The organism is Streptomyces sp. NPDC058872 (assembly GCF_042743065.1).
GTDB lineage: Bacteria > Actinomycetota > Actinomycetes > Streptomycetales > Streptomycetaceae > Streptomyces.
Genome location: NZ_JBHYMK010000040.1, coordinates 1 through 57,671, shown reverse-complemented (window position 1 = coordinate 57,671; position 57,671 = coordinate 1). Strand labels below are relative to the sequence as shown.

Genomic DNA, 57,671 nt, shown 5'->3' with positions numbered 1-57,671 from the left:
TCCGGCCATGCAGACGGCGAAGCGCTTGCCCCGCAGGTCGTGCCCGTTCAGGGTTCGGGTGGCGTCGCAGAGCGGGATGAACTTCTGGAGCAACTCGGGCGAGCAGTGCTGGATGTCGTCCAGGTACAGCAGGACGTTGTTGCCCGCCGCCAGGGCGAAGGCGATCTTCTCCAGCTCCCGGCGGGCCGTGCGGTCAGGGGCTTCCGCGGGATCGAGGGAGACCGTCCGCTGCCCCAGGGCCGGTCCGTCGACCTTGACGAGGAGCAGCCCCAGCCGCTCGGCCACGTACTCGATCAGCGTGGTCTTGCCGTACCCGGGCGGGGAGAGGAGCAGCAGCAGGCCGTGCGAAGCGCTTCGAGCGGAGTCTCCGGCCGCACCGAGCTGCTTGGCGAGGTTGTCGCCGATCAGCGGGAGGTAGACCTCGTCGACGAGCCGGTTGCGGACGAAGGAGGACATCACGCGCGGACGGTGCTCGTCCACCCGCAGTCGGGTCCGCTCGTCCTCGATCAGCGCCGTGCGGCGCTGTTGGTAGGCCCGGTAGGCGGGCACCTCCTCCGTGGCGAACCGCCGGGTCCTGGTGAGGAAGTCGTCGAGACGGAGCTCCAGGGCGCGCCCCTCCACCCGGGGGTGGCTGCCCAGCAGGCCGGCGACCGTCACCGCGGTCGGGGCGGTCACCTCGTAGCGCTCCAGGTCCGGGCAGACCTCGGCCGCGACGGCCTCGGCGAGCACGCCGTCCTCGATGCGTTCCCCCGACGCCGACGCATAGGCGGTGAGCCAGGCTTCGGCGTGCTGCCGGCGGGCTCCGGCCGTCGACAGGGCGGCGAGCGAGTCCCCGTAGGCGGAGCTCCCGACGGCGCGGCGGAACTCCTCCAGGAGGAGGCGGGCGGCGGTGGACAGGGCGAAGCCCGGAGGACCGGAGGCCAGTTCGGCGACCAGGTACTCGGCTGCCGTCGGGTCGCCCAGCTCCTGGGCCAGCTCCCTCCGCAGGCCGTCGAGGGCGGACTCCGCGCCGAAGAGGTCACGGGCCTGGGTCAGGGAGACCGCCCGCCCGGCCCACTGCTCGCGGGCTTCGGCGGTGGTGGTGTGGGCCCAGAAGACCTGGGCCGCTGCCCGTGCCGGGGCCGGGTGCCTCAGGAGACCGGCCCCCGCGTGCAGCCCCAGGACGGCCTCCAGGACGGCCGCCGCGTCGTGGTCGTGGACGCCGCGCTCGTACCCCTCGTCGTACGCGGCCCCGGCGGCCCCGCGGGCGAGCGCCTGGAGGTCTTCGCCCGCGAGGCCGTCCGCTCCGTGCTCGGCGAGGAGCCGTGCGGCCAGGTGCTCGGACCGGTAGACCTCCGGGGACTCGGAGGGCAAGGTGCGGTCCCAGAAGCGGCGGGTCGCGGCGAACTCCGGATCCGTGACCGGCGCACGGTAGTCGGTGCCCGTCAGGGCGAGGGCGAGGGCGTCCCCGTGCGGAACGAGGGTCAGCTCGGGGGCCTGTCGGTTGACCGCGAAGCGGTGGCGGCCGAGCCGGATCGTGTCCCCTCCGTCGGAGAACAGTTCGGTGCGGTCCCGCAGCGCCCTCCCGGCCTCCTGGCGGGCGGCTCCGAGACGGCCCTCCAGCTCCTCCGCCCGGACCTGGTCGCCGAGTTCCCGCAGCTCGTCCGCGATGCGCCGCACCTTGACGACCATCGGGTCGGAGGCGAAGTAGGCGTGCACCCCGTCCAGATCGGTCAGGTCGGCGGAGCGTCGGGCGATCGACTCCAGCACCCGGCCCGCCGACTCCGCGAGCCGCTCCGCACGACGGGCGCGGGCGTCCTGGAGCGCCTGCTTGCGCGCGGTGAACGCGTCGTAGATCTCCGCCCGCCTCTCGGCCAGGTCGGCGAGGAAGCGGTCGTGGTCGGCGAAGCGGGACTCCAGGTTCTCCACCTGGAGCATCAGCCGGCCGAGCTGGGCCTCGCAGTGCTCCGCCGTGTCCGAAGCCGACAGCGCACCGGTGACGGACTGGCCGAGCAGCGCCAGCTCTGCGGCGAACTCCGCCCTGCCCTCCCGGTCGAGGAGCTCGGTGCGACGGGCCGTGAGAACGGCGCGCGCCCGGTTCAGGGCGCCCAGGACGTCGGCGATCCGCGCCAGGATCGTCGTGCGGACGGTGGCGTCGCCGATGTCGAGGCCGGCGATGATCTCGCTGAGGGACCGCAGGGCGAGGACGTGCTCGTCGATCCGGTCACCGACCGGGCCCGCCTCGGCCGCCGTGGCCAGTTCCGCGGCCCGGGCCGCGAGACGGTCCGCGTCCTCGTGGTGGAGGGTGAAGGCGTCGTCGCGGTGGAGGAAGGCGACGGCACGCCGGGCCGCCGACGCCACGTCCGCCTCGACGTCGGCGGCCAGCGCGTCGATGGCGTCCGCGTCGGCGTACCGCATCTCCTTGAGGGTCACCAGGTGGCCCTGGGCCCGACGGAGTTCGGTGATCCGCGCGATCCACTCCTCGGCCGTGGCCGGAGCCTCGCCCCGCACGCGCCGGACCAGACGGGCGATGTGCCCGGCGGAGTCGGCGAGGGCCTCGGCGGCCTGCCGGGTGAGCGTCGTCACCGTCTCGAACTCGTCCAGCACCTGTGCCGCGGCGGTGCGGAGCTCGACCAGCGGACCGCTCAGGTCCCCGGTCTCCGGGTCCCCCAGCCAGTGGTGGACGTCGACCGCACGGGCACACGCGGCGAGGAGGGCCTCGTACACCTCGCGGGCGGGGGTGAGCTCGGTGGCCTGCCGGGCGACGGACAGGCAGTCGGAGATGCCCCGGACGAGGTCCACGTTGCCGATGCGCACCAGCGGCCCGTCCCCCACGGGGGCGGCATAGGTGTCGGCCGTGTAGGGCGTCTGCCAGACCTGCACCGCGTGCACCCGGCCGGGCTCGTCGTCGACCGACCTCAGGACGACCATCGTGCCGTCCTGGAGCAGGGCGTGCGCGCGGCAGGAGACCGGGCTCGCGACCTCCTTGCGGATCAGGTTGTAGGGGAGGAGGAGTTCGCGCCCCTCCTCCTGGGCGTGGAAGACGTAGAGGAGGTCCTCTCCGTTGGGCGAGCGGACCAACCGGTCGAAGACGAGGCCGGAGGTGTCGGTGTCGAAGGTCTTCACCGCACCGGAGGCGAGGCAGTAGCCTCCGGGGAAGACCAGGCCCGCGTCCTCGGGAAGCCTCAGACACGCCTGGCCGAGGCCGTCGAGCCGGACCACGGTGCCGGTCAGCGCGTTGAAGACCAGGTGCCGGTGGGTGCTCTCCTTGTACGGGCGGACCCGTAGCAGGAGGAGGGGGCCGACGGCGGCGTGCGCGACCTCGGCGTCCGCGAGGGACTGCAGGGGCTCGTCGACCGGCTCGCTGTGGATGCCGTCGCCGGTCTCGGTGTCGTCCTCCGTCTTGACCGTGAGGCTTCCGCCGACCGTGGACACGAAGATCCGGCCGTCGATCGAGACGTGCGGGAAGCGGCCCGGTACGTGGTCCTCCCGGGTCGTCTCCACCCAGTCGACCCCCTGGGAGGGGGGCAGGACGTGGTCGCGCTCCCCCTGCGCGTCCAGGAAGCGCACCTCGCCCGACGGGCCGAGGGACCACCTCAGGACGCGGAGGTCGTCGGCCTTGTCCCCCGTCTGGAAGACGGCGAGCAGCCGGCCCTCCGTCCTGCGCAGCCTCAGCAACCGTGCGTCGCGGAAGTAGCGGTGGAGCGCCGAGAACTCCCGCCGGAAGTCCGGGTCGTCCAGGAGTCCCGGGACCGCGCCCTCGGGCAGCGGGTTCAGGTCCCGGTCGTGGAGCGTCAGGACGTCCTCGACCCGGGTCTCCTCCCGGCCCGAGGAGGCCGTGTGACGGCCGAGGAGCAACACGTCGTCGCCGACGGCGACGACGTCCCGGGGCAGGGAGGCGCGCTCCGTGTGGATGCGGCCGGTGCCCGCCAGGGCCAGCTCGCCGGAACCGAACTCCGCGATCCGGGCCTCGTTGAGGGCTTCGGCCCGTCGGGCCAGTTCGCCCGCGTGGGAGACGAGACGGTCGCGCAGCATCGCGTACGTGTCCCGGTCGATTCCGGTGCTCATCTTGTTCTGCTCCTCGTACCGTGGTGAAAGACGGGTCCGGCGCCGGCAACTCCCCCGTTCTCCGGCACCGGACCCGCTCCGACCGCTCCCCCGTGGGCGGTCAGCTCGTGGCCGCGCCGTTCAGCGCGGCGGTCCCGGACGGGATCGGGGGGGTGGGCGCTCCCGGGGTCGCCGCGTCCAGCAGGCCGGAGTTCATGACCTTGGCGAGCAGCGCGGAGACGCTCAGGTTCTGCACGTCGGCGCTGGAGAGGGAGCCGAGCACCTTGGTGAGGTCCTCGGTGAACGTCCCCTCGCCGTTCAGCCACGGACCGGCGAGGGTCTGGGCCGTCTGCGAGTGCTCCACGAAGCCGTCGACGGACTTGCCGAAGGAGACGGACTGCACGAGCCGGTCGAGGAACACGGACTCCCCGCCGACGATGTTGATGTCGGCGTGCTCCAGCCCCGTGGCCAGCACCGTGGCCTGTGCCTCGGCCACCTGCCGCTGCACTTCGAGACCGGCGAGGCGGACGTCCTTCTCGGCCTCCAGGCGGAGTCGGTACTCCTCGTGGGTGCGGGAGGCCTCGTCCAGTGCGGCCATCGCCGCGGCCTTCTCGGTGAGACCGGCCGCCTCCGACTTCAGCTTCTCGCCGATCGCCTCGGCCTCGGCGAGCGCCTTGGCCCGCAGGCCCTCCGCCTCCGCACGCAGTCGGGCTTCGGTGGCCCCGGCCTCGGCGCGACCGGTCTTCTCGATGGCGCTGGCCTCCTGCTCGCGCACCTGCACGGCGGCGAGGCCCGTGGCGGCGGCTTCGGCCTGTACGCCCTCGGCGATCCGGATCTTGGCCTGGGCATCGAGGTCCGCCGCCTTGTGGCGGGCCTCTGCCAGGGTCAGTTCCTCCGCGGCCCGGTGGACCGCTGCCTGCTCGGCCGCCTCGGCCGCCTTGATGTCCTTGACCAGCTTCTCCTGCGCCTCGGCCTCGGCCGCGATGACCAGTGCCTGCCGGTCGCGCTCGGCCTCCTCGACGGCGCGCAGCCGCTTGATGGACTCCTCCTGCTCCGCGACGGTGCGGTCCACCGCGACCCGCTCCCGGATCACCTCGGCGATGTCCCGGCGCTCGGCCTCGACCTCCTTCTCCGCCGAGATGCGGGTGAGTTCGGTCTCCCGGTCCCTGGCGATGACCTCCAGGAGACGGTCCTTCTCGATGCGCTCGCTCTCGATCGCGATGACCCGCTCGCGGTTCTTCTGGGCGACGGCGACCTCACGCGCCTGGTTCTCGCGCTGGACGCCGAGCTGCTCCTCCGTCCGCAGGAAGGCGCTCTGGGCGCGGAGCCGCTCCTCTTCCATGACCCGGGCGGTCTCGGCCTCTTCCCGCGCCCGCACGGTCTCGATCTCGCGCTTCTGCTTGATCTCCGCGTCCGCCTGGCGCCGCTCCAGTTCGAGGATCGCCTCGCGGGCGTCCACGTTCTGCCGGGTGATCTCCTTCTGTTCGTGCTGGCGCAGCTCGTTGGTGCGGACGTTCTCGACGGCCGTGAGCTCGGTGATCTTGCGGATGCCCTGGGCGTCCAGGATGTTCCCGGCGTCGAGCTGGGCGAGCGGGGTCTGCTCCAGGTAGTCGATCGCCGCGTCCTCGAGGCTGTAGCCGTTGAGGTCGATGCCGATGACCTCGATGATCCGGAACCGCAGTTCGTCGCGCTTGGTGTAGAGGTCGGTGAAGTCCATCTGCTTGCCGACCGTCTTCAGCGCCTCGGAGAACTTGGCGTTGAAGAGCTCCTGCAGGGTCGCCTTGTCGCTGGCCCGCTCGGTGCCGATCGCCTGGGCGACCTTGATGACGTCCTCGACGGTCTTGTTGACCCGGACGAAGAACGAGATGCGGATGTCGGCCCGGATGTTGTCCCGGCAGATCAACCCGTCCCGACCGGTCCGGGCGATCTCGATGGTCTTCACCGAGATGTCCATGACCTCGGCCTTGTGCAGGACCGGCAGGACCACCTGTCCGGTGAAGGTGACGTCCACCTTGCGCATCTTGGAGACGATCAGCGCCTTGCCCTGCTCCACCTTCCGGAACAAGCGGCTGACCACGAACAGCACCGCGAAGGCGGCGAGCAGGACAGCGGCTACCAGCACGCCGATGCCCAGGGTGATGGCATCCATAAGAGAACCCCGTGTCGATCGAAGGAAGAAGGGCGTACCCGCTCAGGCGGCGGTACGCGAGGAGTGCGGGCCCGGTTCGGCAGCGTGGTGCACGGCGCGGTGCGCCACGGTGCGGAGCACCAGGAACCTCGTCACGTGCCAGGCCAGGAACAGGGAACCGACGAGCAGTGCCACGGACAGCGGCAGGGACAGCGCAGCGGGCGGTTCGGCCCGGTCCAGCAGCACCGAGCCCACGACGTCGAGCACCCAGCCGGTCGCGAGGAACACCGAACCGGCCGCTTCGACCGGCACGCCGCTGATCCCGAGGGCCTCGACGTCGGAACGGAAGGCATCGGGAGGGACGAACCCGCAGAGCACCAGCAGCCAGAACCCGAAGACGGTGACGAGCCCGGTGGTGAGCACCATGGAGGGAAAGCCGAAGGCTGCGTCCAGTACCTCCGCCATGCTCGCCCCCCTGTGCACCGACTCTTCCGGAACTCGGCACTCACCATGCAGGCGAGGTGCCGCTGGTGCCATTCTGGTCCGTCGGCACCTTCAAACGCATTGCCGGACATGGGCAATCTTCATGGCTTCTCGATGCCGGGTCCTACCCCTCGGTCACCTCACGCCCACGGCCCCCGGCGATCGCCGGGGGCCGTGGGCGTGGAGCGGGTCAGGGGCGCGTGCCCCGCCCGTCGGGGCGCCGTCCCGGAGCGGACGGGCACGGTCCGCGGGGCGGCGTTCCCCCGGTCGCTCCCCCGCTCGGGGAGCGACCGGGCGTCTGCTTCAGATCCCCTTGTCGGGCCAGCCGAGGAGGCGGGCGCCGATCACGGCGGTCTGGAGCGTGTAGCGGTGCGTCGGGTCGGCGGGGTCGGCGCCGGTGAGCCGGTGGATGCGGTCGAGCCGGTAGGAGACGGCCCGGACGGACAGGTTGAGGTGACGTGCCGCCTGGGTGGTGACGCAACCGGTGTCGAAGAAGGCGGTCAGCGTGTCGAGGAGCGGCTCCGCACCTCCGCGGGCCGACCGGAGCGGTCCGAGGATGCTGTCGACGAGGTCTTCCATGGCCTGTCGGTCACGGGTGAGCACGGGGTAGACGAGGAGGTCGGCGGCGCGCAGGACCGGTGCGTCGAAGCCGAGGCGGTCGGCGAGGTCGAGGGCTCCGAGGGCCTCCTCGTAGGAGTGGACGACACCGCCCGGACCGGGCTGCGGCCTGCCGATCGCGACCTGCCCGCCCTCGGTGGCGGCATAGGCCTGCTTGGCGAAGTAGGCGAGGACGTCCCCCTGGTCACCGGGGGCGATGCACACGATCCGGCCGGCCTTGGTCGTGAGCAGGATGTGCCGGTCGCCGAACCGTCCGATCATCGCCCGCTCCACCTGCTGGGGCGCCGGGTCCGCCTCGCCGTACGTCTGCGGGCCGCGGGCGACCGCAACGGCGTGCGCGTGCGAGAGCCGCAGGCCGAAGCGTTCGGCCCGCTCGGCTATGCGCCCCAAACCACCGCGGCCGTACAACAGGTCGTCGATGAACTCGCGCCGCTCGGCCTCCTCCTGCCGCACCGCGAGCCGTTGGGCCCGCTCGAAGCCCCCGGCGAGCGCGTCCACCGACTGCTCGACCGCGGCGAGCAGGTCGAGCGTCGTACGCCGCGACAGGGGCTGCTCGGGCCAGGCAGCCCGGACGGCGGCCAGGTGTCGACCGATCAGCGCGCGCAGGGCGAGCCCCTCGCGGGCCGCTTGCTCGCCGGCTCGCCGACGCTGCTCCACCTCGTGCCGATTCAGTCGGCGGCCGGTCGCCGCGACGTCCACGAGCAACGGATCGTAGGCCTCCACGCCCTCGTCTCTCCTCTCCTCGCTGGGTCCGCTCACCGGCTGCCTCGCCGGGACGGGCGGTACGGGACGCGATGGGGCGGGAACACCCCGAACCCCGACGCGCGGGGCGCACGCGGGGGACGCGTCGGGCCGGGGCCTGCGGCGGCACGGAGCCGCCCCCCGGCCCCGCCGCGGGGCGTCACCCCCCGGCCGCCCGGAAGGACCGCGCCGCGCCGGGCGGTCACGCCCCGGCCTCCCGGCCGTCTCCCGCGGCGGCCCCCCGGCGGCGATGGCCCTGCACCTCGTACGAAGCGAGCAGCAGGGCCGCGATGTTCAGGGGAAGGGCGACGGCCTCGGCAACCGCGGTGACGCCCCAGGCCCGGCCGAGGCTCGCCGTGAGCGCCAGGCACAGCAGCAACGCGGGAAGGATCCTGCGCCACCGCGGCAGTTCGGCCATCCGCCAGACCCGTGTGCACAGGACGACGCCGTACACGAGGAAGGCGAGCGCGCTCAGGGCGAGCAGGACCAGAACGAGTGACATGACCGGGCTTTCGGGTAGGTGGAAGGCAGTGCCGACCAGACTTCCCGGCTCACCAACCGCTGATCATATCGGTCAGGCGAGATCGGTGAAGGCCTCGACGGCATGCGTCTTGCCGGTGACGACGATGACGTCCCCCTTCTCCACCACCGTCTCGGCGGTCGCGTAGGTGAAGTCCTGCCCCGGGCGCTTGATGCCGACGACCGTCACGCCGTACTGGCTGCGGACCTGGGACCTGCCCAGCGGCCTGCCCGTGGCGACCTGCGGCGCAACCGTCTTGACGAGGGCGTAGTCGTCATCGAACTCGATGAAGTCGAGCATGCGACCGGTGACGAGATGGGCGACGCGCTCCCCCATCTCGTGTTCGGGCAGGACGACGTGGTGGACGCCGAGGCGTTCCAGGATCTGGCCGTGCTGACGGCTGACGGCCTTCGCCCAGATGTTGGGGACGCCGGCTTCGAGGAGGTTGGAGCTGATGAGGATGCTCGCCTCTATGGCACTGCCGATGCCGACCACCGCGCTGGTGAACTCGTTCACGCCGAGCTGCCGCAGGACTTCGGGGTCGGTCGAGTCGGCGGCCACCGTGTGGGTCAGCACGTCGCTGTACTTCTGGACGACCCGGGCGTCCGTGTCGATGCCCAGCACGTCCCAGCCGCGGCGCACCAGCTCGTTGGCGAGGGAGAGCCCGAAGCGGCCCAGTCCGATGACGGCGACGCGCTGGTCGGTCTGCGCCCGGTAGTCGAGGGGCAGTTTGCGGCGTCGGCGGTCGCGCAGGTGGCGCAGGTAGTTAACCAATGACGGGTCGCTCCTCGGGCAGTTCGTAGCGTCGGGTGCGCTCGCGCAGGGCGAGTGCGGACACCAGGGTGATGGGGCCGATGCGGCCGATGAACATCAGGGCGATGAGGACGAGCTGTCCGACGTCGGGGAGGTCGGCGGTGAGTCCGGTCGACAGCCCGACGGTCGCGAACGCGGAGACGACCTCGAACAGCACCGCTTCCAGGGGGGCGTCGCTCACCGACAGCACGACCAGCGTGGCGGTCATGACCAGGCCCACTCCCATCAGGGCCACGGTCAGCGCTTGCCGCAGGACGTGCGGGGCGAGTCGACGGCCCAGCACGGTGGAGGTCGGTTCGCCCCGCACCTCTGCGGCGATCGCGGCGGCCAGCACGGCGAAGGTGGTGACCTTGATGCCGCCGGCGGTGCCCGCGCTTCCGCCGCCGATGAGCATCAGCATGCACGTCATCAGCAGCGTCGAGGCGTGCATGGCCCCGACGTCCAGGGAGTTGAATCCGGCGGTGCGGCTCATGGCGGAATGGAAGAAGCTGTCGAGGATCTTGCCGGCGACTCCGTGCGCACCGAGCGTCCCGGGGTTCGTCCACTCCAGCAGCGCCGTGAGCACCGTTCCCAGGAAGAGCAGCACGACGGTCGTGATCACCGTGAGCTTGGTGTGCAGGGTCCAGTTCTTCCGGCCGGTGGTGCGCAGACGCTGGCGGTGGCGGAGCGCCTCCAGCAGCACCGGGAAGCCGATGCCGCCGAGGATGACGGCGGCGGCGATCGGCAGGGTCACCCACCCGTCCTGGGAGTAGCGGGTGAGGCTGTCCGCGTGCAGCCCGAAGCCGGCGTTGTTGAAGGCGGACACCGCGTGGAAGAAACCGAGGTACGCCGATTCCTCGTAGCCGTAGCCGTATCCGAGGCGGAACCGCAGCGCCAGGCAGGCGGCCGTGGCGAGCTCCACGACGATCGTCGTGCCCGCCACCCCGAGGAGGACGCGGCGCACGTCTCCGATGCCGAGGCTCCTGGTCTCCGCCTGGGCGGTGAGCTGCATCCGCAGCCGCAGCCGGCCCGCGACGAGCAGGGCGAGCAGGGAGGCCATGGTCATGATGCCGAAGCCGCCCACCTGGACCAGGCCCAGGATGACGGCCTCGCCGAAGCCGCTCCAGTAGGCGCCGGTGTCCACGACCGCGAGACCGGTCACGCACACGGCGGAGGTGGAGGTGAACAGGGCCGTCAGCGGGTCGGCCGGCCGGCCGCTCTCCGTCGCGGCCGGCAGCATCAGCAACGCGGTGCCGAGCACCACGACCGCCGCGAAGGCGAGGACCACGGTGCGGGCCGGGTGGGTGGTGAAGAACGAGCGCGCCCGTAGGTGAATGATGGCGGCCACGGCCCGTTCCCTTCCCGTTGTGTCGCTGGTGACAGGCTTGACCATCCCCCCGGGACGGTCGGAGCGTCAAGATCCGTCCGAGCCCCCGCACGCCGTGTCGCCGCCCCCGCACGAACGGCACCGGAGCGGTGCGCGGGGGCACCGGCACCGCGCCACCGCTTCCGGTACGTCGGGGGACGCTCCTCGGCACCGTGGGTGCGAGTGCGGCATAAAGATAGGGTAAACGTTGCCGAGACCCGGCAGTGAGAAAGGGGGCCCACGGATGCGAATATCTCTTCGACGGCGCATTCGACGCCAGAGCGAAGGAGTCGGGACATGACGTGGTTTCTGGTTCTCGGCATCGCAGGTCTGGTGTTGCTCGTCCTCTCCTTGGTCTTCGACGGGGTGCTGGAGGGGGTCCTCGACGGTTTCAGCGGGGTAGGGGACGGTTTGTTGTCGTTGCCGGTGATCGCCGCCTTCGTGTCGGCCCTGGGTTTCTCGGGGGCGATCGTGTCGGGGGTCACGGGCACGGGGGCGGGGGTCGCCACCGGTGCGGGTGTGGTCACGGGGGTCGGCGCGGCCTGGCTGACGTGGAGGTTCAGCCGGGCGTTGATGCGCGACGGGACCGCACCCGCACCGCGGGGCGAGGACGTGGTGGGATCATCGGGTGCAGTGGTGACGGCCATCCCGGCGGGCGGTTACGGCGAGGTGTTGCTGCACCTCGCGGGGCAACCGGTGAAGTACGCGGCCAAGGCCGACGTTCCCGTCGCCCGTGGTGTCGAGGTGTGGGTCGAGGGCGTGCTCTCGCCGACGTCCGTTGCGGTCCGGCCCGTCGAGCATTGACGCGTTGCCGTTCCCGTTTGTTCTCATTCCGTTCCGATTGAAGGGGGTTCCTCCATGAGCCCTGTGCTTTTCTCCGTCGTGGGCATCGTCGTCCTGGTCGTACTGCTGGGACTCGTCGTCGTCACGCGGTACAAGGTCGCCGGTCCCAGCGAGGCGTTCATCATCACGGGTCGTCGGGGGAAGAAGACGACCGATCCCGAGACGGGACGGGTGTTCACCGACAACAGCGGCCAGAAGGTCGTGGTCGGTGGCGGCGTGTTCGTCGTGCCGTTCGTGCAGCAGAAGTTCACGCTCGACCTGTCGAGCCGACACATTCCGGTGGCGGTGCGGGGCGCGGTCACCTTGCGGGGGGTGAAGGCGAACCTGGAGGGCGTCGCGATCGTGAAGGTCGGTGGCACCGAGGACTCGATCCGGGCCGCCGCCCAGCGGTTCCTGATGCAGCAGGACGGCATCGTGGGCTTCACCCAGGAAGTGCTGTCGGGTGCGCTGCGGTCGATCGTGGGCCGGATGTCGGTGGAGGACATCATTCGCGACCGGGCCGCGTTCGCCGGTCAGGTCGCCGAGGAGGCCGAGGCCAGTCTGTCCGGGCAGGGACTGGTGCTGGACGCCTTCCAGATCCAGGACATCACCACCGAGGGCTCCTACCTGGAGGACCTGGGCCGTCCCGAGGCCGCGCGGGCGAAGCAGGAGGCGGACATCGCGGAGGCGGTCGCCCGTCGCGCTGCGGAGCAGGCACGGTTGAAGGCGGAGGAGGAGATCGCCGTCGCACAGCGCACGCTGGCGCTGAAGCAGGCGGAGATCAAGGCGCAGACGGACGAGGCGGCTGCCCAGGCCAACGCTGCTGGTCCGCTCGCCGAGGCCGCTCGCCAGCAGGACGTCCTGAGCGAGCAGGAGAAGGTCGCCGCCCGCCAGGCCGCGCTGACGGACCGCCAGCTCGACACCCAGGTGCGCAAGCCCGCGGATGCCGCCCGCTACCAGGCCGAGCAGGAGGCGGAGGCCCGTCGGATCGCCCTGGTGAAGCAGGCCGAGGCAGATGCGCAGCGCTCCCGCTTGACCGGTGAGGGCGAGAAGGCCCATCGTGCGGCGCTGGCCGATGCGGTGCGGATCGAGGGCGAGGCGCAGGCTGCCGCCATCGCCGCGAAGGGGTCCGCCGAGGCCGAGGCCATGCAGAAGAAGGCCGACGCCTTTGCGCAGTACGGGGACGCGGCCGTTCTGCAGATGCTCGTCGAGGTGTTGCCGCAGGTCGTCGCCAAGGCGGCGGAGCCGCTCGCGGCCGTCGACAAGATGACGGTGATCTCCACGGACGGCGCCAGCCAGTTGACCCGGACCGTCACCGACAACGTGACGCAGGGCATGGAGTTGCTGTCCTCGGCCACCGGGGTCGATCTGGCCTCCCTCCTCCAGGGCATCACCCAGAAGAAGACGGAAGCTCCGAGCACCAGCGTCGAGATCACCGACTAGCCCGGGCGGGACCCCCGCGGCGTGCGACTGCGGGGCCCGTTCGCGCCGGACCGGCACGTGCAACAGGCCGCGCCGTCACTCCACCTGGAGCGACGGCGCGGCCTGTTGCGCTCCCCCGTGAGGGGGCCGGCGGTTCCGTCAGAGGTGCTGCGGCGGACCGAGCAGCGGGGTGCGCACCGGAGCGGCGAGGCCGACGAACACCACCATCTCGTGGCCGCCCGGATTGGTCTGGAGCGGTACGTCGAGCCAGTTGTTGGCCAGCCAGACATTGCCCGAGGGGTCGATCTGGACGGCGGTGTTCCGCTCCAGTCCGTCACTCGTGTAGCCGGTGTCGGCGGGGGAGATCGGGTCCCCGGTGCGCGTACCGGGCGGACAGGCGGAGGAACGGGCGCCGCACAGGTTGGCCAACCGGTGTCCGCCGAAGTTCGCCACCCAGACCGTGTCGTTGCCGTCGACCGCGATCCCCCAGGGCAGGAACAGGCCGTCGTTGACGAAGGGCTTCGCGGGGGTCGTGCCGTCGGGACGGACCATGGTGACGGAGGCGTCGACGTGCCGGGTGACGATGTCCTTGACCGCCTCGGCGACCATGGCCGGCGTGGTGCCTTCGCACGGGGCCACCACCGCACCGCCGTTGGCCACCCAGACGTTGCCCAGGCTGTCGGAGGCGATGCCCATGGGCCGCTTGATGCCACCGCCGGTGACCGAGCGCAGGGGGGTGCCCTGCGGGGACAGCAGCATGACGCTGTTGCTCCCGTTGCCCGTCACCCAGGCGCGCTTCCGCGTGTCGATCGTGACGTCGAAGGGCTTGTCCAGGCGGCCCCCTCCGGGTGCGATGTTCCGGGCCCGGTAGGGGTTCCCCTCCGGGATCCGGGTCACGCTCTTGCCGCCGCAGTTGGCGACCCAGATGTTCCCGTCGCGGTCCGAGACGGTGCCCTGCGGCTGGACGATGTCGCCCTGCCGCCAACCCCACGGCGGCGATACGGGCCGGCCCTGGGGGGTGAACTCCGAGACGCTGCGGTACAGACGGCTGGCGTCGAGCGGACAGTCGGTTCCCTGGAAGCCGAAGTTGCCGATCCAGACGTGGCCGCGGGGATCGACGGTCGCCCCGAAGCCGGCGCCGTAGAGGCCCCCGCCGCGGTACGGGGCGCCGGGAACGTCACGGCCGGTCGGCGTCAGCCGGGTCAGGACGCGCGAACCGCAGACGGACTGCCGGGGGTCGTCGTTGAAGGTGTAGTTGTTGCCGATCCACGCCGTGCCCTCCGCGTCGAAGGCGACGTTGCCCGGGCCGTCCAGCTCGTGCCCGTTGCCCACGTAGCGCAGGGCGAGGGTCCAGGCGTCGGGGGCCTGCACCAGCCTGGGCCGATAGGCCTCGCGACCGTCGGCGAGCGCATAGAGTTCGGCCGGGTGGTTGCCGGGCAGCCGGGCGATGTCCGCGACGGCCTGGAAGGTCTCCTGGGGCGCGGGGGCCCCGGGGCGCGCGGCCAGTTCGAAGAGGGTGCCGCAGGTCTGGCCCGCGGTACAGCCGGACAGGACGTCGGCCAGGGTGTTGAAGGCCCGCAGCGTGGACGTCTGGTCGCCGTTGGGGGCCGCGGCGAGCACCGCGGCCGCGGAGCCGTCCGCGATGTCGGCCAGGTTGTGCGAGACGGCCGCGGCGTTCTGCAACCCGGGGCTGCGGCCCGCCACCTCGCCCCCCTGGGTGAACTGCGCCATCGCGAAACCGGCTGCGACCGTGGTGCGCTCGTTGAGCACCGCCTTTCCGGTGCGGCGCCCGGTACCGAGCATCGCCACGAGCCGGACCGGACGCTGACGGTGCGCGGCCCCGGCACCCCGAGGGCCGGGCCGTCCGGCGTCCGCGGTGAGGTACAGCACGGCATCGGGGCTGTCCGGAGCCCGGTAGGAGAGGCTGAAGCGACCCCGGGAGTCGCTTCGCGTGCGGGCCAGCGGGCGGGCTCCGGCACCGGGGTGGTCACCGGCTTGGAGCAGCGTCACTTCGGCACCGGCGAGCGGCCCGGAGGCGCTGCGCACGACGCCGCGCTGGTCCAGCGTGCCGTGTCCGGACGAGGGCCCACCGCTGGCCTCCGGATACGACGCTCCCACCGCGAGGGAGGCCAGGAGGGCGGTGAGCAAAGCAGCTCTGCGACGGTGCACAGGAACTCCGTTGGTGTGGCGGGGGAACAGGGTGCCCGCCGAGTGCTCCTCCGGCGTGGTCCCGACGCCTCGGCGGATACGGTTCACGGTGGCAGCGGTGCGGCGCGAGCAGCGCGCCCCGACGCCCCGTGTTGTCAGCCTCACCCCTTCAGGTGAGCACACGAGGCCGGACGGCCCCACGCCCCGTCCGAGGAGGACGGCGGCGGGGCCGGCCGAGATCCGGGAGGCCCCGGTGCCACGGCTCCCGGAAGGGCACCCCGTTGACGACCGGTGCGGGCGGGCGGAGCCGCGGGAACCACCGCGCCGGTCAGCGGGCGGAAGAAGGCCCAGGACCCGCCGAAGGCCGCCAGGCCGAGGGGGAGCAAAGCCCCCTCACCCTCGTGCTGACGCACCCGGCAGGGGACCGGTCCGGCTCAATCGCCACCGCCTCCGCCGTCGCCGCCCCCTCCGTCGCCGCCTCCGTCGCCGCCTCCGTCGCTCCCTCCCGAGGACCCGGCGTCCCCGCCGTCCGAGCCCCAGCCGTCGCCGCCGCCGGGCTCGTTGTCCTCGCCACCGCTGCCGAGGTTGCTGAACCAGGGGCGCTCCCAGTCCGCGTCGACGCCCCCCGGCCCCCCGTCTTTCACCGGACGGCGCTCCGAGCGGAACCGTGCCAGGCCCGTCGTGTCACCGATCCCGAAGGAGACGGCGAACGCCTGCGCCATGACCGCGTCCAGCGGGTCGGTGCTCTCGTACCGCACCGGGGCGAGGGGCAGCAGCGATCCCGGCTCGACCTGCGGCCGACGAGGGGGCCGGGTCAGCAGGGCGACCCGGCGCCCGTCCCGCAGCAGCCACGAGCCCGTCGCGTCCTCCCGGCGCAGCACCCAGCGCGCGTCGGGCAGTGCCGCCTCCGCCGAACTCTTGGACTTGCGCAGCTTCTTCGTCAGGCTGAGCCCGGCCGGGACGTCACCGACGGTGAGGAGCAGCCCCTTCGACGGGTCGGTGGAGTCGCGGTGGAAGCCGTGCGGTGCCCGGATCCGTACGACGGGAGCGTGCGGCCCCCACACGTCCACGCGCACCGAGCGCCGATCGACGGTGACGGTGACGGGTCCGGCGGGCGCCTGGGCGTACCGACGCGCGATCCAGAGCGGCACGCCCTCGGCCCGGGCGCGTTCCGCCAGCGCGGCCACCCGCTCCGGCCCGCCGCTCTGCCGCACTGCCAGTTCCCCCAGTGCGCGGGCGAACTCGGCGGCCCGGCGCACCCGCACCGGCGTGGTGGTGCCGGTGACGCGGGTGATCGGGACGATGCCGGCGTCGTGCGGCAGCCGCTCCAGCGGGCGTTCGGCCCCACCGCCTCCGAGCCAGTGCCCGCGCTGGAACGCCTCGGCCATGGCGGCCAGGTTCAGCTCGCCGTACGGGGTGCTCCGGCCGCCCCTCCGCAACCGCTCCTCGGTCAACTCCACGGTGCGTGCCAGCGGGTTCCACGACCGCTCTTCATAGAGGATCCGGCTCATCACGCCCCCGTGCCCCTACTTGCTGACGGCGAAGCGCATCAGAGCGTGTTCGTCGCCCTGCTTGATCTTCCCCGTCACGTTGATCACTTCGAGCTTCCACGCGTCGCCGACCCGAATCGCCTTGGCCACGGCGCAGCCGTTGTCCTGGGTCAGCAGGCTGGGCCAGACGTCGGCGACCTGCTGGGAGCTGCCGCCCGTCGCGTCGTAGACCTTGAAGCTGATGTTGCGCGCCTTCTGGAAGGAGCTGCCCTTCTTGTAGGCGGCGGCGACGAACACGATCGACGTGATGTTGCCCGGGATCCGGGCGAACTCGACGGTCACCGTCTCGTCGTCCCCGTCCCCGTGCCCGGTCTGGTTGTCGCCGCTGTGGACCAGCGAGCCGTTGCCCATGGGGTCGAGCGAATCGAGCCCTGCGAGGCGCACCGGATCGCCCCCCTGCATGGCGATGGCTATCAGGTCGAGGTCGGTGCCGGTCTTGCGGCGCAGTTTGCCCAGCACCCCGCCGGAGCTGCCGGCGGTGGGGTCCCAGGAGACCCCGATGGACAGGTGGGTCACCCCGTCCAGGTCTGCCGGGCCGTCTTCCTTGGTCAGCGTAATCATGTGCGGATCATCCCTCGTTCGAAGCTTCCACGACAGGCAGAGTGTGCCGGACCCTCCGGCGGTTCCACGCGGAGGGTCTCGGGAGGCGGAGGGTCTCGGGAAGTCGACGCGCCCCGGAACCGTGGGGCAGCGGTCCGGTCGGGGGAGTGCTGCCGACCGGTGGTGAGGGGGCCGTCGGATCACGGCCGGAGCGCGGGCCGCCCCTCGACCGGCGGCCTCTCCCCGGTCGTGCGGAGGGGAAGTGCCGCCGAACCCGGTTCCACCGCTGTGGACGGCGGTGAGCGGAGGGGGCGCGAGGCTCCGCTCGTCGCAGGGGTGCGGGCGGTCCTCAGCGGTCGGTCAGTCGTGCCTTGTACGCGAGGGCGTAGGCGAGCTTGCCGGGCTTGGCGTCGCCGTACGGCTTGGAGAGCTTGCCGAACGCGCCCTTGTCCCGGGCCTTGCCCTCGTTCCACTCGGCGAGGGCACCGAGCTGGCGCGCGCTCCAGCCTCCGTCGACGACCGTCTCCGGGGACAGGGCGGTCTGCGCCCGGGTCAGCTTCTCGACGGCGTCGAGATAGCCGGCCGCGTCGTTCGTGTCCCAGTCCGCGAGGCCCGCGGGGCGGCCGTCGCGCAGCCAGGCGCCCCAGTAGAACTCCTGGAAGGGGATCGTCCCGGGGGCGTAGCCGATGTCACGGCCGAAGTAGAGCAGGCTGCGGTAGGGGTCGTCGTCGAAGTGGGCGAGCCCGACGCCCTTGGGCAGCCGGTTGACGTCGACCGCGTTCCCGTCGGCGTCACGCAGCCACACCCACTTCTCGGCCTTCATCCGCTCCCAGAACTTCTGCCGGGGCAGCCGGCTGAGGTTGTCCAGGACGCGCATCCGCACGCGCAGGTCCGGGCCGCCGTCGGGCAGTTCGTAGAACGAGGTGAGGGTGTGGTGGCCGTCGGTGAGGAAGAGGTTGCCGCCGGGACCGATGACCACGGTCTTCATGGCCTCGATGCTCTCGGCGGTCTCCTGGCCGAGGGGCAGCGCGCAGGTGAAGGAGCCCGGGGCGTCGAGCCGGGCGTCCGGCTGGGCGCTCGCCGCCTCCCCCTGCCCGTTCGCCTCGCACCAGTCGTCGAACTTCTTGTTGATCGCGTCCTTGCCGAGCGTGTAGCGGCCGAGCTTGTAGTACACCTCGTCGTAGCCGAGCGACGGCTGGGTCGGGTGCACGTCCCCGACGCGGACCTCGACGAGGTCACCCGGCCGGGCGCAGAGGTACTCCTGTGGGGTCGGACGCCGGTCGTGGCCGCAGAAGGAGGGGCGGACCCCCGGTTCGCCGGGCGCGGCGGAGGCGACGCCGGGGGCGGAGAGGACGGTTCCGGCCAGCGCGGAGGCGGCGAGCACGGCGCCGGCGCCCGAGCGGGAGCGGCGGGTGGACTTCGGGGACGACATCGGCTGACGGCTCCTGGTGGGAGGGTGGGGCGTGGGAGGCGCGCCAACGGTGCTGAGTCCGGGCGGCCGGCCGCGAGCCGCCGCTCGTCATGACGGTGAACAGAACGTGAACTCCCCCGCGGCAAGGGGCCCGGAGGAGCTCCTCGCGGGCGGCGGGCCCGGCGGTGCCCCGCAGCGGCAACGGGGGACCGGGTCCCCCGTTGCCGCTGCAGCGCGGGAAGGGCCGTCAGCCCACGTACTTGTCCGCGGCGTACAGGGCCTGGTCGAGGACGGCCAAACCCTCGCGGGCCTCCTCGTCGGTGATGGTGCACGGAGGAACCACGTGGATGCGGTTGTAGTTGTACACCGGCCACATGCCGCCCTCCTTGCACGCGGCGACCACCTCGTCCACGGGGCGCGCCAGTTCGCCGCCGGCGGCGTACGGCACGAGCATCTCGCGCGTCTCGCGGTCCCGGACGAGTTCCACCGCCCAGAAGACTCCGAGGCCGCGCACCTCGCCGACCGAAGGGTGCCGCTCGGCGATCTCGCGCAGGCCCGGGCCGATGACCTCGGCCCCGACGCGCGCGGCGTTCTCGTTGACCCGCTCCTCCCGCATCGCGGTGATGGTGGCCACCGCGGCGGCGCAGGCGAGGGGGTGGCCCGAGTAGGTGAGCCCGCCGGGGTAGGCCACGTCGCGGAACGTCTCGTGCACGGCCTCGGACAGGATGACTCCGCCGAGCGGCACGTAGCCGGAGTTGACGCCCTTGGCGAAGGTGATCAGGTCCGGGGTGACGTTCCAGTGGTCGACGGCGAACCAGGCACCGGTGCGACCGAAGCCGGACATGACCTCATCGGCGATGTAGAGGATGCCGTACCGGTCACAGAGCTCGCGGACGCCTGCGAGGTAGCCCGCCGGAGGCACCAGGATGCCGGCGGTGCCGACGACCGTCTCCAGCACGATCGCCGCGATGGTCGACGGCCCTTCGAAGGCGATGACCTGCTCCAGGTGGGCCAGGGCGCGGGCGCACTCCTCGGCCTCCGTGGTCGCGTGGAAGTGCGAGCGGTACAGGTACGGTCCGAAGAAGTGGGCGACGTTGCCGGACGCGCTGCCGGAGTTCTCGTTCGCCCACCGGCGCGGATCGCCGGTGAGGCTGATCGCGGTGGCCGTCCCACCGTGGTAGGAGCGGTAGGCGGAGAGGACCTTGGGGCGGCCGGTGTGGATCCGGGCCATGCGGACGGCGTGCTCGTTGGCCTCGGCTCCGCCGTTGGTGAAGAACACCCGGTCGAGTCCGCCGGGGGCGATCTCCGCGATCAGCCTGGCCGCTTCGCCGCGCTTGTCGTTGGCGAAGGTGGAGGCGATCATGCAGATCCGGTCGGCCTGCTCCTTGATGGCGGCGACGACCTTCGGGTGGGCGTGGCCGATGTTCAGGTTGATGAACTGCGAGGAGAAGTCGAGGTAGCGCTTGCCCTCGTAGTCCCAGAAGTGGCGGCCCGCTCCCCCGGCGACCGGTACCGGGTTGACGGCGCCCTGCGCCGCCCAGGAGTGGAACAGGTGGGCCCGGTCGTCGGCGACGACGCGGGCTCCGGCCTCGGCATCGGGGAGACCGGCGGGGGCGGAGGGGCCGGTGGTGGTGCTCGTCATGGGTACCTCGATCGGTGGGTGGTGGGGAGACGGTGGTGCGGGGGTCTACGGAGCGATGCCCGAGGGATGTCCGGCCTGCTGCCGGCCGTTGGCGCCCGGGGAGAACAGCGCCCTCTCCCGGGCGAGGAAGTGGTGGATGTCGTGGTGGACGGCGGCCATCCGGCTGCGCGGCGGGCCGCTGTCGGCCTCGCGCAGCAGGGCGGCCTGTCGGCGCCGGACGGCACCGGAGAAGGGCAGGGCGCCGCTGCTTCCGTAGCGGATGGCGCCGCTGTCGTCGCGGCGCGGCACGACCTCCGAGCGGGCGTGCACACTGGCGCTGAACGGGATGTCCAGGCGTCCGTCCCGGAAGGCCCGTTCGATGCCGTCGAAGAGGCCGTCGGCCGCCAGCACGGGCTCGACCAGTTCGGCCACCTCGCGTTCGATCCAGTGCTGTTCCTCGGCCACCCGGTCCTCGTCGACGCGGACGAAGTCCAGGAGGTCCGACGTCCCGATCCCGGTGGTGCGCACGCCGGAGGCGTTCGCGGCGGCGTCGGGGATGCCGTGGGCCTCCTGCACCGTCTTCGTGATCACCTTGGTGGCCCCGCCGAGACGGGCGGTCAGTCCGCCCAGGAGGATCAGCCCGCCGGCGTACTCGGGGGTGGTGGGGAACACGCCCATGAACTCGTGCAGGACGGGATAGACCTCCACGTCCGGGCCGAGATAGCGACGCGCCAGGGTACGCGTCGCGCGCAGGGCGGCCACGTCCTGATGGACCTCGCCGCCCTGGGGGTAGGCCACGGAGAGGCAGCGGACGCCTTCGGCAACCGCGGCGACGCCTTCCAGCAGCGTCATGGCGAGGCTCACCGAAGGCGGGACGAGCACGGCGGTCAGCGTGCCGAACAGCTCCCGGTCGACGACGACCCCCGCCTCGGCGAGCGTGCCGCACACGGCATCCACCCGCTGCCAGGCGCGGAGCGAGCGGGAGAGCGGGACGTCCTTGGAGTAGGGCAGGTTGTAGCCGATGGCGCCGCCCTCGAAGGACGTGATGCCCGATGCGAGCGAGACCGCGAACAGTTCGCGCGGGTCGGGTGAGCCGTGGCGCACCTCCAGCGGCACCCGCACGGAGCCGACGAGTTCGCGGCCACGGCGCCAACCGTGGCCGACCAGGGGGTAGCCGTTGAGTTCGGTCGGGTCGCGGCGCAGGACCTCGCGTGCGGCGCGGAACTTCCGCAGTCGGGTGTGCGAGTCGATGGTGACGGACAGGATGTCCGGGCCTGCCCGTTCCAGTTCCCGCAGCAGCTCGCGCATCGGCGCGTGCCCGCCCACGCCGCAGCGGGGCTGGATCGCCGGTCTTCCCCGGGATTCCGCCTCGCGCAGCACGTCGACCACCCGGGGCAGCTGCGGAGCGCCGAGATGGGCCAGGATGTCGGACCAGTCGGGAAGCGAGGCGGCGACCTCCGGGACCAGTTCCAGTGCGTCCAGGTCAGCCATGGTGCAGTTCGGCCGTCTTTCCGGTGGTCCGCAACCTGTCGAGCAACAGCACGAGCTCGCTGGTGTCGGCGAGGATGTGATCGACGCCCAGGTCCCGGAGGCGCTGGAGGTCCTCTTCGCTGGTCCGGCTGCCGACCGACAGGTTGCCCCCGAGGATCAGGGGGCGGTCCAGCCGGCCCGCGGCACGCAGGCCGGGCAGGTCCCGCAGATCGTGGTGCGCGTGTCCGTTGAGACTGCCCACGAGCACGGCCTCGGCCTGCGGGTGTGCGTCCAGCGCGTCGGCGAAGTCGACGAGCGGGGTGCACACTCCGAGGTTGACCACGGTGAAGCCGTGGTCCCGCAGTTGCAGGGCGATGAGCTGGTTGGCTACGGCGTGGGCGTCGCTCTCGGCGACGCCGAGGACGACGAGCCGTTCGCCCGTGCCGGGCAGCGCGTGCATCGGTGGCTTCCTCTCAGGTTCCGGTGTCCTGGGGACCCGGGTCGGTCGGTCAGTCTTCGAACGCCATGAACAGGGCCCGGTGGTTGACCTCGGCGAGCCGCTCGGGGGCGTACTCGACGGGGTCGGCCGTGCGCAACGAGTCGAAGACGTGGTCGATGGCAGCGATCAGCCCCCAGACCTCGTGGTAGGCGGGCCAGCCGGGCGTTCCACGGCGGTGGTCCTCCTCGCGGGCGAAGAGGTAGGAGGCCCACTCCCGGCTCATGGGGTGTCGGTGGTGGTAGTCGTGGACCACGGTGTCGCCGGTGAGGACCAGGTAGCGCGACGGGAAGTGGATGAAGAGCATGCGCAGCCACCAGCGCGCCCACGCCGCGAACCGCCGGGCCGCCGGGAGCCCCGGTGAGGGGGCTCGTTCCCCGATGAAGATCGCGTTGGTGAGGCCGGCGAAGTACTCCTTGCCGCGCCGGAGCTGCTGGTCCGGCTGCGGGAAGGAGTGCTTGACGCACAGTCGGAAGACGTTGCTGATCTGGAAGAACAGGATCATCGGCAAGGCCCAGACCACCAGCACCACCGTCCACAGGTGCAGCCAGGTGACGACCGTGGCCGCCAGCGCGTACGCCAGGGTCGTGCCCACCCGCCACGCGGGGCCGGCATAGGCGTAGTACGAGCGGACACGGGCCACCAGGAAGCGGATGTGGAACCAGGGCGAGACGCAGGTGGCCAGCACCCTGCGCCACATCCGGGCCCGGCTCATGCCGGGGCGCAGCCTGAGCGTGACCAGGAACGCCTGGACCGTGGGGTCCCGGGTCGTCATGTGGTGCAGGGCGTGGTGGTCGCCGACGTGCTCGGCGCTGTAGCGGTCGAAGTCCTGGATCATCAGGGCCGCGGCGATCAGCCGGCCCACCAGTTCGTCGGGCCGGCGCTTGCGCCACATGTTCTGGTGGGCGCACTGGTGATAGATCATCATCCGCAGATTGCGGGCGCCGTGCAGGGTGGCCGCCCAGCCCGGCACCAGCAGCACCAGCAGCGGTCCACCGCCCGTCAGTGCGGCGACGCCGAGGGCCACGCCGAGGGCGCACGAGGTGAGGGCGTTCACCAGGTGGCGGGTGGGCGTGCGACGGACCGGCGCCTGTCCGGCGTAGGGCCGACCGGTCAGCAGGGTGAGCGGCGCGGCGAACACGCGCGGCAGCACCTGCATGGATTCGCGTACGGGGTCCGGCCGGCCGGGGCCGACCTCGGGTTGGGTACGCGGGGCGTTCACCTCGGACATCACCGATCTCTCTCCACTGGACTCTCCGGGCGGGTGACGCACCGCGTCACGCGTGCTGCCCGGCCTCCTGCTCCTCGGCGGCGGCGAGCAGGTCGTCCAGGACGTGGTCGAGCTGCTCGGGAGTGGTCTCCGGGTTGAGCAGCATGAGCTTCAGCCAGACCCTGCTGACCCCGTCCTCACCGGTGATGTGGGTGCGGGCGAGGAGGGACCGGCCCTCCTCCATCAGCCTGCGGCGCAGGCGCCCGTTGAAGGCGTCGGCCTCCGCGTCGCCGCCCTGCGGCGGGACGTAGCGGAAGAGGACCGCGGTGAGCGGTGGCTCGGCGTAGAGCTCCAGTCGCGGCTCGCGGCCGATCCGGGCCGCCGCGTGCAGCGCGAGCTCGTGGCAGCCGTCCACCATGGCGGCCATGGTGGTGGCGCCGAGGGTGCGCATGGTGACCGCGATCTTCAGGGCGTCGGAGCGGCGGGTGGTCTGCAGGGAACTGCCCTGCAGACCGATGTAGCCGGCGCAGGTGTCGTCGTCCGCGCTGAGGCAGGTGGTGGGCTGGAGCCCGAAGGAGATCAGGGTCTCGGCCCGGCGGACCAGCAGCACGGCCGAGGAGGCCGGGGACCAACCGAACTTGTGCAGGTCCACGGTGATCGAGTCGGCCTCGGCCAGGCCGTCGAGGAGGCCGCGCAGGCGGGGCGAGAACAGGGCGCCGGCGCCGTAGGCGGCGTCGGCGTGCAGCCAGACGCCGTGGCGGCGGGCGACGGCCGCCAGTTCCGGCAGCGGGTCGACGATGCCGAGGTCGGTGGAGCCGGCCACGGCGACCATGGCGACGGCGATCCGGTCCCCGGGGAGCTCGGTGAGGATCCGGTCCGCCTCTTCGGGGATCATCCGGCCGGTCTTGTCCACCGGCACGGTGATGATGTTCTCCTCGCCGATGCCGAGGATGCGCACCGCACGCTCGATGGAGAAGTGGACGCCGGCCGGGCAGAGCACGACGGGCTGCCCGTCCAGTGCACGCATCCCCCCGAGGAACGGGTAGTCACCGGTCTTCTCCGCGAGGACCGTGTCCCGGGCCATGGTCATGGCCATGAGGTTGGACACGCTGCCACCGGGGGTGAGGGTGCCGCCCGCCTCGTCGGGGTCGTACCCCGCCAGTTCGGCGAGCCGGGCGATGACCCAGCGGTCGAGCTCCAGGGCGAAGGGGCCGCTCTCCCAGGCGTGCAGGGACTGGTTGAGCACGGCGGCGACCAGTTCGGCGACGGCGGCGGAGTCGATCGGGGGCGGCTGCATGCGGGCGAGGGCTGCCGGGTGGGTGAGGTCGGCCGACCACTGCGCGTACGGGCGTATCAGCTCGGACAGGGCCGCCTCGGACCCCGCTCCGTCCGCCGGCAGCAGGGGGCCGCCGAGCGCTTCGCGTGCCGCCGCTTCGACCCTCGCCGGTCCGCCGGCAGCCACGGGGCCGGTGCGCTGCGCCGACACCTCCTGGAGCAGGTCGATGGCCGAGTTCATCAGGGCCCGGACGCTTTCCAGGCCGGCGGCGGTTCCTGCGGTGCGGAACCGGGGTCCGGGTGCGGACGTGGACACGAGGGATCTCCTCTGCGATGGCGGTGTGCCGCACTCGGATCGAGGACGGCGTACGACGGTGGCCGGGTGCCGTGGACGGGCTCGGCGCGGGCCGGGGGGCGACCGGTGACCGGACCGGACCGGACGGGACCGGACCGGACCGGGACGGCGGGACGGGAAGGGAGGGAGGGGGCGGCGTGGGGTGGTGTTCAGACCGCCTCGGCAACGGGATCGGCTTCCGGCTGGGAGGGGAAGTCCCTGAGCTGGGGCACGGGCGAGAACACCACCCACAGCAGTGCCGTGAGGAAGCCGGCGGCCGTCACCCACAGGGTGGTGCGCAGGCCGACGGCGTCGCCGAGCAGTCCGCCGGCCAGCGCACCGAGCGGGAGCGGCCCCCAGGCGATGAACCGGCAGCCCGCGTTCACCCGGCCCAGGAGGCGGTCCGGCGTGATCGCCTGGCGCAGGCTGACGACGTGGATGGTCGACATGGTGGAACCGATGCCGCAGCAGGCGAAGGCCGTGACGTACAGGGCGTACGACAGCGGGCCGGTGCCGGGGGCCAACGGGATGAGCAGCGGTGCCGCGCAACACAGCACCAACTCGGCGACCACGGCGCGACCGAGGCCGAGCCGGTTCTTCAGCCAGGTCGCGGCGACGGCGCCGGTCAGCGAGCCGATGGCGCCCACGCCCAGGACGAGGCCGATGGTGGAAGGGCCCATGCCCAGTTCCCGCGCCGCGTACAGCACGAAGACGGTCTGCAGCGCCATCCAGCAGAAGTTGTACGTGCCCGCTTCCAGCGCGATGGCCCGGATGGAGCCGTTGCGCAGGACCATGCGCAGCCCCTCGGCGATGCTCCGTGCCGTGGAGGGCTTCTCCTCGGGGACCTCCGGAGGGGGTTCCGGCCTCCGGATGGCGAGCAGGCTCACCACGGAGACGGCGTACGAGAAGGCATTGGCGAGCAGGGCGACCGGTGCGGTCAGCCAACCGACGAGCAGTCCGGCGAAGCCGGGTCCACCGATCTGGGCGAGGGAGTTGCTGGCCTGGAGCTTGCTGTTGCCCTCCACGAGGTGCTCCCGCCGGATGAGCGAGGGCAGGTACGACTGGTAGGAGACGTCGAAGAGCACGGTGAGCACGCCGACGAGCAGCGCCGTCACGTACAGGTACTCGAGCCTCAGCAGCCCCAGGTAGGCGCAGAGCGGCACGCTGCCCACCAGCAGGCCGCGGCCGATGTTGCTCCAGATCATCAGGGGCCTGCGGCGCCTGCGGTCGACCCACACCCCGATGAACAGGGTCGCGCCGAGGAAGGGGGCGAACCCCGCGGCGTTGAGCAGGCCCAGTTGCGTCGACGACGCCTGGAACTGGTAGACCGCGGCCAGCGGCAGTGCGAGCTGGGTGATCTGTGCGCCCATCAGCGACACCGACTCCCCGCCCCAGAGCTTCAGGAAGTCGGCGTCCCGCCACAGTCCACCGGGACGCGGGGCGGTCACGCCTCGCCCTCCGCCTCGTCGGTGACGTGGTAGCAGCAGCCGATCTGGGCTCCGTTGGACATGCTGACGATGCCGACCCGGGGGTCGGGGGTGCCGCGCACCAGCATGCCGGAGTAGGCACCGCCGACCATGAGGACGCCGTAGGCGACGACCATGCGTTCGAAACCGGTTCCGTCCTCGGCGACGAAGCGCTCGGCGACGGGCAGGACGCGCTCCTGGACGACGAAGGGCCCGCCGACCGCGCCCCGGACGTGCCCCTCCCACTCCTCCTGGCTGACGCTCCAGCCCGGGATCACTCCGACGCCGCCGTACAGCAGGGTGGGCTTGAGCGCCAGGCCGTCCTTGTGCTCCAGGACGTAGGGGATCAGGTCGACGGTGCCGCCCTCGCGGTGCACCTTCTCGTCGCGCAGGAAGCGCGTCCAGGGCAGGATCCGTTCCACCAGGTCGAGTTCCTCGCTGGTGAAGGCACCGCGGTTGCGCTCGTCACTGAGCATGGCGAGGCTGCCCTTGTTGCCGTACAGCTCGCAGTCCAGGCCGGCGAAGAGGAACGTGTGCCCGTCGTGCACGGCGTCGAGGAGCGGGTCGACCAGGTCGCGGCTGCGCTGCTCGTCGGCCATCTCACCGGGCAGGAAGATCCGGTACACCACGTCGACCTTGCGCCCGTGCACGTGCGGAACGCCGTCGCGGTACTCGAACTCGCCCAGGCTGCACACCACGGCGTCGAAACCGTGCCGCAGCCAGTCGGGGACGACGAAGTCCAGCCACGGCTTGGTGTAGGCGTAGCCGTCGGGCCATTCGGTGAGGGCGAGGACCGGTCGGGCGGGCAGGGCGAAGCCGGCGTCCGCGGCCTCGGCGCGCAGAACGTCGGCGATCCGCCCGATGGGGTCCGGGTGGGTCAGCCGCTCGGCGCGGGCGAAGTCCTGGAAGGCCCGGTTGCGATCGGCAGGCCGGGAGAACTCGCCCATCTGCCAGCCGCCCAGGGAGCTGCCGGTGTTCAGCTCCATCAGCTTGAAGCCGCCGGGCTCGCGGTACATGTCGGCCCGGGACATGGCGGGCATCCGCCGGCCCGCGCCGCGCATCACCAGGTCGACCTGGGTGTCCGTCATGCCGACGGCGCGGGCGAAGGCCCGGCGGTCGCCGTCGAAGAGCCGGTCCGGGATGGTCGTCAGCAGGGTGAACAGACCGTTGAGATCGGCCTCGAGGCGGAGCCGGTCCGAGGAGTCGAGGAAGACCGGCCGGTTCAGCGCCTTGCCGCCGCCCGCTCCGTAGCCGTTCCAGTCGTTGCGCAGCTGGGGGACGACCATGTCCGCCGGCTGCCGCTCGGCGGACAGGTAGCGCCGGGTGACCGGGTTCTCCATGAGTGCGCCGAGTCCGTCGAGCGGGGAGCCGCCGAGGACCGGCCGGATCTCGGCCTCCGCCCGGTCGAGCGCCGTGGTGCAGGCCCGCTCGTCCTCGCCGGCCGCGATCACGGCGGCGGTCCGCGGGGTGAGCGCCCGCGGCGGCAGGAGCAGCTCGTCGCCCGGTGCGGCCAGCGGCACCACGTCCGTCACGCCGGGGACCTCGGCGGCCTGCCCGAGGTCCAGTCCCTCCAGGACGCCGTCGTGCGGCGGGTAGAGGAAGCGCACTTCGGCGTACCGGTCGTGGCGGGGCGCGAGGTCCGGCACGCGGCCGGATGCGAGGGCGGCGCCGGCCAGGGTGAGGTCGATGCCCCGGGCGAGCGTGCCCAGGTACGGGATGAGGTCGCCGCCGAGCCGACCGTTGAGCTCGATCAGCCGGCAGCCGGAGGGGGTCAGACGGATCTCGGTGTGGGTGATGCCCCGGTCGATGCCCAGGGCGCGGTGGGCGTTCCTGACGAGGGCTTCGGCCTCCTCGGCCCAGGGCTCGTGGCGCCAGGGGCCGACCAGATGGCCGACCTCCTCGAAGGCGGGGTCGTGGCCGAGGCGCTTGCGGGCGACGAAGACCGGCTCCGCCTCGCCGTCGATCACGCAGCTGTCCACGCTGATCTCGGGCCCCGTGAGGTACTCCTCGACGAGCACGCCGTGCTCGGTGCGGATGCCGGGGAACGTCGTGCCGGCCACCTGGGCGTAGGCGTCGGCGAGTTCCGACGGGGTGCGGACCAGGGTGACCCCCATGCTGCCGGCCAGGGACCGCGGCTTCAGCACGACCGGGTAGCCGATCTCGGCCGCGCCGGCGGCTGCCTGCTCGGCGCTGTGCACCAGTCGGTGGCGCACCCCGGGCAGACCGGCCCGGTCGAGCAGCGACCGGGTGGTGTACTTGTCCCGGCAGGCCTCCGCCGCCGCCGCCGAGAGGTGCGGCAGGCCGAGCTCCTCGGCGACCCGGGCGGTGGCGATCAGGGAGAGCTCGTCCCAGGTGAACAGACCGGCCGGCGCCTGCTCGGAGTCGGCCTCGGCGGCCTCCGCGTGGAGCTCCTCGACCGCCGCGCGCAGGGGCTCGGCGCGGGTGGTGTCGGCGATCCGGTAGGCCGATACGTAGGGCTTCTCCCAGGTCAGTTCCTGGGAGGTCACCAGGGAGATCTCGTACTCCCGGGCGAGGGAGGCCATCGCGTACTCGCGATAGGCCCTCAGTCGGCTTCCCACGACGACGAGTCGGGGGCGGCGCTCTTGCATCCGGTGTTCACACTTTCTGTCGTCGAAGGAGGTCAGCGAGGCAGGGGCCGGCAGGTCACGGCGAACGATTCGGCGGTCTTGCGAAGGGCCGCCTCGACCGCCCGGCTGGAGGTCCCGCGGAAGCGGAAGCGTGCCGCCACGTGCTCGTAGCCGCCCGCCGCGGGGACCACCTGTCCCGGTCCGGGGACCGCCCGTGCATAGGGCCCGTCGGGCGCGGCCGGGGCGGACCAGCTCACCGCGGTGACTTCGCAGGGGGGCGGGACGGGCAAGGGCAGCAGCAACCAGCCGGCGGTGGTGTGCCGCTCGTCGGCGTGCCGCCCGTCCGTGGGCGCGGTGGCCACCGCCGTCACGACCGGCGGGCGTCCGAGCTGGATGTCGGCGGCCGCGGCCATCAGGTCGAGGCCGTGGACCTCCCGCCACACGAAGGGGATCTCCCCGCCCCCGACCCGGGCGCCGGCTTCCAGGAACACCGGGCGGGGCGTCCCGTCCTCGGCCCTGCCCAGGAACGCCTCCAGGTGGAACACCCAGGGCCGGCCGTCGCCGAGGGCCTCGGCCACGGCGGCGGTGAAACCGCCCAGCGCCGTCAGGACTTCCGGTTCGTCGACCTCGACCGAACCCAGGAAGCTGCCCTTGGTGAAGGACTCGCAGTTGTTCACGTACCGCGAGACGCGGAAGGGGCCGAGGGCGTCGCCGGTCCAGAGCCCGTCGATGTGCAGGATGGCATCGGGGACGAAGCACTGCACGATGCGCGGCTCGTGCCGGCCGGGCCGGAACATCGCCTCGTGGGCGTCGAGTTCGTCCGTGTCGCGCAGCAGCACGACCCCCCTGCTGGCGGTGCCGCGCCGGGGCTTGAGCACGACCGGCCAGCCGTGCCGTCCGGCGAAGGCCCGGACGTCCTCGACCGTGTCGGCGGAGGCGTACGCGGGCACCCGCACCCCTGCGGAGTCGGCCAGGCGGACCATGGCGAGTTTGTCGCGGAAACGATTCAGCTCTTCGGGCGTCTGGCCCGGCAGACCGAAGGCCACCCGCAGCTCGGCGGCGGTGTCGAGGTCGCCCTCGTTCAGCGCCACCAGGCGGCTCGCCGGACCGAACCGCGCGACGAGGTCGGCGACCGCAGCCGCCGTCTCGGTCCGGTCGTCGGTGGCCGCGACGATCCGTACCGCCGCGGCGTCCTCGGGAACCGAGGACAGGCCCAGCTCGGTGGTGACGTAGCTGACCCGCAGCTCTCGGTGGTCGAGATAGGCGTCGTACCGGGCGTGGCGGTCCCGCCACCGGTGCAGCACCACCACGTGCTCCCGGTCCGTGCCCGCGCTCGTGCTCATGCCGGCGTCTCCTCGTCCGACGTCGCGAGGCGCGCGTGGGCCACCATGATCTGGCCCAGCGCGATGCCCCCGTCGTTGGTGGGCACCTGCTGCTGGCAGTACGCGCGGAAGCCGGCGCGTCGCAGCTCCACCAGGCAGTTCACGAGCAGGAACTCGTTGAGGAAGACCCCTCCGGAGAGCACCACCTGGGCGGGGGCCTGCGGACCCTCGGCGTCCCGCACGGCCCGGCAGCGCTCGACGACCATGTCGACGACCCCCGAGTGGAACCGTCGGCTGATCTCCGCACGGTCGACGCCCGCGGCGAGGTCCGCGGCCAGGGCCCGCACCACCGGCCGGGGGTCGATCTCGACGGCCGCCGCGCCGTCCTGGATCCCGAACCGGTAGCGCGTCTGCGGGGCCGCCATGGAGAGGTCCCTGCCGAGCAGTCCCTCCCACTCGATCGGCCCCTGGGCCTCGTACTCGGCGTGGGTGGTGACGTCCAGCAGCGCGGCGACGCCGTCGAACAGCCGGCCCATGCTGGAGGCCAGCGGGGCGTTGACGCCGCGCCGGGCCATGGTGGCGAAGACGTGCAGTTGCTGCTCGTCCCACCGGGCCAGCACGGGGAAGGCCTCCACCGCCGCCCGCGGATCACCGAGGGCGTCCAGGGCCAGCGCGAACCCGGTCCTCACCGGCTCCTTGACGGCGCGGTCGCCTCCCAGCAGGGGAACGGTGCGCAGGTGGGCGACCCGGCGAGCCTCGCGGTAGCCGCCGAGCAGGAACTCGCCGCCCCACGTGGTGCCGTCCGGGCCGTAGCCCGCCCCGTCGAAGACCACCCCCAGGGCAACGCCGGTCAACCGGTTCTCCGCCATGCAGGAGGCCATGTGCGCGTGGTGGTGCTGCACCTGGACGACCCGGCGGTACGCGGCGCCCTCCTCCTCCAGCGCCAGCCGTGTGGCCCGGAACTGCGGATGCAGGTCGACGGCCGCGTCCCGCGGCGTCAGCGCGTGAAGGCCGGCGAGGTGGCGGGCGGTCTGCTGGTGCGACTCCCACGTCTCGTCGTTCTTCAGGTCGCCGATGTGCTGGCTCAGATAGACCCGGGTGCCTTGGGACAGCGCCACGGTCGTCTTCAGCTCGGCCCCGAACGCGACCGTCGGAGCCAGCTCGACGCCGACCTCCACGGGGTAGGGGGCATAGCCGCGGGCCCTGCGCAGGAAGCTGACCAGGGGCGCGTCCAGTTCGGGGTGGTCGGAGCACCGGACGAGCGAGTCGTCGACCCGGATCTCGATGTCCCGGTCGTTGTACAGGATCAGATCGGCGATGCCGAAGAGGTGCTCCAGCGCCTCCTCGTTGCGGTGCGCGATCGGGTACCCCGAGATGTTGCCACTGGTCATCACCAGCGCGTCCAGACCCTCGTCCGCCAGCAGCAGATGGTGCTGGGGCGCAGAGGGCAACATCACCCCGATGTTCGGGTTGCGGGGGGCGATCGCCTCCGGCAACCCGCCCGGCTTCTTGCGCACGAGCACGATGGGGCGCGAGGACGAGGCGAGGAGCTCCGCCTCGGCCGGACCGATCTCGGCGAATCCGGACGCGGTGTCCAGGTCACGGGCCATGACGGCGAAGGGCTTGGAGTCCCGACGCTTGCCGGCCCGCAGGCGGTGCACCGCCTCCTCGTCGCGGGCGTCGACCGCCAGGTGGAAACCGCCGACGCTCTTGACCGCGACGATCCGCCCCTGCCGCAGGGCCGTGACGGCCCGTGACAGCGCCTCCTCGCCGTACCGGAGGTCTCCCTCGGCGTCGGCCAGCAGGAGTCGGGGACCGCAGTCCGCGCAGGCGTTGGGCTGCGCGTGGTAGCGGCGGTCGAGCGGATCGCCGTACTCCTGCGCGCACGGCGGACACATGGTGAAGTCCGCCATGGTGGTCTGCGCGCGGTCGTAGGGCAGCGCCTTCACGATGGAGTAACGCGGTCCGCAGTTGGTGCAGTTGATGAAGGGGTAGCGATAGCGTCGGTCGTTCGGATCGCGGAGTTCGGCGAGGCAGTCGGCGCACACGTGGCCGTCCGCGGGGACGATGGTGTCCTTGCTGCCGGTGTGCACACTGGTCCGGATGACGAACTCGGCCGGCAGGTCTGCCTCCAGGGGCAGTTCCCGTACGTGGACACCGGTGACCCGCGCCTGCGGCGGGGCCTGGTCGGTGAGCTCCGCGAGGAACGCCGCCACGGCCTCCGGCGGGCCGGTCACCTCGGTGAGCACGCCCTCCGGGTCGTTGAGGACCCATCCCGTCAGGCCGTGGGCGTGTGCCGCCTTGTAGACGAAGGGGCGGTACCCGACGCCCTGCACCACTCCGGTGACGCGGGCGAGGCGGCGCACCGGCGTTGCGCCGGGAGTACGGGAAGCCCCGCTCTCGCCCGCGACGGGCTCACTCCGTCGCGGGCCGTGGACATCCTGTTCGGTGGTCGTCATCGGTCAGCAGAGCCTGGGGAGTTCAGCGCCCAGCAGCTCCTCGACCACGGAGTCGCGGCCGTCGGCGTCCCGCATGAGGACGAGCGCTCCCGACTGCTCGGTGACCTCACCGATGGAGACCGCGTCCGCGCCGTACTTGTGGGCGCGCAGCGCGTCCAGGACCTTCTGCTCGGCGGACGGGTCGACGAACAGGCAGACGCATCCCTCGTTGGCGGAGTGGATCGGGTTGATGCCCAGCATGTCCGTGGCCATGAGGGTCTCGAACTGGATCGGGAGGGCCTCCTGATCGATGCGGATGGTCCGGTCGACCGCCTCCGCGTACTCGTGCAGGACGGCCGCGAGACCGCCTCGGGTGACGTCGCGCACGGAACGCACGTCACCCTCGTCGACGGCGGCGAAGAGCTCGTCGAGCATGCCGTTGACCGGGGCGCAGTCACTGAGGACGCGCTGCTCGAATCCGAGGCCCTCGCGGATCGAGAGCAGGTGCACGGTGTGGTTGCCGATCGGACCGCTGAGGATCACGCGGTCGCCCGGCCGGACGTTGCGCATCCTCAGCGGCGTCCGCTCGAACACTCCCACGCCGGCGGTGTTGAGGTAGATCTGGTCCGCCTCGCCCTTGCGCACCACCTTGGTGTCGCCGCACACGATCTGCACGCCGGCCTCACGCGCGGTTTCCCGGATCGAGGTGAGGACCTGCACCAGTCGGGCGATGGGCAGGCCCGTCTCCAGGATCATGCCCAGGGTGAGGTAGAGCGGCTTGGCACCCACCACGGACAGGTCGTTGACCGTCCCGCAGACCGCGATCTTGCCGATGTCCCCGTTGCCGAAGAAGGGCGGGTCGACGACGAACGAGTCGGTGGTCATGGCTATCTGCCCGGTGGTGACGGGCAGCATCGCGCTGTCCTCCATCTCGCCGATGTAGACATCGCCGAGGGTCTCCACGATCAGTGCGAGCAGCTCATGGCTGAGCTGGGTGCCGCTGCCGTGGTCGAGAACGACTTCACCGAGGTCGGTTGCCGGGGTAGTCACGGGTTTCCCTTCGGGGGCGTAGGGGGTGGAGGCGCTGAACCGCGCGGTGGAAGGGAGGGGTCAGGGGAGGATCTTGACGACCTTGCGGGCCAGCTCGCCCTCGCGGTCGAGGGTGGCGAGGATCTCGTCGGAGTCGGCGACCGTCGCGCAGTAACCGCTGAGCCATTCCAGCGAGCGGTCACGGGCCTCGGGGTCACCGGAGACCACGCAGTCGGAGGGGACCCAGATGTTGTACCCGCGGAAGAACGCGTCGGCCGCGGTGGTCTGGACGCAGATCTGCGTCTGCAGGCCGGTGACGAGGACGGTGTCCACGCCGTTCTTCTGCAGCAGGTCGTGCAGCTCCGTCTCGTAGAAGCCGCTGTCCTTGTTCTTCTCGACGACCGTGTCGGAGGGGTCGAGGAAGTCCTTCAGGATGGCCGCGCCCTCGCTGCCCCGCTGCAGCGGCAGGGTTCCGTCGAAGTCCCGCTCCACGTTGGGGTCGTCGGGCAGGTTCACCAGCTGAAGGTGGTAGATGCCGTGCCCGCGACGGCGCATCTCCTCCAGGAAACGGACGAAACGGGGCTGAGCCTCGGCCATGGCGGCGGTCCGCTCGGGCGTCTTGTGGACGACGTCGGCCTGCAGGTCGTTGGTGAGTACGGCGATCTTGCCCATGGGGTTCCTCGCGTGGTTCGGAGCGCGACTGAGCGCGACCCGGCCGTCCGTGGGTACGGGACGGCAGGCCGGAGCAATCGGCGAATGCTGCTGGTCGTGGAAGAAGTGACACGCCGGTCAAGCGGTCACGGACACTGCTGGTTGAGAGGGGCTGGCCTTCCCGGCGCAAACGATGGTCGGTCACATGCGGCCCGGGGCGGAGTGTCGGAGATCCCCAAGCGGGGCTGACCTTTGCATATCTTCCACAAGCCCGTCAATAACCAGCCACAGTCGTGAAGTTAGCCAGGACCGGAAGGTCCCCCTCCGCGCGCGCACAGGAGCGGAAACCCCGCTCCGCCGCGTCCCTGGCGGTCGTCCGTGCGGAGGGAGGCGGGGAAACCACGGCCGGCATCCACAAGGGTCTTGACCTGCGGACCTCAGCGCGTGATGATCTCGATCGGCTGGCGGGAGCCCGCCGCTGTTTTGCACTTCAAGGACACTCCGGTGGCGCGTTCGCGTCTCCGGCGCGAGCTGTCGTCGCTACAGGGACGGGCCGCACATCCGCAGGAAGGCCTGTCTCAAAATGACACCAGTTCCGAGAGCGCCGTCGCCCACTCCGCGGCCGCGGCGCGTTCGAGAGCGCCGTCCGCGTTCTCGGACCGGCGCAGAGCCGGGAGACCTCGCTCTCACAGATGTCGGTGTCCGCTCCCAAGGCCCTGAACAGGCCGTCGGTGCTGCGGCGTTGCCGAAACACGATCCGGTGCATCCAGCGGGAGCTCGGTCCGCATGTGGTTCGCGACCTGTCAGCCGCCGATCATCCGCACGTACGCGTCCAGCACGAACGCCACAGACGTCCTGTCCGCCACCCGCAGCTGATCAGGCCGTGAAGCCGTGAAGCCGTGATCGACCAGGTCCGGCGGCCGGGGTGCCGACGGGGCCGGCCGCGGACGACGCCCTCCAAGCCCGGCTCGGCCATCAGCCGCTCGACCGTGCAGCAGGCCACGACGACGCCTTCGCACGACCGTCTCTTCTCCTCAGCCGGCCGTCGCCTGCCCGGTCTCGGCCCCGTCCACCGGTACGAGACCGTCGGGCTGCGGACCCGTGAAGGCCTGGCGGCAGCGGACGAGCAGCTCCCGCAGCGCCGGGCTCTTGGTGGGCGCGGAGATCAGGGCGAGGACGGCGGGGATGTCGGCGTCGCCGAGGGCGACCGTCCGCAGTCCCTCGTACGACGCCACCATGGACTCGGAGAGCACCGCCACCCCGAGCCCGCGTTCGGCGAGGGTGAGCACCGTGCCCGGCGCGCTCGCCTGGAGGGCGACGGTCGGGTCGAGGCCGAGCGCGGCGCACGCCTGGTCCAGAACCGCGCGGATGCCGGTCCCCCGCGGCAGGCAGATGATGGGGTACGTGCTGAGTTCGGCGAGCGTGATCCGGTCCCGTTCGGCCAGCGGATGGCCGGGCGGCACGGCCGCGACGATCCGCTCGCTGATGACCTGCCACCCGTCCAGGTCCTCGGGTGGTTGGCCCGCCGCACCGATGAGCGCCAGGTCGAGGGACCCCGCCCGCACCTGCTCGACGAGTCTGCTGGAGTCGTCCTCCACCAGGCTGATCTCGACGCCCGGGTGGGCGAGGTGGAAACCGGCCAGCGCATCGAACAGCGGGGTGACGGTGCAGGCGGTGACCATGCCGACGACGAGCCTGCCGCGGACGAGGCCGTTCACCTCGTCCACCGCGTGGCGCAGCGACTCCACCGCGGCCAGCACGGACCGCGCGTGGTCGAGCGTGACCTCGCCGACGGCGGTCAGCGCGGCACTGCGGCCGGACCGGTCGATGAGAGTGGCCCCGAGATCTTTTTCCAGCTGTCGGATCTGCGCGCTGATTCCGGGTTGACTGATGTGCATCCGTTCGGCGGCGCGGGTGAAGTTGGCTTCTTTGGCAACGGCAAGGAAGTACTTCAACTGCCTGAACTCCATAACCTCTCATTATAGCCGCCATCATGACGATTGATTGGACTCGGCTGGAGAGACCGCTGGAAAATGGCCGAGCCGGAACTCGCCCCACAGGAAAGGATCGTCGTGCCCGAGAACGAGAAGGCCATGGAACCGGAGGACCTCACCCGCCTCTTCGTCGAGCGCGCCAACGCCGGCGACGCCGACGGCCTCGCCGCGCTGTACGAGGAGGACGCGGTGATGGCCTACCCACCGGGCAGCACCACGGTCGGTCGGGAAGCCATTCGCCAGCTGTGGGAGAAGGTGCTGGCCCACGCACCGAAGTTCGAGCAGGAGGAGCCGCTTCCCACGCTCGTCCGCGGTGACATCGCGCTCACCTCCACGCCGCCGAAGGACGGCTCGGGCGCCCGCGCGCAGGTGGTCCGGCGGCAGCCGGACGGCAGTTGGCTGCGCATCCTCGACCAGCCCGAGTTCCGCCCGCCCACACACTGAGCCGCGACGGCTACGGCCGGGTGTCGCCCTCGGCTCCCGGCACCTTCCGGCCACCGTCGCCGGAGCACAGCTCTCTTTCCAGAATGGTTAGTTGATGCACCGCTCACGCCGGATGCGGTGCACCACAGGACCGGGGCGGTACGGGGGGCGCACCGCGGTGGTGCACACGCGAAGCCCTGCTCCTTCCGCCCTGGCCGCGTCACGGATCGGCTCTTCGCTGCCGCCCACCACCGTGCACCGCGCCACCCTGCGGGTCCTCGACGACGTCCACCGCCGACGGGCCGACCGGCTCAACGGGCTGACGCACACCGGCGCGGTGCACTTCGACGACGACGTGCATGAATCGTTCCTGGTGGCGGCGAAGCGTCCTCCACGGACTTCCGTCGACCCGCCCCGACCCGACCGCAACGTCGCCGCGCTGCGCATCATCCGCCCGCACCCGACGTGGTCGGACCGGGTGATCACCGCTGCCGCGGGCCCCTCCCCCAAGACCGTCGGTTCCCTCCTTCGCCGTTCACATGACGCGATTCCTCACTTGGACGTGGCCACCGCCCGCGACGTTCCGGAACGAACGTGGAATTCGCCGACCCTCTTCGAGCACAGAGAATTCACCATGCTTTTCCGCATGACCATTCCGGTGACCGGTACAACCGGGAGGACAGGGCGTCACGCATGACGGGAGCTGATCGGATCAGGCCAGGACGTACGCGTACGGACCCGTCAACCGAATGCCCCCTTCCCTTCCCGGTGCTCGACGCCACTTCCGTCGTTCGCCGAGGCGGCGAAGCGCGCTGGAGTCCGCAGGGTGGTCCTCTTCACCGGCACCCGGGCCGCCGGCCACACCGCGCCCGACCTTCGCGACGCGGCGCCGTGGCCCCGGGGCGGACACGCTCGCCCTCCCGGTACGTCCTGATCCGCGGGGCGCCGTACTGGGGGATCGGCACGGCGCCCCGTCGGCTCGGCCGCCGACGGTTCAGACGGCGGACTCGCTCAGCTGCTCGACCACGAGGTCCGCCAGCACCTGCGGTGTCGGGCATTCGTAGAGGAGGTCCGCGGGCCACTCCAAGCCCGTCAACCGGGTGAGGTGGTCGCGCAGTTCGAGCGCGGTGACCGAGGTCAGACCCATGTCGAAGAACTCGCCCTCGGGGTCGATCTCCGACGCGGACCCGTACCCGAGCACAGCGGCCGCGAGGCCCTGCACACCGCCGAGCACGGACTCCGCCCACTCCGCGCGGGGGAGTTCCGCAAGGGTGGCCCGGAGTTCGGAGTCCTGAGGCCGCGGACCGTCCGGCTCCGGCTCGGGCTCCGGCGTGAGCGCGGGCGCGGGCGCGGACTCCGATGTGAGGTCCGTCGCCTCTTCCGTTTCCGTGGTCTGCTCGGGCTCCGCAGCCGGCGCGGTTCGCGTCACGTGTGCGGCGTCCAGGAGGCGTACGACCGTCTCCTCGGTGGACATGGCCCGCCACAGCCCGGTCACCGCAACCCTCGGGTCGAGGTCGGGGTGGACCGCCACGGCGAGCGAGGCTCCCGCTTCCCGCGCGGTCTCCCCCACGGACACGACGGCCACCCGTGGCGCCGCCACGTCCTCGAACCCGCTGCCGGCCCGGACGATCGCCGCCGCGATCCGTACGGTCCCCTCCACGTCCCCGAACTCCAGGGCACCGGGCGGGCGGTCGGCACCGCCGGCGACCAGGCAGCGCGCCCCCGATCCGAGCACGGCGTCGACGGTCGCCGCGGTGAGCGCGTCCGCCGGGCCGGCCACCAGGACGTCCCCCTCGGGACGCCACGCGCCGGTCCGGCCCAGCGGCTCGTAGGCGCGTACGAACAGGGCGTCCGGCTCGATCCGGGTCTCCCGGTACCCCTCGGCGACGACCGCGCACAGGCGGCTGCGCGCGGGCGCGTCGAGCTCCTTCGGGAGGATCACGGCGTGGTCGCAGGCCGGCACCGCCCCGCCGCCGTCGACGAGTGCCCACCGGGGCACCCCCGCCTCGGCGACCGGTTCGGCCCCGGGCAGGGCCACCACGAGGTCCGGGCGCCGGGCGCCGCCCGAGCGGACCCGGGCGCCGTGCCGGACCAGGGCGCCCGCGACTGCATCGGCCAGGTTCTCGTCGCCCGTGGAGGGGGCGAGCAGCAGGACGTCGCACGCGAGCTCGGGGGCGGGGCCGTCCGGCACCCGCTTCCACCGCGCCCCCTCCAGGACCGGCGCCGCCGCTCCGGAGCGCAGCCGACCGAGGGCGTCGAGCACCTGGGCCGGTGTCTCGTCGCCCCGAAGGTCCAGCAGGTCGAGGGCGGCGCCGAGGTCGGAGCTCTCGACGGCCGACCAGAACGGATCGAGCGCGGGCGCCCGCTCCCCCGGCTCCGTTACGGGCGCGGGCGCGGGCGTGGCCTGCGCCACGACGGCCGGCTCTGGCCAGTAACGGCGTTTCTGGAAGGCGTACTTCGGGAGCCGCACCGGGGTGGTCGGCCGCCCGGCGTGGACGGCCGCCCAGTCGGCCTCCACTCCGTGGGTGTGCAGGACCCCCAGGGCCTCGACGGCGGTGCGCACGTCGTCGCGGTCGCGGCGCAGCAGCGAGACGGGGCGCACCGGGTGTCCGGGCAGGCACGCTTCGACGGCCGGCGCGAGGACGGTGTCGGGCCCCAGTTCCAGGAAGGCCGTGGCTCCGTTCCCGTGGGCCTCGCGGACGGCGTCGAAGAAGCGCACGGGACTGCGCAGTTGGTCCACCCAGTAGTCGGGGGTGTCCATGGGGTGGGCGGTGCGGACGGTGGAGACGACCGGGATCCCGGGCCGTCCGAAGCGGATCTCGGCGGCGGCCGCCCGGAACTCGGCGAGCGCCGGGGCCACGCGGGGCGAGTGGAAGGCGACGTCCACGCGCAGCCGGCGCGTGCGGTGCCCGCGCTCCGAGAGTTCCCGGGCCGCGGAGAGCACCTCCTCCTCATCCCCGGACAGGACGACCGAACGGGGTCCGTTGACGGCGGCGATGGCCACGCGGTCGGTGCGGCCCTCCAGGACGGCGAGGACTTCCTCCTCTGCCGCCCGTACGGCCACCATGGCTCCGCCTGCGGGCAGTTCGCCGAGGACCCGACCGCGGGCGGTGACGAGGGCGGCGGCGTCGGCGAGGGGCAGCAGGCCCGAGACGCAGGCGGCCGAGAGCTCGCCGATGGAGTGCCCGATCAGGGAGTCGGGGGTGACGCCCCAGCTCGACAGCAGCCGGAACTGGGCCACTTGGAGGGCGAAGAGGGCCGGCTGGGTGTAGGCGGTGCGGTCCAGCAGGTCCTCCCGCTCGAAGACCGCTTCGCGCAGCGGGGTGTCGAGCCGGAAGTGCGCGGACACCTCGTCGAAGGCCTGCGCGTACACGGGGAAGGTCTCGTACAGCCCCTTTCCCATCGCGGGGAGTTGGCTGCCCTGCCCGGTGAAGAGCAGGGTGAGCCGCTGCTCGGCGGCGCGCGCCCGGCGCAGCCCGTCGGCCGTGCCGTCGGACGCCAGGGCCGTGAGGGCGGCGCGCCGCTGCCGTGCGTCGGTGCCGGTCACCATGGCCCGGTGGCGGTGGGCGGCCCGGGTGGTGGACAGGGCCCGCGCCACGGCGGGGAGGTCGGAGGTGTCCGACTCCAGCAGTCGCCGGGCCTGTCCGCGCAGGGCCTGCTCGGAGCGCGCCGACAGCAGCCAGGGCACGCCGTCCAGGGCGGACAGCGGCTCCGGGGTGTCCTCGGGGTCCGGTGCCTGCTCGATCAGCACGTGCACGTTGGTGCCGCTGATGCCGAAGGAGGAGACTCCCATGCGACGCGGCCCGGTCTCCTCGGGCCATGGCTGCGCCCGGTCCAGGAGGGCGATGTCGCCGGCGGTCCAGTCGACGTGCGGGGAGGGTTCGTCGATGTGCAGGCTGCGGGGCAGCAGGCCGTTGCGGATGGACAGGACCGCCTTGATCACTCCCGCGATGCCGGCGGCCGCCTGGACGTGGCCCACGTTGGACTTGAGCGAGCCGAGCAGCAGCGGGGCCGGTCGGTCCTGGCCGTAGACGGCGAGGAGCGCCTGTGCCTCGATGGGGTCGCCCAGTGCCGTGCCGGTGCCGTGCGCCTCCACGGCGGCGACGTCGGTGGGGAGCAGGCCGGCCGCGGCGAGGGCCGCGCGCATGACCTTCTCCTGGGCTGCACCGTTGGGGGCGGTGAGGCCGTTGCTGGCGCCGTCGGAGTTGAGGGCGCTGCCGCGCAGTACGGCCAGCACCTCGTGGCCCCGGGCGCGGGCCCGGGAGAGGCGTTCGACGAGCACCACTCCGGCGCCCTCGCCCAGTGCGGTGCCGTCGGCCGCGGCGGCGAAGGGCTTGCACCGTCCGTCGGGGGCCAGTCCGCGCTGACGGCTGAACTCGACGAAGGGCACCGGTGTGGACAGCACGGTCACTCCGCCGGCGAGCGCGAGGTCGCACTCCCCCGCCCGTACCGCCTGGGCGGCGAGGTGCAGGGCGGTCAGCGAGGAGGAGCAGGCCGTGTCGACGGTGACGGTCGGGCCTTCCAGCCCGTAGGTGTAGGCGACCCGTCCGGACAGGACGCCGCCGCCGACGCCGGGCGCGAGGAAGCCCTCGGCGGCCGCGTTCTCCAGGAGGCGGCCGTAGTCCTGGTACATGGCGCCCACGAACACGCCGGTCCGGGTGCCGCGCAGCGAGGCCGGGTCGATGCCGGCGTCCTCGCATGCCTCCCAGACGGTTTCCAGCAGGATCCGCTGCTGCGGGTCCATCGCGACGGCCTCGCGGGGCGCCACCCCGAAGAAGGCGGCGTCGAAGGCGGTCGCGTCGGCCATGAAGCCGCCGTGCCGGGTGTAGGTGGTGCCGGGGACGGCCGGGTCGGAGTCGTGGAGGCGTTCCAGGGGCCAGCCCCGGTCGTCGGGGAACGGGCCGATGCCGTCGCGTTCGGAGACCAGCATCTCCCAGAGGTCGTCGCGCGTGCGGACGCCGCCGGGGAGCCGGCATCCGATGCCGACGAGGACGACGGGGTCGTCCGCGTCGGTGGCCGGGGCGTGGACCGCGGGAGCGGCCGCCGGGGCCCCCGCGAGGAGTTCGTCCAGGTGGCGGGCGAGGGCCGCGGGGTTGGGGTGGCTGAACACCAGGGTGGCCGGCAGGCGCAGGCCGGTGGCTCCGGTGAGCCGGTTGCGCAGTTCGACGGCGGCGAGCGAGCCGAAGCCGGCGTCCTTGAAGGCCCGGCCGGGGTCGACCGCCTCCGGCGAGGCGTGTCCGAGGACGGTGGCGGTGTGCCCGACGACCAGGTCGAGCAGGGTGCGCAGGCGCTCGGGGCCGGTCTTCCCGGCGAGGCGGGCGGCCAGTTCGGAGACGGCGGCGGCGCCCCCGGGGGCGGCGCTGCGGCGCGCCGGCTTCCCGGACAGGTCGCGCAGCGGCGCGGGGACGCCCTCTCCCTGTGCCCGCAGGGCGCCGGGGTCCAGCCGGATCGGGGCGAGCACCGGCTCCTTTGAGGCCAGGGCGGCGTCGAGGGCGGCGAGGGCGTCCGCGGTCGGGAGCGGGGGGAAGCCGGAACGGCCCAGGCGGGCCCGGTCGACGCCGTCCGTCATGCCGCTGGTGGCGTCCCACAGGCCCCAGGCCAGGGAGATCCCGGGCAGGCCCTCGGCGTGGCGGTGGCGGGCCAGGGCGTCGAGGCCGGCGTTGGCGGCGGCGTAGTTGGCCTGGCCGAGGCCGCCGAGGATGCCGACGGCCGAGGAGAACAGCACCAGGCGTGCCTGGGGCAGCAGTTCGTGGAGGTGGAGCGCGGAGTCGAGCTTCGCCCCGAGCACGCGGTCGAGGCGTTCGGGTGTCAGTCCGGTCACCAGGCCGTCGTCGAGGACGCCGGCGGCGTGGACGACGGTCGTGAAGGAGGCTCCGCCGGCCAGTGCGGCGAGAGCGGCGCGGTCGGTGACGTCGCAGGCGACGGCCCGGACCTGTGCTCCGGCCCCGGTCAGTTCCTCGATGAGGGCGGCCATGCCGGGTGCCCGGGAGCCGCGTCGACCGGCCAGCACCAGGTCGCGTACGCCGTGTGCGTGGACGAGGTGCCGGGCGACGAGCTGCCCCAGGGTGCCGGAGGCACCGGTCACCAGGGTGCTGCCGAGCTCGCCGGTCTCGGCCGGTGCGGGGAGGGCGCGGACCAGCCGGGGCGCGGTCGCGGTCCCGGACGTCAGGGTGAGCTGGGGCTCGTCCGTGGCGAGGGCGGCGGGGATCGCGGCGAGGGTGGTCTCGTCGAGGTCGGCCAGGTCCAGCAGCCGGAAGCTGCCGGGGTGTTCGAGCTGGGCAGACCGGACGAGACCCGCGACGGCGGCTTCCGCCACGTCGTCGTGGACCCGGCGGGTGACGAGGACGAGCGTGGAGCCCGGGTGGCCCTCGTCCGCCAGCCAGTCGTGGACGAGGGCGAGCGCGGCGCGCACGGCCTCTGCGGGCTCGCCGGGCGGAGCGGGCACCAGGACGTGGCGCGCGGGGTCCTGGGTGGGCTGCTTCCCCAACTGGCGGGAGAGTTCCGGGTCGCGTACGGCGTAGTCCTCGTGCCCGCCGCCGGGCAGGGCCCGGGCCACCGGTTCGGGGCGCAGCAGGTCGCCCCGGTCCGGGCGGCCGAGGGCGCCCGCCGGAAGCTCGCGGAGCACGAGGGTGTCGACCGAGGCGACGGGTGCCCCGGTGGTGTCGGTGAGGGTGAGGCGGACGGCGTCGGGGCCTGCGGCGGACAGGGTCACGCGCACGGTGTCGGCACCCGCGGCGTGGAAGCGCAGGCCCTGCCATTCGAAGGGCAGCGCGGGGCGGCGGCCGTCTCCCGCGGTGAGGAACCCGCCGAGGGCGACGGGGTGCAGGCACGCGTCGAGCAGGGCCGGGTGGAGGGTGAACGCACCGGCTTGGTCGGCGTCGGGCAGTACGACCTCGGCGTGGAGGTCCCCGTCGCGTCCCCGCCACAGCGCCCGCAGGCCGCGGAAGGCCGGGCCGTAGCTCAGCCCCGCGTCCTCCAGGGTCGCGTAGAGGGCTGCGACGTCCTGGGGTTCGGCGCCGGGCGGCGGCCACGCGGTGGTGGCGGGGACCGGTTCGGTCGCGTCGGGCCGGAGCACGCCGGTGGCGTGCGTGGTCCAGTGGCCCGCCCCGGTGAGGGTGTGCAGGGTCAGTCCGCGCGAGCCGTCCTCGGCCGGGGCCGTGACGTCCACGCGCAGCCGGATGTCGCCCTCGTCGGGGAGGAGGACGGGGGTGAGCAGGGTGAGTTGGTCGACGGCGGCACTGCCGGCCTCGTCCGCCGCCCGGGAGGCGAGCTCCGCGAGGGCCGCCCCCGGCAGGACCACCCGCCCTTCGACCGTGTGGTCGGCGAGCCAGGGCTGGGCGGCCAGGCCGAGCCGGCCGGTGAGCACCAGGCCCTCGGCGGCGGGCAGGGCGGCGCGCAGGACCGGGTGGTCGACCTCGTCGAGGCCCAGGGCGCCCGCGCCGCCGGCACCGGGTCCGGGGCGCAGCCAGTACGGCTCGGTGAGGAAGGTGGTGGTGGGCAGGTCGATCCGGCGGGCTTCGGGCCAGAGCACGGACCAGTCGGGGCGCACGCCCTTCACGTACAGCTGGGCGAGGGCGTGCAGCAGCTGCTCGGGGCCGCCTTCGTCACGGCGCAGGGTGTGGGCGAGGGCGGTGTCGGTGCCGAGCGCGTCGACGGTCTCCTGTGCGCCGGTCGTGACCACCGGGTGGGGGCTGACCTCCAGCAGGACGGTGCAGTCGCGCCGGACGAGGGCGGTGACGGCCTCGTCGAAGCGGACGGTCTCGCGCAGGTTCCGGTACCAGTAGTCGGCGTCGAAGGCGTCGGCGGCCTCGATCCAGCGGCCTTCCACCGAGGAGAAGAAGGGGATTTCGGGGGCGAGCGGCCTGACCGGGGCGAGGGCCTCCAGGACCTGTGCGCGGACGCCTTCCACGTGCGCGCTGTGCGAGGCGTAGTCCACGTCGACGCGCCGGGCCCGTACGCCGTCCTCCTCGCAGGCGGCGAGGAGTTCGTCGAGGGCGTCGGTGTCGCCGGAGACGACCACGGAGGCCGCGCCGTTGACGGCGGCCAGCGACAGCCTGCCGTCCCAGCGGCGGAGCCGGTCGCGTGCCTCGTCGACGGGCAGCGCGAGGGACACCATGCCGCCGCGGCCCGAAAGGGTGGTCAGGGCCCGGCTGCGCAGGGCGACGACGCGGGCGGCGTCCTGGAGGGTGAGGGCGCCGGCCACGCAGGCGGCGGCGATCTCGCCCTGGCTGTGTCCGGCGACGGCGGCCGGGCGGACGCCGAGGGAGCGCCACACCTCGGCGAGGGCGACCATGACGGCGAACAGGGCGGGTTGGACGACGTCGACCCGGTCCAGGTCCTGCTCCCCGCGCAGGACGGCGGTCAGCTCGAAGTCCACGTGGGGGGCCAGGGCGGTCTCGCACTGGGCTATCCGTTCCCGGAACACCGCGTTGGTGTCCAGCAGGCGCACGGCCATGTCCCGCCACTGCGAACCCTGGCCGGGGAAGAGGAAGGCCACGCCGCCGCCCTGCCCGGTCGTCCCTTCGACGACGGTGGGCGAGGGCCGGCCGGCGGCCAGGGCGTCCAGTGCGGCGAGGAGTTCGGCCCGGTCGCCGCCGAGGGCGACCGCGCGGTGCTCGTGGGAGGCACGGGTGGTGGCCAGGGAGAGGGCCACGTCCTCGGGGCGCGGTTCCTGCGGGTGCCCGGTCAGGAAGGCGGTGAGGGTGGCGGCCTGGGCGCGCAGGGCGGCGTCGGAGCGGGCGGACAGGGGCCAGGCCAGGGGGCCGGGCCCGGCGGGCGGCGTCGCGGGGCTCTCGGCGTTCGCCGCGTCCGCCGTCCGGTCGTCGTGCCGTTCGGCGGCCCGGTCATCCACCGGTACGGGAGGTTCCTCAAGGATCACGTGGGCGTTGGTGCCGCTGACCCCGAAGGAGGACACGGCCGCCCGGCGGGGTTCCGTCCCGGCGGGCCAGGGCACGTCCTCGGTGAGGAGTTCCACGCCGCCCGCCGACCAGTCCACGTACGGGGTCGGGGCGTCGAGGTGCAGGGTCCGGGGCAGGACCCCGTGCCGCATCGCCATGACCATCTTGACGATCCCGGCGACGCCGGCGGCAGCCTGGGTGTGCCCCAGGTTGGACTTGACCGATCCCAGGCGCAGCGCCCGGGTGCGCTGCTTGCCGTAGGCGGCGAGCACGGCCTGGGCCTCCACCGGGTCCCCGAGGGGGGTGCCGGTGCCGTGTGCCTCCACCGCGTCGACCTGCTGGGGGGTCAGGCCGGCGTCGACGAGGGCCTCGCGGATGACGCGCTGCTGGGCGGGGCCGTTGGGCGCGGTGAGGCCGTTGCTCGCGCCGTCGGAGTTGACGGCGGTGCCGCGGACCACGGCGAGTACGCGGCGGCCGGCGGCCAGGGCGGTGTCGAGGCGTTCCACGACGATGACGCCGGCGCCCTCGGACCAGGCGGTGCCGTCCGCCCCGGCGGCGAAGGGCTTGCAGCGGCCGTCGGGGGCCAGGCCGCGCTGGCGGCTGAACTCCACGAAGGCGGCGGGGGTGGCCATCACCGTGGCCCCTCCGACGAGGGCCGTGTCGCACTCGCCGCGGCGCAGGGACCGGACGGCCAGGTGGAGGGCGACGAGCGACGAGGAGCAGGCGGTGTCCACCGTGATGGCGGGGCCGCGCAGGCCCAGTTGATAGGCGACGCGGCCGGAGACGACGCTGCCGGCGCCCTGGGCGCCCGGGTAGTCGTGGTGCATGACGCCGGTGAACACGCCGGTGCGGCTGTCGCGCAGCGAGCTCGGGTCCAGACCGGCGCGCTCGACGGCCTCCCAGGACGTCTGGAGGATCAGCCGCTGCTGGGGGTCGGTGTGGAGCGCCTCCTTGGGCGAGATCCCGAAGAACCCCGCGTCGAACCGGGCGGCGCCGTGCAGGAATCCGCCCTCGCGGACGGTGGTCGTGCCCGGGTGGTCGGGGTCGGGGTGGTGGAGCGCGTCCAGGTCCCAGCCCCGGTCGCCGGGGAAGGGGGTGATCCCGTCGCGGCCCTCGGCGACGAGCGACCACAGGTCGTCCGGGGACTCGACGCCGCCCGGGTAGTGGCAGGCCATGCCGACGATGGCGATCGGCACGGCGGACCGCTCCTCCACGTCGCGCAACCGCTGGCGCGTCGACTGCAGTTCCGCGGTCACCCGGCGCAGGTAGTCGCGGAGCTTGTCCTCGTTGGTCATCGGGAGCGTTCCTCCAGTCCCGGCAGCGGGTTGCCGAGCTCGGCGTCGATCAGGGCGAAGACCTCGTCGTCGGTCGCCGAGGCGAACGCGGTGACGGGTTCCGTCGTGGTACGGGGTGTCAGTTGGTGGAGCAGGCCGCGGACGCGTTCCGAGGTGCGGTCGCGGGACACGTCGTCCGTGGCCGCCGCCGTGAGGGCGGCGGCCAGGCGGTCGAAGGCCGCGAACAGGGTCGGGAGGTCGGTCGCCTCGGACTCGCCGGCGAACCGCTCGTCGAGGTGGGTGACCAGATCGGCCGGGGTGGGGTGGTCGAAGACGAGCGTGGCCTCCAGCGACAGGCCGACGGCCGTGCCCAGCCGGTTGCGGAACTCGATGGAGCTCAGCGAGTCGAAGCCGAGTTCCTGGAAGGACCGGTCGGATTCGATCGCGGTGGGGTCCGCGTAGCCGAGGACGGCCGCGGCCTGTCCCCGGACCAGCGCCGACAGCCTGGCGCGCCGCTCGTCGGGACCGAGGCGGGCCAGGCCCGGGTCGGCGGCGGGTGCTGCCGCCGGGGTCGGCGCCAGGCTGCGCAGCACGTGCGGGACGACGGCGGCCGGGCCGCGCCCGAGCCGCAGGGCGGTGACCGCCGGGTGCGGTCCGGCGAGGGCCGCGTCGAGCAGGCCGAGGGCCGTCTCGGTGGGGAGCGGCTCGATGCCGCCGCGGGCCAGGCGGTCCCGGTCGGCGGCCATGCCCTCGTCGAGCACCCACGGCCCCCAGGCCACGGACACGGCCCGGCGGCCGGAGGCGGTGCGCTGCCGGGCGAGGGCGTCCAGGAAGGCGTTGGCGGCGGCGTAGTTGCCCTGGCCCGGGCCGCCCAGTACGCCCGCCACGGAGGAGAACAGCACCAGTTCGGCTTCGGGCAGCAGTTCGTCGAGGTGGGTCGCGCCTTCGGTCTTGGGCCGCAGCACCCGCTCCAGGCGCTCCGCGTCGAGGGCGGTGACCACCCCGTCGTCGAGTACGCCTGCGGCGTGCACGGCCATGGTCACCCGGCGGCCGGCCAGCAGGGTCTCCAGGGCGGCGCGATCGGCCACGTCACAGGCGGCGGCCTCGACCCGGGCGTCCAGCCCGGCCAGCCCTGCCGGGACCCGGCCGCTCCGGCTGACCAGCAGCAGGTCGCGTGCGCCGTGCCGCTCCACGAGGTGGCGGACCACCGGTCCGGCGAGGGCACCGCTCGCACCGGTCACGAGGACGGTACCGACCGGGCGCGGTTCGGGTGCCGGCGCCGCGGCCGGCACGCGGACCAGCCGGGCCCCCAGCACCTGGCCGTCGAGCAGGCGCAGGTGCGGCTCGTCGGAACCGAGCGCGCGGTGCAGCGGCGCGAGGTCCTCGGCGTCCACGAGGCCGAAGCGGCCGGGGTGTTCGGACTGGGCGGAGCGCACCAGTCCCCAGGCCGCGGCCGAGGCCGGGCCGGGGGCGGTGGTGACGAGGACCAGCCGTGCGGACGCGAACCGCCGGTCGGCGAGCCACTGCTGGAGCAGGCCGAGCACCTCGGTGGTGAGGGCGCGGGCGGCCGAGGCCGCTCCGGCGGCAGCGGACGGGGTGGCCGGGACGGGCAGGACCACCACCGGCGGCACGTCCGTCAGGGCGTCCAGGTCCTCGGCCCGCAGCAGCTGTGCCCCGGAAGCCTCCAGGGCGGCGCCGATCCCCTCCGGGTCCGGGCCGACGACCGCGTGGCGGGCCCCCGGTGACGGCTCGGGGGTCTCGACGGGCAGCCACTCCACGTGGTGGAGCGGCTCGGCCGGAGCGTCTGCCCGGCGCAGCACCACCGAGTCGACGGAGGCCACGGGCGCGCCCGCGTGGTCCGTGAGGTGGAGCTCGACCGCGTCGGCCCGGTGGTGGACCACCCGTACCCGGGCGGTGGTCGCACCGGGGGCGTGCACGCGTACGCCGGACCAGGCGAACGGCAGGTAGGGGCTGTCCCCGTCGAGGGCCGAGGTGAGGGCCACCGTGTGCAGGGCGGCGTCGAGGAGCACCGGGTGCAGCGCGTGCGCCCCGGGACCGCCGTCGGGACCGCCGTCGGGTACGGCGTCGGGTACGGCGACCTCGGCGAAGACGGCGTCGGCGGTGCGCCAGGCGCGGCGCAGGCCCCGGAAGGCGGGCCCGTACCCCGTGAGCGTCTCGTAGAGGCGGGTGACGTCGAGCTCCTCGGCGTCACCGGGCGGGGCCGGGGTGGCCGGGGGCTCCTCGGGCGCGGGGGCGAGGACGCCGGTGACGTGGCTCGTCCAGCCACCGTCCCCGGTGCGGGCGTGGATCCGGAAGGCGCGCGTCCCGTCGGGCTCGGCGAGGTCCACGACGAGGCGCAGGTCGGCCTCGCCCGAGGCCAGCGGTGTGTGGGTGACGAGTTCGGCGATCCGGGGGCAGTGCAACCGGGCCCCGGCCTGGAGGGCCAGGTCGACGAAGTACGTCCCGGGGACCAACACGGTGCCGTCCACGGTGTGATCGGCCAGCCAGGGCCGCTCCGCCGTGGAGATCCGCGTGCTGAACACGTGTCCGTCCGGCAGTTCGACCTCCTCGGGCGCGCCCGGCGAATTCCCGGACGGGGTGCGGGTGGTGTCGACCCAGTGGCGCTCGCGGGCGAACGGGTAGCCGGGCAGCGAGAGCCGCCGCGGCCGGTCGGGCACGGGCAGGCTGATCGCGGCGCCCTCGACCCAGGCCGGGGCCAGCTCGCGCAGGTCGTCGCCGTGGACCGGTGCGGCGGAGCGGCGCCTGCGTCCGCGGTGGCAGCCCGTACCGGTGCGGAGCGCGTCGACGAACTCGGCCGTCGTCGTGGCGACGACGGCGAGCCGCTCGTCGAGGTGGTCGCGGCCGGACCAGAGGGTGAAGGCGAGCGCCGCCGGGTCCACGGCACCGCCGGTACCGGTGAGGCGGCGCGTCAACTCGGCCGGGGTCGTCCCCCCGTCGACGTGGAGCCGGACGCCGAACTCCTCCTCGACGCGCCGGGCGAGGCGGGACAGGCGCGGGTAGTCGAGGCCGAGTTCCGCGAAGGGTTCACCGGGATCGACGGGGAAGCCCACGACCTCGGTCAGGATGCGTTCCAGGGCGTCGGGGTCCGCGCCCCGGCCGGCCCGATCGAGGTGCGCGAGCAGCTGCGCCACGGTCTCGTCGAGCCGGGTGGTGTCCTTCGCGGAGAGCACGAAGAGCCGGGGGCGGTCCGCCTCCGGGGCCTGCGGGCCCCGCGCGACCGGGTGTTCGGCCAGCACCACGTGGGCGTTGGCGCCGCCCGCGCCGAAGGAGCTGATCGCCGCGGTGAGCAGAGCGCCCGCGGGCGGGTTCCAGGGTTCCAGGGTCCGTTGCACGCGGAACCGCGAACCGGCCCAGTCCACCGCCGGGTTGAGCGGCTCGGCATGCAGGGAGGGCACCCGTTCGCGGTGGCGCATCTGGAGGACGACCTTGGTGAGCGCGGCGATGCCCGCCGCCGACTCCAGGTGGCCGATGTTCGACTTGACGGAGCCGATGGGCCAGGGCCCCCGGCCCGCGCCGACGGCGTCGAAGGCCCGCTCCAGGGCCGTGACCTCGATCGGGTCGCCCAGGCCGGTGCCGGTGCCGTGGGCCTCCAGGTAGCCGAGGTCGGCCGGATCCACTCCCGCCCCGGTGAGCGAGTCGCGGACCAGGGCGGCCTGCGAGGCCGGGTCGGGCACGGAGAACCCACCGGTGTGGCCACCGTGGTTGAGGGCCGTGCCGCGGATGACGGCGTGGACGTGGTCTCCGTCGCGCAGCGCGTCGCGCAGCGGCCTCAGCAGCACCACGCCGACGCCCTCGCCGGGCACGTAGCCGTCGCCGCCCTCGCCGAAGGCCCGGCAGCGGCCGTCGGTGGAGAGGAAGGACGACTGGCTCAGCAGGAGGTACTTGTTGGGGTGGACGTGCAGGTTGACGCCTCCCGCGAGCGCGGCCTCGCACTCGCCCCGCCGGATCGCCTCGACGGCCAGGTGCAGCGCCGTCAGCGAGGAGGAGCACATGGTGTCGAGCGCGATGCTCGGCCCCTTGAGGTCGAGGAAGTAGGAGACGCGGTTGGCGATCGACGCGCTGAACGACGAGGGCACGAGGCCCGGTTCCCGGCGGACGCCGTGCAGTTGGTACTGGTTGTACATCACGCCGGCGAACACGCCGACGGAACGGCCCCGCCAGGCGGAAGGGGCGTGTCCCGCCTCCTCGAAGGCGTGCCAGGCCTCCTGGAGGAACAGCCGCTCCTGCGGGTCGAGGACGGCGGCCTCATGGGGCGAGACGTGGAAGAAGGCGGCGTCGAACTCGTCGATGCCGTCGACGAATCCGCCCCAGCGGCCGTACGAGCGTCCGGGCACTCCCTTGGAGTCGCTGTGGATCGCACGGTGGTCCCAGCGGTCCGCGGGCACCTCGGTGATGCCGTCGCGGCCGGCCCTGAGGTTCTCCCAGAACTCGTCGAGCGTACGGGCGCCCGGGTAGCGGCCGCTGATCCCCACGACGGCGATCGCGTCGTCCTCGTCACCGGTGCCGTCCTCCTCACCGGTGACGTCCTCCTCACCGGTGACGTCGGAGGCCTCCGGCAGGGGGGTCGCGGGGGCGGTGCCGGCGGTGACCGCCCCGGCCGGAACGGCGGGGGCGAACCGTTCGCCGATCTCGGCCGCCGAGCCCACGAGGGCCACCAGGTGGGGCCGGCCGCTGCCGACGGCCCGCAGCATGATGTCCACCGCGGTCGGGGTGTCCATGGCCTCCAGGCCCATCCGGCGCAGTGCGCGCTCGTCGAGCCGCATGCCTCCGTCCGACCAGCCGGGCCACCCGATCGACACGACCCCCGGCTTGCCCTCGGCGAAACCGTCGAGGAAGGCGTTGGCGCAGGCGTAGTCGGCCTGGCCCCGGTTCCCCCAGGCGGCGGCCGTGGACGAGCAGAGCACGAGGAAGTCCAGCCCCAGGCCCCGGGTGGCCTCGTACAGCAGGCGGGTGCCGGTGACCTTGGGGGCCAGTACGGTGCGGACGTCCGCGGCGCTCTTGCCCGCGATCAGCCCGTCGCGCAGCACACCGGCGGCGTGCACCACCCCGTCCAGCGCGCCGAACCGGGAGAGCGTGCGGTCGACCACGCGGCGCACGTCCCCGGCGCGGGAGACGTCCGCGCCGACGATCTCCACCTCGGCCCCGAGGGCGGTCAGTTCGGCGCTCAGCCCGGCCGTCGCCGCGGAGTCGGCGGCCGTCCGTCCGCAGAGCACGAGCCGGGCCCGTACGGTCCGCGCCAGGTACCGGGCCAGGGACAGGCCCACGCCGCCGAGCCCGCCCGTGATCAGGTACACGCCCCGTTCGCGCAGCCGGGCCGGGTGGTCCGGGGCCGGGGTGGGCAGGATCTCGCGCACCAGACGCCGGCCCGCTTCGTAGCGCACCTCCACGTCGGGCACGCCCGCGGCGAGCTCGGCCAGGGCGTCGGCGCGCTCCGGGGAGCACACCACCGCGGCGCGCACGCCGGGCTGCTCCTGGTGGAGCGTGCGCAGCAGACCCGCGACCGCCGAGGCCGCCGCGCCCAGGGGCAGGTGGCAGACGATCCGCACGGGGCTGCGCCGGTTGCGCAGCAGGGCCGCCGCGAAGCCGGTCAGGGCAACGGCCTCGCCCTCGACGTCCTGCGGATCGGCGGGGGTCCAGAGCACGTCGCCGGCGTCGTGCTCGGTGAGCAGGTCCGCCCGGTCGCGCGCGGTCCCCGCGTCGACGGTCAGCACGGAGGTCGGTGCCGGTGCCGCTGCCGGTGGCAGCGGTGCGTCACGCCAGCGGGGCTCGAACCAGACCACCTCGGCGGGCACGCCCTCGTGCACGTCCTCCTGCACGCCCTGTTCCTGCGGTGCCCCGACCGCCCGGCGGGCCCCGCCCTCGGGCAGTTCGTACGCGCCCAGGTACTCGACGAGGGCCGCGGAGGAGCTGTGCTCGAACAGCAGGGTCGGCGAGAAGTCGGTGCCGTACGCGCGCTCCAGGTCGGCGGCCATGCCCAGCAGCGCCGTCGAGTCCAGCCCCAGCTCGTAGAAGCCCGCCTCCTCGTCGAACTCGGCCCGCCCGAGCCGTTCGGCGAGCAGGTCGTGCACCAGGCTCGCGGCGGTCTCCCCGACGGGCGCGGCCCCGGACGGCGCGGCCCCGGAGGGCGCCGCCGGACGCGGGGAGCCGTCCAGCCGGGTGATGGCGTCCTCCTCCCGGACGCGCTTCGAGGTGAGGCCCCGCAGCCACAGCAGGACGCTGCCGTCGGTGTCGAGGAAGCGCAGGTCGCAGGTGGTCAGGTCGCCGGCCGGACCGGTGGCGCGGGGCGGGGTGGCGTGCACCAGGGTGCGGGCCCCGACCGGCCCCCGGGCCCGGAAGGAGTCGATGAGCATCGGGATGTACGGCCGGCCCGCCGCGCCGGCCCCGGCCGTGGCGAACTGCGTCGGCAGCAGCGTCGACGAGTCCAGTGCGGCCGGGTGCAGGTGGAAGTAGTCCGCGTACACGGCGGCCTCCGGGCCCAGCGAGAGGTCCGCGAGCAGCTCGCGGTCGCCGACGTGCAGGGTGCCCCGGGCGCGCATGAACTCCCCGTGCTCGATGCCGGTCCGGCGGACGAGCGCGTACAGGTCGGCCATGTCGGCCGTACGGGGCGTGCCCGCGCGCAGGGCGGACAGGTCGACGGCCTCGGCCGGGAAGGGCACGTCCAGATGGAGCCGGCAGTCGAGGACCGGCTCGGTCTCGCCCGTGGGACGGCGGGTTCCGGTGACGGAAACCCGGTGGCCGTCCGCGTCCGCCGTGAACTCCACCCGCAGCTCGGTGTCGAAGTCCGGGCCGGCGGCCACGGGGTTGCGGAACAGCACGCGGCGCAGCTCCACGCGGGAGGTGTCGACACCACGGGCCCGCAGGATCCGGTAGATCATGTCGAGGAACGACACTCCGGGCAGGATGCGCGTGCCGTGGACGCGGTGGTCACGCAGCACCGGGTCGGTGCCGCGTACCACCACGGAGCAGGTCAGGCCGTCCAACGGGTTCATTTCTTTCCTTCCGGCACGGCGGAGAACTCAAGCTCGAAGAACGGCACGGGGGCCGGTGCGGGCGTTCGCGCGGGCGGTTGTGCGGGGGTGTGCGCGGGCGGATCGAACCAGAAGCGCCGCCGCCGGTAGCGGGGCGGATCCAGCGGTCCGCGCGCGGGGACGTGGGCTTCGGGTGCCTGGCGCACCACCATGTGGGCGTTGGTGCCGCCGAACCCGAAGGAGCTGACGGCGGCCCGGCGCGTACCGTCGCGGCCCGTGAATCCGCGCGGTTCCCGTACGGGGAACAGCGGGGAGTCCTCGAAGCGGAAACGGCGGTTGAGGGTCGCGCAGTGCAGCGTCGGCGGGAGCTGCGCGTGGTGGACCGACAGCACGACCTTGATCAGTCCGGCCATGCCGGCCGCGCTGAGGGTGTGTCCGATGTTGGTCTTCACGCTGCCGACGCCGCAGAAGCCGACCCCGTCGGTGCGGGCGCGGAAGGCCTCGGTGAGCGCCTTCAGTTCCATCGGGTCACCGATCATGGTGCCGGTGCCGTGGGCCTCCACGTAGCCCAGCTGGGCGGGGGAGACACCGGCGTCGGTCAGAGCCGCCTCGATCACCGCCCGCTGTGCGCTCGGGTTCGGTGTCGTGATGCCCATGGTGCGGCCGTCGTTGTTGACCGCGCTGCCCTCGATCACCGCGTAGATCCGGTCGCCGTCGTGGACGGCGTCGGACAGCCTCTTGAGCAGCAGCGTGCCGGCGCCCTCGCCGAGGACGATGCCGTCGGCCCGCTCGTCGAACGTGTGGCAGCGCCCGGTCGGCGACAGGGCGCCCGCCCCGCTCATCCCGACGAAGGGCACCTCGTCGAGGAGGATGTCGACCCCGGTCGCGAAGGCCAGGTCGCACTCCCCGGTCCGCAGGCCGGCGGCGGCCATGTGCACGGCGACGAGCGCGCTGGAGCAGGCCGTGTCGACGACGACGGACGGTCCTCGCAGGTCGAGGTGGTGGGACAGCTGTGCGGCGATGAAGTTCTGCGCCATTCCGCTGATCGAGTGCGGACCGGCGGCGGCGACGTGCGCGCCGAAGTTCGCCGCACGGGCGCCCGCGAAGACGCCCACGCGGCGGCCCGCGACCTCCTCGGGGGTGAGCCCGGCGTCGGCCAGGCACTCCACGCCGGTCTCCAGGACCTGCCGGACCAGGGGGTCGAGGTGTGCGGCTCCGGCCGGGTCGATCCGGAAGTACTCCGGGTCGAAGTCCTCGATGGCGTCGAGGAATCCGCCCCACTTGCTGACGGTGGTGCCGGGCTGGGGATCGGGCCGCCAGAAGCGGTCCTTGTCCCAGCGGGAGGGCGGCACCTCCGTGACGGAGTCCGTCGCGGACATCAGGTTCCGCCAGAACGTCCCGTGGTCGGGGGCGCCGGGGAAGTGCGCGGCGATGCCGATGACGGCGATGTCCTCGCGCCGCGCGGGCGTTCCGGCGACGGGAGCGACGGGAGCGACGGGAGCGCCGGACGCGACGGCCTCGACAGGGGCCGGGGCCGGAGCCGGGGCCGGGGCCGGAGCGGTGGCCTCGGTCGAAGCGGTGACCTCGGCCGGGGTCGGCGGGACGGCGGGCGCGATGGCCGGGGCGACGTCCTCCGAAGGGGTCGCGAGGTCCGGCACCCGGTCCCGCAGGGCCTCGGCGAGGAGGGCGACGGTCGGGTTCTCCAGGACGGTCGAGGGCTCCGCGACGACGCCGAGCTCCCGCTCCAGCGCGGCGAGGATCTGGGCGATCATGATCGAGTCCACGCCCAGGTCGGCGAAGTCCTCGTCCCCGCCGATCGCATCGGGGTCCAGCCGGAGCGTCGAGGCGATGACCCCGGTCACGCGGCGGACGAGTCCCTGCGCGGCCGGTACCCCGCGCGGGGCCGCCGTCCGGGCCGGCGCGGGCGCCGTCCGGGCCGGCCGGGCCGGCGCGGGCACGGCCAGCAGCCGGGCGGCGTCGAAGCGTCCGGCGTCCACGACGCAGGGCAGCACGACCGGGTCGGAGCCGCTCATGGCGCGGTCCAGCAGGTCCAGCCCCGCCTCGGGGGCCAGGGTGCGCAGGCCGAGGTCCCGGTAGGCCGGGGTGTCGACCTCGGGCATGCCGGCCGCACGCCAGCTCGGCCACTGCAGCGACCGGATGACGGGGGCGGGGGCGCCGCCGGTGGCGGTGCGGTACTCGGCGACGCGGTCCATCACGGAGTTGGCCAGCGCGTAGTCACTGAGGCCCACGGCCAGTGCGGGCACGCCGCCCGCGACGGACGAGTACAGCACGACGAAGCGCAGCGGGTCGTCGGTGCAGCGGTCCAGGACGGCCTGGAGCCCCGTGGTCTTGGGTTCCAGGACCCGCTGCACGTCCTCGGTCCGCTTGCCGATGAAGGCCGGGTCGCGCATGACGCCGAGTCCGGCGCAGTGCACGATGCCGACGATCGGGCCCATCTCGCGCCGGGCGCGGTCGAGCACCTCGGCGATCCCGTCCAGCGGGCCGGTCTCGACCACCACCCGGACCCCGGGGCGTTCCAGGGCCACGAGGTCGCGCAGCCTGGCCGCGAGGGCCGGGTCGGTGCCGGGGTCCGCGAGGAGCGCGGGCCACCCGGTCCGGGCGGGCAGCGGGGTGCGGCCGAGGAGCACGAGCCGGTCGGCGCCCCGCTCGACGAGCCGGGCCGCGAGCAGCCGGCCCAGCGCGCCGGTCCCTCCGGTGATCACGACGGTCCGGCCGGCCAGGTCCGCGGACCAGTCGGCGGAGGCGGGCGCTCCGTCGGCGGGGCGCAGCACCGGACGGTGCCGTACGCCCTCCCGTACGCAGGCCTCGGTGACCGGGTCGGTCGCCGCGAGTTCGGCGGCGACCGCCTCGCGCAGCGCGGCCGGGTCCAGGGTGTCGAGGTCGAGGGTGCGGGCGGACAGGCCGGGGTACTCGGCCGTGAGCATCCGGACGAGGCCCGCGTGGGCCGCGCCGCGCAGCGTGGGGCGCTCGGTCCGGAAGGTGGTGAGCCCCCGGGTCAGGTGGAGGTAGGTGAAGCCGCGGGTGCGGTTCTCGGTGACCAGCTCGCGCAGGAGCGCGATCCGCGACCAGTCGGGGTCCGGCGTGGTGAGCGGTGCGTCCGACACGTCGACCAGGTCGATCACGGCCGTCGCGAGGCGGGCCGCTTCCGCGATCCGCCCGACGGTGTCCGCGTCGCCGTCGTCCGCGCGGACCACCGTGGCGACGGCGCCGAACGCCCTCGCGGCGAGGGGTTCGTTCTCGGCTCGGGCCAGCACCAGGATCCCGGCGGGCAGTTCGGCGGGGGGCAGCGGAGCGGCCTCCCAGCGTTTGACCAGGAGCAGTGAGGAGTCCTGCGGCGCGGGCGCGCCCCCGGTGGCGGTGGGCGGCGCGAGCCAGTGCCGCTCGCGGGCGAACGGGTAGGTCGGCATGGATGCCGGCTGCGGCCGGTCGGTGCGCAGGGCGGCCCAGTCGATGTCGGCGCCGTCCTGCCACAGCTGCGCGAGCCGGTCGAGCCGTCCCTCCCGGACCAGCCGGGCGAGGTACTCGGCGCCCTCCGGCTCGGACAGCCAGGCGTGGTCGCCACCGTTACCGCCGTGGGCGCGCTCGGCCGCGAGGTGACCGGCCAGC

General features: G+C 73.3%; 30 protein-coding genes (1 of these 30 running past the window's edge). 4 read left to right on the top strand and 26 right to left on the bottom strand.

The window, feature by feature from the left end; translation table 11 throughout:
* From ACFW22_RS24005 to ACFW22_RS23975, 7 genes are all read right to left on the bottom strand, one after another.
* Window positions 1-4,047, bottom strand: partial view of a DNA repair ATPase gene (locus ACFW22_RS24005; protein ID WP_386408153.1) — the 5' portion only. It extends 810 nt beyond the left edge of the window; the window shows 4,047 of its 4,857 coding nt (coding positions 1-4,047); it begins with the start codon at window positions 4,045-4,047; the stop codon falls past the left edge of the window.
* A gap of 100 nt (window positions 4,048-4,147) precedes the next feature.
* A complete protein-coding gene (locus ACFW22_RS24000; RefSeq protein ID WP_386408151.1) occupies window positions 4,148-6,175 on the bottom strand; it encodes a flotillin family protein in 2,028 nt (675 codons plus the stop codon).
* A 42-nt stretch (window positions 6,176-6,217) separates the two neighbouring features.
* Window positions 6,218-6,619, bottom strand: a complete 402-nt coding sequence (locus tag ACFW22_RS23995; RefSeq protein WP_386408149.1) for a hypothetical protein — start codon at window positions 6,617-6,619, stop codon at window positions 6,218-6,220.
* A 321-nt stretch (window positions 6,620-6,940) separates the two neighbouring features.
* On the bottom strand, window positions 6,941-7,978 hold the full coding sequence (locus tag ACFW22_RS23990; RefSeq protein ID WP_386408147.1) for a PucR family transcriptional regulator: 1,038 nt from the start codon (window positions 7,976-7,978) through the stop codon (window positions 6,941-6,943).
* Window positions 7,979-8,198: 220 nt separating this feature from the next.
* Window positions 8,199-8,498 (bottom strand): hypothetical protein, encoded by a 300-nt coding sequence (locus tag ACFW22_RS23985; RefSeq protein ID WP_386408145.1) that lies wholly within the window; start codon window positions 8,496-8,498, stop codon window positions 8,199-8,201.
* Between the two features lie 72 nt (window positions 8,499-8,570).
* Entirely contained in the window at window positions 8,571-9,290 is a 720-nt protein-coding gene (locus ACFW22_RS23980; protein WP_386408143.1) for a potassium channel family protein, read from the bottom strand.
* The gene (locus ACFW22_RS23975) at window positions 9,283-10,656 is read right to left on the bottom strand and encodes a TrkH family potassium uptake protein (protein WP_386408141.1); all 1,374 of its coding nucleotides are present in this window, start codon (window positions 10,654-10,656) and stop codon (window positions 9,283-9,285) included. The genes ACFW22_RS23980 and ACFW22_RS23975 overlap by 8 nt, the downstream gene beginning before the upstream one ends.
* Window positions 10,657-10,971: 315 nt before the next feature.
* Between ACFW22_RS23975 and ACFW22_RS23970 the strand changes: the two genes are divergently transcribed.
* Both ACFW22_RS23970 and ACFW22_RS23965 read left to right on the top strand, forming a co-directional pair.
* Window positions 10,972-11,478 (top strand): hypothetical protein, encoded by a 507-nt coding sequence (locus ACFW22_RS23970; RefSeq protein WP_386408139.1) that lies wholly within the window; start codon window positions 10,972-10,974, stop codon window positions 11,476-11,478.
* A 54-nt stretch (window positions 11,479-11,532) separates the two neighbouring features.
* On the top strand, window positions 11,533-12,939 hold the full coding sequence (locus ACFW22_RS23965; RefSeq protein ID WP_386408137.1) for a flotillin family protein: 1,407 nt from the start codon (window positions 11,533-11,535) through the stop codon (window positions 12,937-12,939).
* A gap of 138 nt (window positions 12,940-13,077) precedes the next feature.
* On the opposite strand, the gene ACFW22_RS23960 is transcribed toward ACFW22_RS23965, so the two are convergent.
* The 16 genes from ACFW22_RS23960 to ACFW22_RS23885 form a co-directional block, all read right to left on the bottom strand.
* A complete protein-coding gene (locus ACFW22_RS23960; RefSeq protein ID WP_386408135.1) occupies window positions 13,078-15,087 on the bottom strand; it encodes a hypothetical protein in 2,010 nt (669 codons plus the stop codon).
* A 413-nt stretch (window positions 15,088-15,500) separates the two neighbouring features.
* Window positions 15,501-16,577: a hypothetical protein gene (locus ACFW22_RS23955; RefSeq protein ID WP_386408133.1), complete on the bottom strand. Its 1,077-nt coding sequence runs from the start codon at window positions 16,575-16,577 to the stop codon at window positions 15,501-15,503.
* A gap of 15 nt (window positions 16,578-16,592) precedes the next feature.
* Window positions 16,593-17,177 carry a TerD family protein gene (locus tag ACFW22_RS23950; protein ID WP_386408131.1) on the bottom strand — a complete coding sequence of 195 codons (585 nt, stop codon included), beginning with the start codon at window positions 17,175-17,177 and terminating at the stop codon, window positions 16,593-16,595.
* Between the two features lie 328 nt (window positions 17,178-17,505).
* Window positions 17,506-18,588 carry a ParB/Srx family N-terminal domain-containing protein gene (locus ACFW22_RS23945; protein ID WP_386408129.1) on the bottom strand — a complete coding sequence of 361 codons (1,083 nt, stop codon included), beginning with the start codon at window positions 18,586-18,588 and terminating at the stop codon, window positions 17,506-17,508.
* Between the two features lie 226 nt (window positions 18,589-18,814).
* Entirely contained in the window at window positions 18,815-20,209 is a 1,395-nt protein-coding gene (locus ACFW22_RS23940; protein ID WP_386408127.1) for an aspartate aminotransferase family protein, read from the bottom strand.
* A gap of 45 nt (window positions 20,210-20,254) precedes the next feature.
* Window positions 20,255-21,679 (bottom strand): methylaspartate mutase, encoded by a 1,425-nt coding sequence (locus ACFW22_RS23935; protein WP_386408125.1) that lies wholly within the window; start codon window positions 21,677-21,679, stop codon window positions 20,255-20,257.
* A complete protein-coding gene (locus ACFW22_RS23930) occupies window positions 21,672-22,118 on the bottom strand; it encodes a cobalamin-dependent protein (protein ID WP_386408123.1) in 447 nt (148 codons plus the stop codon). The genes ACFW22_RS23935 and ACFW22_RS23930 overlap by 8 nt, the downstream gene beginning before the upstream one ends.
* Before the next feature lie 49 nt (window positions 22,119-22,167).
* Window positions 22,168-23,385: a fatty acid desaturase gene (locus tag ACFW22_RS23925; RefSeq protein WP_386408121.1), complete on the bottom strand. Its 1,218-nt coding sequence runs from the start codon at window positions 23,383-23,385 to the stop codon at window positions 22,168-22,170.
* A 46-nt stretch (window positions 23,386-23,431) separates the two neighbouring features.
* Window positions 23,432-24,955 (bottom strand): pyridoxal phosphate-dependent decarboxylase family protein, encoded by a 1,524-nt coding sequence (locus tag ACFW22_RS23920; protein ID WP_386408119.1) that lies wholly within the window; start codon window positions 24,953-24,955, stop codon window positions 23,432-23,434.
* 188 nt (window positions 24,956-25,143) lie between these two features.
* Window positions 25,144-26,421: an MFS transporter gene (locus ACFW22_RS23915; RefSeq protein WP_386408117.1), complete on the bottom strand. Its 1,278-nt coding sequence runs from the start codon at window positions 26,419-26,421 to the stop codon at window positions 25,144-25,146.
* Window positions 26,418-29,048: an ATP-grasp domain-containing protein gene (locus ACFW22_RS23910; RefSeq protein WP_386408115.1), complete on the bottom strand. Its 2,631-nt coding sequence runs from the start codon at window positions 29,046-29,048 to the stop codon at window positions 26,418-26,420. Before ACFW22_RS23910 ends, ACFW22_RS23915 begins: the two co-directional genes overlap by 4 nt.
* 32 nt (window positions 29,049-29,080) lie before the next feature.
* Window positions 29,081-30,370: an acetyl-CoA carboxylase biotin carboxylase subunit family protein gene (locus tag ACFW22_RS23905; protein ID WP_386408113.1), complete on the bottom strand. Its 1,290-nt coding sequence runs from the start codon at window positions 30,368-30,370 to the stop codon at window positions 29,081-29,083.
* A complete protein-coding gene (gene hypF, locus ACFW22_RS23900) occupies window positions 30,367-32,808 on the bottom strand; it encodes a carbamoyltransferase HypF (protein ID WP_386408111.1) in 2,442 nt (813 codons plus the stop codon). The genes ACFW22_RS23905 and hypF overlap by 4 nt, the downstream gene beginning before the upstream one ends.
* 3 nt (window positions 32,809-32,811) lie before the next feature.
* Entirely contained in the window at window positions 32,812-33,837 is a 1,026-nt protein-coding gene (gene hypE, locus ACFW22_RS23895; protein WP_386408109.1) for a hydrogenase expression/formation protein HypE, read from the bottom strand.
* Window positions 33,838-33,897: 60 nt separating this feature from the next.
* Window positions 33,898-34,488 carry a cysteine hydrolase gene (locus tag ACFW22_RS23890; protein WP_386408107.1) on the bottom strand — a complete coding sequence of 197 codons (591 nt, stop codon included), beginning with the start codon at window positions 34,486-34,488 and terminating at the stop codon, window positions 33,898-33,900.
* Window positions 34,489-35,501: 1,013 nt separating this feature from the next.
* Window positions 35,502-36,437, bottom strand: coding sequence for a LysR family transcriptional regulator (locus ACFW22_RS23885; protein ID WP_386408105.1), 936 nt, complete (start codon window positions 36,435-36,437; stop codon window positions 35,502-35,504).
* A gap of 102 nt (window positions 36,438-36,539) precedes the next feature.
* On the opposite strand from ACFW22_RS23885, the gene ACFW22_RS23880 reads away from it, so the two are divergent.
* Together ACFW22_RS23880 and ACFW22_RS23875 are read left to right on the top strand one after the other, a co-directional pair.
* A complete protein-coding gene (locus ACFW22_RS23880; RefSeq protein ID WP_386408104.1) occupies window positions 36,540-36,905 on the top strand; it encodes a YybH family protein in 366 nt (121 codons plus the stop codon).
* 316 nt (window positions 36,906-37,221) lie between these two features.
* Window positions 37,222-37,581, top strand: a complete 360-nt coding sequence (locus tag ACFW22_RS23875; protein WP_386408103.1) for a hypothetical protein — start codon at window positions 37,222-37,224, stop codon at window positions 37,579-37,581.
* Window positions 37,582-37,878: 297 nt separating this feature from the next.
* Here ACFW22_RS23875 and ACFW22_RS23870 read toward each other — a convergent pair whose 3' ends face one another.
* The 3 genes from ACFW22_RS23870 to ACFW22_RS23860 all read right to left on the bottom strand — a co-directional run.
* Window positions 37,879-47,076 carry a type I polyketide synthase gene (locus tag ACFW22_RS23870; protein ID WP_386408101.1) on the bottom strand — a complete coding sequence of 3,066 codons (9,198 nt, stop codon included), beginning with the start codon at window positions 47,074-47,076 and terminating at the stop codon, window positions 37,879-37,881.
* Window positions 47,073-54,065 carry an SDR family NAD(P)-dependent oxidoreductase gene (locus ACFW22_RS23865; RefSeq protein ID WP_386408099.1) on the bottom strand — a complete coding sequence of 2,331 codons (6,993 nt, stop codon included), beginning with the start codon at window positions 54,063-54,065 and terminating at the stop codon, window positions 47,073-47,075. Before ACFW22_RS23865 ends, ACFW22_RS23870 begins: the two co-directional genes overlap by 4 nt.
* Window positions 54,062-57,671 (bottom strand): type I polyketide synthase (locus ACFW22_RS23860; protein WP_386408097.1); only part of this gene is annotated, 3,610 nt, incomplete at its 5' end. The genes ACFW22_RS23865 and ACFW22_RS23860, both read right to left, overlap by 4 nt.

Bases quoted from the DNA above. Each gene is read 5' to 3' on its own strand.
- ACFW22_RS23985 (WP_386408145.1), bottom strand. From the start codon at position 8,498: ATGTCACTCGTTCTGGTCCTGCTCGCCCTGAGCGCGCTCGCCTTCCTC.
- ACFW22_RS23995 (WP_386408149.1), bottom strand. From the start codon at position 6,619: ATGGCGGAGGTACTGGACGCAGCCTTCGGCTTTCCCTCCATGGTGCTC.
- ACFW22_RS23925 (WP_386408121.1), bottom strand. From the start codon at position 23,385: ATGTCCGAGGTGAACGCCCCGCGTACCCAACCCGAGGTCGGCCCCGGC.
- ACFW22_RS24000 (WP_386408151.1), bottom strand. From the start codon at position 6,175: ATGGATGCCATCACCCTGGGCATCGGCGTGCTGGTAGCCGCTGTCCTG.
- ACFW22_RS23930 (WP_386408123.1), bottom strand. From the start codon at position 22,118: ATGCACGCGCTGCCCGGCACGGGCGAACGGCTCGTCGTCCTCGGCGTC.
- hypF (WP_386408111.1), bottom strand. From the start codon at position 32,808: ATGACGACCACCGAACAGGATGTCCACGGCCCGCGACGGAGTGAGCCC.
- ACFW22_RS23970 (WP_386408139.1), top strand. From the start codon at position 10,972: ATGACGTGGTTTCTGGTTCTCGGCATCGCAGGTCTGGTGTTGCTCGTC.
- ACFW22_RS23865 (WP_386408099.1), bottom strand. From the start codon at position 54,065: ATGAACCCGTTGGACGGCCTGACCTGCTCCGTGGTGGTACGCGGCACC.
- ACFW22_RS23910 (WP_386408115.1), bottom strand. From the start codon at position 29,048: ATGCAAGAGCGCCGCCCCCGACTCGTCGTCGTGGGAAGCCGACTGAGG.
- ACFW22_RS23945 (WP_386408129.1), bottom strand. From the start codon at position 18,588: ATGTCGTCCCCGAAGTCCACCCGCCGCTCCCGCTCGGGCGCCGGCGCC.
- ACFW22_RS23950 (WP_386408131.1), bottom strand. From the start codon at position 17,177: ATGATTACGCTGACCAAGGAAGACGGCCCGGCAGACCTGGACGGGGTG.
- ACFW22_RS23870 (WP_386408101.1), bottom strand. From the start codon at position 47,076: ATGACCAACGAGGACAAGCTCCGCGACTACCTGCGCCGGGTGACCGCG.
- ACFW22_RS23955 (WP_386408133.1), bottom strand. From the start codon at position 16,577: ATGAGCCGGATCCTCTATGAAGAGCGGTCGTGGAACCCGCTGGCACGC.
- ACFW22_RS23940 (WP_386408127.1), bottom strand. From the start codon at position 20,209: ATGACGAGCACCACCACCGGCCCCTCCGCCCCCGCCGGTCTCCCCGAT.
- ACFW22_RS23905 (WP_386408113.1), bottom strand. From the start codon at position 30,370: ATGAGCACGAGCGCGGGCACGGACCGGGAGCACGTGGTGGTGCTGCAC.
- ACFW22_RS23890 (WP_386408107.1), bottom strand. From the start codon at position 34,488: ATGGGCAAGATCGCCGTACTCACCAACGACCTGCAGGCCGACGTCGTC.
- ACFW22_RS23965 (WP_386408137.1), top strand. From the start codon at position 11,533: ATGAGCCCTGTGCTTTTCTCCGTCGTGGGCATCGTCGTCCTGGTCGTA.
- ACFW22_RS23935 (WP_386408125.1), bottom strand. From the start codon at position 21,679: ATGGCTGACCTGGACGCACTGGAACTGGTCCCGGAGGTCGCCGCCTCG.
- ACFW22_RS23885 (WP_386408105.1), bottom strand. From the start codon at position 36,437: ATGGAGTTCAGGCAGTTGAAGTACTTCCTTGCCGTTGCCAAAGAAGCC.